The organism is Chryseobacterium sp. GW821-FHT04C04, assembly GCF_059420365.1.
Window position 1 is genome coordinate 1 of the sequence record NZ_JBWKTO010000010.1, and the last position, 56,954, is coordinate 56,954.

Below are 56,954 nucleotides of genomic sequence, written 5' to 3' on the forward strand. Positions count from 1 at the left end.
AATCCTTAAGATTGTAACACAGTCTGGATGCCTACGGAATGACACGATTGAAATTGAGGTGTATCCGTCATACTTTGCCATTCCTTGTAAGAGCAAAGAGGCCTATTTTTATCAGTCATTTCTGATGTATCATTCAACAACCTGTCATTATCATTTTAAGGGCATAAATGGCTTATCATAGGCGAAAAGTTATTTCCCTACAAAAAAGAGAGATAACCCCTTTGGAATCCGTCTTATTTTAATCCACAAGAAATAAAAAAACCGTTTCAATAAAAAAACGGTTCTTATTTATGATATTTTGAGTTAAGATCTTATTGAAAAGAAACTTTAATTTGCTCCTATTGTAAAAACTATTTGTGCACTATATGTTGCCGCAGGAATGGTTACGGAAATACCGCCTATCTCCAGTTGCACATTCATAGCAGAATAGTTTACACTGTTGCCAAGACCTAATACTCCAGAAAAAGTAATCGTTGAGAGTGTTACAGAGCCGGCTTGCGGTATTTCTATAAAATTGACATTTCCACCGGAAATTGTAGCGGTACAGAGTACACAAAGACCAGTGATAGCTGTCGTTCCACCGCTTCTTTTTGCGTAAAGTTTCAAAGCACTATTCCAGGAAGTGGGAACATAGTGCATACTGATCCTGGCACCTGCACTGGTAAGGAGATTTAGAAAAGATCCGGGTAAATTACCGGATAATGTTAGTTGGCTTGGATTGTCGTAAGTTCCAGTATAGTTAGTTCCGGCTTCAGTAATGGTAGGTACACTTACGGTCCAATTACTTCCTGCAATATTTATTGTTTGAGCATCAAAGTAGCTCCCCATTATTAAAGCAATAATGTATATATATTTTTTTAAGAGCATTTCTATTTGAAAGTAGCTGTTAATTTTCATTTTTCAGTTTTATTCTGTGATGGTGTAGGTAATGATAATGACAGTATTGGCTTGAGCCTGTAAATTAGCATAGGTATTTGTTGCTAGTGAGAGTGTAAGTGCATGGCCATTATTAGCACCATTCCCAGTGTATGCCCCTCCGATACCATTAATGATGGTAATGGGAGTTGTGGTAAGAATAACCTGTCCCGATGAAGTTCCTAATGTTCCGCCCCCTGCACCAGAAGCCGCCGCCGCCTGTACCCTTATATTGACACCAGAAATAAGTTTATTGATAGATGCTGTAATTCTTCTTGTAAGTCCTCCGGAAGCGATAGCAGAAGTATAATTGATCCATTTTGATGTATTGGGGGTAGGAGCTGTTAAAGCATTTCCTGCCTCAGTAGGCGCTGTAAAGTTTAAAGTAATACTTCCTGTAGGTTCAATATCCATTAAAGTTACTTTAGGCAATGTAAGAGTAACAGTGGTACTGGCAGTCTGGGAATAGATACAACCGGATGCAATAAAAGATACTAGTAATATTATGGAACGGATCAAAATCATCTTTTCTTTTTTATTTCATTATACCCTACTTTTAAGGACTCCTGTTGGTATTTTATTTCTATTTGCTGCTTGACAACATTGATGCTTAATTTTTTTGTTTCCATAGGCTTTAAAGTAAACAGGAACTTGTCTGTTGAGATTTTATAGCGCTTATCCAGACCATTGCGGTACACTTTTACGATCCAATCCCCTGGTCGGAGATAAGTGAAATCAAAGTCATCACCTATGAAGCAGATCTTACGATAAGTCTGGTCATTACTGGTAGCTTCTACAATGATACTTTCCCTTTTCTTCTTTCCTTTTATAGTCTGCAGCTGTTCAATATCCGTTTGATCTTTTTCTCCAGTCTTAAGGAACTGAATATGTCCCTGAACATTAGCGGCAGTTGTTAATCCGAAATTTAAAGTATTTTCTTTATTAATAAGCGAAATTGCCGCTGGAAAAGTTTGAGTCGGAATATCATTGATATCCGTCGTTGAGCGGTCTATTTCCAGAAAATAATTGCCGGGGATAACATTTTTAAATACATAATTGCCTTCTTTATCTGTAATTGACAAATAACTTCCGAGCATTAATTTTATTCCCTCAGTTTTTTTGATACCCAGATTGCTGATATTCCCCGTTAAAGTTACATATTCAGCCGTTTTCTGTACCGGAATATTAGGGCGCCATGTATACCGCATTGAAAATATAAAATCCTTATTTCCTATTTCTCCTCTTTGTAATGAATATCTGCCGGAAAGGTCAAGTTCATTTCCAGGGAATAATTGCTGATGGAACAAAAGTTCAAATAAATTCCTGTCTTTGAAATATTCTTCCGGCATATAATTGTTCTGATAAAAAAGGCTTACGCTGGTCTTGTTAGAAAACCGGCTGAAGATTCTTGCTCCATAATAAAAGTTTTTCTGATTTTCGAGCTGATACCTTGAACTGATGGCATAGCTTCCGAATAGATTAAAGGAAGTTCTGAATTTCTGAAACGAGAGATTAGCAGAATAGAAACTAGAGTTGCCGCTAAATCCAAGAAGGTAATTATCTGTTTTCCCAAACTGACCGTCAAGATTGATCTGGAATACTCCTATCTGCTGATTAATACTGATTTTAAAATACCGTTCATAATAATCAAACTGTTTAGGTTCCAAACGATCCTTGTAAGTTTGATAGCCGTTATTAAGTATAATGAAACCACTAGGCATATATTTGTACTGTACTCCATATTGCAAATATTTTCTGTAAGGCGCTGCCAGTAAAAGGGTATCTCTTTGGAAATTTTTGGCATCCTGCATATAATTGGCAAATACACTGATCTTGTTGGTGACATTATAGTAAATATTACCATTGATGGTATTTGTATTGGTAAAATATCCGGCAAAATCAGGACTGGCTCTCATGTACATTAAGCTTGCGTTCAAATTTTTAAAAACAGCATCTGCCTGTAATAAATAAGCTGCTCCATCTGTTTTTTGTGTAGTGCTGTAGGCCAGCTCTCCGGAAATGTTTATATTTTTTGAAACCTTAAATTTTCCTTTAGCATAGGGAAGATGAGCATCAGAGTCTAGCCTGACATCTGTATAACGGATTTCTCCCTGCCGCGGAGTTTTGTAAAGATATCCCACAGTAATTTCAGACTCTTTTCTGATCTTAAAGGCTGAATAGAAATTAAACTCATCTTTGATATCTCTGAAAAACCTTGGATGATTATAGAAGCCCCCAAAGCTTACTTTATTAAAATCATAACGGATCTCCGCTCCGCGGCCATACCTTGCAAACTCCGTAAGATAAGATGAAGAATAGGATTTATCACCAAGATGAATATACAATTGATCCCGTTTATAGTTCACAAAATATTCTTCATATTGGGTGAATGTGCTGAGCTCTACAGGATTGTGGGTGACAGCTCTGAACTCAATCTGATTTTTGTTGTCTTTATCAAGTGTTCCTTTACCGTAGATTTCCCCCTGAAAACCATCGTTATACACTCCCATATTCTGCATTCCGATGAAAGATAATGAGAGGGCAACAGGAAGTCTGTGATAAATATCTTTTTCAGAGGGGTTTGCTGATATCACCTGAGTACTTACATAGACATCCTGATTTTCTTTAGGGCTACCCTTCGAATGTACGAAAAGGTTTAGGTTCTGAAATTCATTTTGAGCGAGTTCAGGACTTGTTACTTTATGAATAGTGACAATCTTTGATTCATTGGGGGCCAACACTAATGATGACTCATGATCAACGATTGCATTTTTGCTTTCCAATACAATGTTTTCGGTTACATTACCATTATTTTTGATAAGAAAAGAAGCCCGGATGGTTTCTCCGGCTTTTATGAATTCAGGAGTATTCAATGGGGTAACCAAAAGATTTCTGTTTCCGGAAACGATGATTTTTGAGTTTTTCGTAAAAGAGATTCCATTATTACGATCGGTAATATTCAATATGACAGAATAAGTACCCTGTCCGGTTTCTGTTCCCACACGTAAGGGAACCAGGTATACCGAGGTCTCATGAGGAAGAATCTGAAATTCTCCTTTTACTAAAATAGGACTGATAGACGGACTTGACGTGGTAACTGAAATGTCATATGTTTTGGTTTCAGCTGAATTATTTTCTAAAGTGAAGGGAATAGAAGTAGACATTCCCGGCATTAAACTATCTTTTTTACTGATCAATCGGTTGGATTGCTCTTGAGAAAAAATAAATACAGGGAATAATGTTATGATAATAAATAAAGTCCAAGTTCTAATCATTTTTTACTTCTAATTCCACATTGAGTGCAAAAGCATTCTCCTCTTCATCGGTCGCTATGATCGCTGCTTTGTATTGAGCAGGGGGTAATTTGCTGATATCAATGTAAAATGTTTTGGAGGTGCCCGGGAGCAGCCCCATTGTTAAACTTGAATAAGTACCCACCTTTTCACCTGTTTTGCGGTTATAAACTTCAATGGAGGCTGTGGGCTTACAGTAAAGATTACCGGTATTGGCTATTGCTACCTTTGCCGTTTTTTTTTCCTCCACTTTTTCCACCTTTACACTTTCAAACTTAAGGTCCGGTTTGGCCTTTTCTGTTTCAAAATCTGTAATAACCTGAATGGCATATCGTATAACAGAAGTGATATTCACTCCTGGTTTGTTGTCGCTGGGTTTTATCTCTTCTACCGGTTCTACAATAATCACACTCCAATAGCTTCCGGGATCCATGGCCTGATCGGGAACTGTTATTTCATAGAATATTTCAGTCTTTTCTTTACCTTTAAGCGTAACAAGGTTGGTATTGAGCTTTAGCCACTCGCCGTTACTGCGTGTATTGGTACGTAATGCTGTATAATTGGTCGTTCCGTCCGCATGGTAGGTATAATCCTGTAAAAATAATTTTACACTTTGAGGAGTACTGCTGGTATTTTCAATCGCAACTTTTCCTTTATAAACCTTTCCGTTTTCTATTTTATAAGTATGCGTAAGCCCGTTGAGAATCATAATACCGGCATGTAAAAAGCTGAACTGCAAAATCAGGGTGATCAGAAGAAGGATACGCTTTATCATGATATAAAGTTTGGAGTTAAATCATTAATAATACAAATTCAGGAAGAAACTGAATAACAGCTTCTTCTTGTTTTTGACAGGTAGAAAAGAATTTTTGTTAAATTTTAATTATCTGATATTGTATAAGTAACGGTAGCTGTAACAGTGGCTGTTGCCTGTAAATCTGCGTACGCTGCTACACCTCCAAGACCGCTTCCTGCAGCAAGTGCATAGGTAAGATTGTGACCGTTATTGGCCCCGTTCCCGGTATAAGCACTTCCGATATCTAAAACAATATTCTGGTCATTAGCAGTTAATGTTACCAGACCTGCAGATGTTCCCAGTGTTCCCGCTCCGCCTGTAGGAGCTGCAGCAGTTACGCGAAGATCAACTCCAGGAATAATGGCATTCATTTTTACACTTACGTTACGTGTAGGGTCTGCAACAGATTTAATAGAAGAATAATTAAGCCATAAAGTAGTGTTAGCTGCAGATGGAAGAATAGGATTTCCTGCTTCCGTAGGTGCTGTAAACCCAAGGGTAATGTTTTTGGTTGCTGCTGGTTCAATATCTACCAATGCAACTTCGGGAATAGAAATGGTAACCGTATGGTTATCTGTAGCGAGGTCTTGCGCGCTCAGATTCCCGGATAGAGCCAATGCAAATAAAGACGCTGCAATAGTCAAATTTAGTTTTTTCATGATGCTGATAATTAGTTGAGTGAATATAACAAAATTCATTATAATTTGAAAAAAATATATTATAATTTTTATATTGATGCTTATTTGCATTATGTAATGCATTATAATTGAAATATGTTTTAAAGATAACTCAAAAAAAACCTGTACGTTTTGGTACAGGTTTTTGTAGATATTTACATCATTTTTTTATGCCCAATGCGGATCAGAAACAGAAACTTTTCCGGTCTCTATTCTTCCTGCAAAATGCCATAGATGATTGTTTAGCGTTAATTTCAAATCATACCAGCCTTTATTTTTATCAAGATCGATACTGATTTTTTCTTCCGGTTTTTGTACAGAAATTGTTTTTTTAGTTTTTCCGTACAGATCTTCCATGCTTATGGAAATATTTTTGTTTTTGTGGTTTCTAATGATCAGTTCTACCTGATTTTTTGAGGTCATATTCTCTAAAATTATCTCCATTTCTGGTGAAATACTTCCCTGGAATTTCCTGAAAAAGCCATTGGGACCGAAAATTTCATAATCATAAGCTCCGGAATTTACAGCATGGGATAATTCCTGCTTTGAATATAATGCGTATGAAAAATGATAATGAGTACTGTTGAATTGAGTTCTGTCGTAAACAAGCAAAGGAACTCCATTCTCTTTTAAATTGCTCATTTTTATATTCCCGCCTTCCAGATTGACATGAAAATGATAGGGCAGTGGATTAGATGGTTTCAACCCTCTTTCCTGAATTTCAAGCAAATTGTTTTTAAGTTCATTTTCGGCATACCATTTCAGATTAGGAACCGGTTTGTTTTTGGCCGCATTGATGGTTTTAGCATACTCTTTCTGATTCAGATAATCTATCTGTGGCGCTTTTACGCTGGTAGAATTAAAAGCAGAGGTGAGATCACCACATACAGCTCTTCTCCAATCACTAATATTGTCAACATGCACATCCTTTTTGAATTTTTTCATGATAAATTTCTCCAGGAACTGCAGTACAGACGTGTGATCCGATACTTCGGAATTGACAAATCCTCCTTTTGTCCATGGGGAAGCGATGATCATGGGAACCCTGTAGCCCAATCCAACGGTTCCTTCAATTTTTTCATAATTTTTTAAAGAAGGATTGCTCAAATATTCCTGAGATTGATCCACATATTCTACGCCCTCTTTTCCGTTCATATCCACAGGCTGGCTGGGGTTCATAGGTGGAGCGAAAGGTAGTACATGATCGAAATATCCGTCATTTTCATCATAATTGATGATAAATATTGTTTTTTTCCAAGTTTCAGGATCTTTGGTAAGAATATTCAACACTTCAGAAATATACCATGCCCCATACCATGGTGATCCCGGGTGATCAGAGAAATGTTCGGGAGCTACCAGCCAGGAAACCAATGGCAGTTTTTTCTCTTCCACATCTTTACGGAACTGGAACAATACATCACCTTCCGGAACAACAAGTCTTTCTCCGCTTTCATCCTTTCCGATTTCCAGATTCCAGTAATCAGGGTCGTTGGAATTGGTTGTAAATGCTTTTTCGTGGAGATTTTTTTCTTCTTTTGAAAGTTTGGAATAATTATCAGGATGGTATTTCACCTGATCCTCCTGAACTTCCGCCAACATGGCTTCAAGTCTTTCTTTCTGCTTAGGATTTTTTTCAATCTCCTGTTTCAGATAGGCTATGATATTAGGAATATTCTGATAATATCCTTTTGAAAACTTCACATTGAATTTTGAAAACCATTCAATCGGGTTATCAGTGAAATTACTTAGCCAGGCTTCCTGTTCTCCGGACATTCCTTTTGGAAGGCTTATTTCATTCTGATAAATTCTCCAGGAAACGTTTTGCTGTTCTAATATTTCAGGGAAACTTTTCCATTTTGCCTGCCTTGCTTTGTCATAATCAATATTTTCATTGACAACATTGGCCTTTACTTTTCCGTTTTGCTGTTCTCTCAATGTTCCGGACCAAAGGAACAATCTGTTCGGAGTAGTTCCGGTAAGGGATGAGCAGAAATACTGATCGAATATAGTGAAGGCATCGGCCAGCTGATAATAAAACGGAAGGTCTTCACGGTTGTAATACCCTAATGTCAACGGAATATTTTTATAATCTTTATTTCCTGAAGCTTTAGCCTGAAGCCACTGGTCATATTTTCCTTTGTTAAGAGCTTTTTGCTGATCTGCCCATGAGTGGGGCAGTGAACTCATCCAGGTTGATTTTGTATTTCTTAAATCCAGACGGGCAGGAGATGCATATTTTCCTTCGTCATTCTTTTGAAAGAAAACGGAATGTCCATCCTGCTTTACAAAAGCTCTTTTATCCAGGAAACCCCTTACTCCTTTGAGCGCACCAAAAGCATGATCAAATGAACGATTCTCCTGCATCAGGATTACGACATGTTCTGCATCATAAAATGTAGACTGGGCAGCCGGATCAATGGCTAGAGCTTTTAAAATGGAAGGATGAAGAACACTTGAAGTTCCTAATCCAGCTAATAAAAGACTTGATTTTTCTAAAAATTCTCTTCTGTTCATATTCAATCGTAATAAGAAAGAAACCGCAAGTTAATAGGATTTTCCTGCGATTTCTTTGTTTTATATAAAAATAATCAGATTTCTATTGTAACCACCAAGGTTTGGAGTTGATATTGTCATTTCCTCCATACTGAGCAGCCAAAGCAGCTTTTAAATTGTTGCTGTTATAGCTGTATTCCGATTGCGGATATCTGAACCTGAAAGGCGCTGCTACTCCTGCTTTTAGAGGATAGTTTGGATATCCCGTTCTCAGATAATCGTAATAAGATGTCCATTGTGCCTGGTGAAACATGGTCATGTATTTTTGAGTCATGATTTTTTCAAGCTGTGTCTGAAGAGGATCTGCATTATTGTAAACTACTAAAGGAGTTGTCAGATATTGGTTCACATCAAATCCCGAGAAATATTGTCCCGAATTTTTTACATAGGTTTGATAAAAATCGAAACTGGCTTTAACGGCATTGTCATAATGCGTTTTTGCCGACCCGGAAATCCAGCCTCTTGCTGTAGCTTCAGCCAAAATAAATTCAAGTTCTGAATAACTTAATACAGAAGCTGGCTCATTGGTAGGATCTTTATAGAAACGGTCGTTCACTTTAGAAATATTTTTTGCCGTGATCAGAGCAGCATTATCAGAATAAGGAGAAGTAGGATTTCCTCCGTTATAAGCTGTATAATCTGTGATGGCTTTTCCGGCCTCTTTAGCTCCGGTAGTCTGTGCTGCAAATGTAAACAGACGTGGATCTTGTCTGCTTTTGAACATATTGATGAAATAGTCTGCCATATACAAACTGGAACCATACCCGCTGTTGTTAAACATTGTATATCTGCTGTCTGCAGCATCCGCAAACTTAAGCTCACCGTTATCTGCAATAGAAGTCATCAGAGACTGGCTTCCTGCAATAGAAGCAAATTCTGTAGCAATATTATAACTTCCTACTGTAGTTTTTTTAGATAAAGTGATTAGAACTTTCAAACGGAATGAGTTGATTAGTTTTTTCCACTTTAAAGCATCTCCGTTATAAACAATATCGCCTTCAATTTTATCATTGGTATTAATAAGATCATTGGCTTCTTTCAATTCTGATAAAATTCCGGACATGATGGCTTCCTGGCTATCATACTTTGGTTGTGTAATTCCGGATTCTCCTTTTGCTGCCTCAGAATACGGAGCACTTCCTACTTTTAGGCTAATATTGAAAAAATGATAAGCTCTCAGAAACTTACCAATAGCGGCATAGTTTTTATTGTTGATCTTTTCAGCTTCCTGCATCATTTTTCCTGTATTCAGGAGTCCTTTGGTGTAGACTTCAAAAGAGGCATCGTTCCATTTCATATACTGGTATGCATTTTCACCATCCGTACCAATCATCATTCTTGAGGCATACATATTATCACCGTTTACCTGAAAAGTATATTTTTCCACATAAGTCAGAAGAAATTTAGGATCAATGCTGGCCTGATCATTAGGGTTTTCATTGATTTTATCAAGGTTGGATTCACATGAAGCCAATGTCAGAAGTCCTGCAGCAAATAAAGATTTCATCAGCCACTTTCCCATTTTACCTTTTTGCCCTTTCACTTTATTGATATTATTTTTCATTGTCTTGACGTACTTTTTAGTTAAAACTTAAGATTAAAACCGATTCCGAACCATCTGCTGGAAGGGTCCTGAATATCATTCTCCGTTTTTGCCTGGAAATCAGGATCAGAATAAAGATTCTTTGATTTTTTCCACATCGCCAGGTTATAAGCAGAGATATTGGCTGTAAAGCCTTTTACCATTCCTCTTGGGTTTAATAATGAAGAGAAATCGTATTCCAGAACTACAGATCTAAGTTTGATAAAAGTTCTGTCGAAAACGTTAGCAAACTCTTCACTTTCATCCTGCGTTACCCTTGCCTGGTATGGATAGTTCTGAGCCCAGTCCTGGAAGCTGATTGCTTTAGTGTGTGGGGTATACTGACCTGTTGCCGGATTATAATTAACCCCATCCGGTACAAAATAGTACGTTCCTGGATTGGCGTACTCAAGATCCCTGTAAGCTACAGAATTTGGATGTTTTCCTCCCCACCACATTTTTTCCACTACCTGCGATCTCATGACACCTCCGATGCTTCCATCGATTCCGATATTCAAAGTGAATTTCTTGTATTTAAAGGTGTTGTTGAAACCGAAGGTCCAGTCCGGATTGAAATGTCCCAGGTTGCTTGGTGCATTGGCTCTTGTCGGCATTCCTGTATTGGCATCAAGAATGACTTTTCCGTCCGGAGATTTCTGCCATGTATAATCATAGTAACTGTCCATTCTTTCACCTAACTTGATGTTTTTGTAGTTCGGCATATTGTCATAGATGGAAGTCAGCTTTTGCTCATAAGTACTCCAGTTGATCAAAGTTTTCCAACTAAAATCGGCTGTTTTTACCGGAACCAAACCAAGGGAAACTTCAAATCCTTTGGTAGTATATTCATTCCCGTTTACATATTGTGAAGTGAAGCCTGATGATTCTGCAGCTGGGAACTGAAGAATATTATTATAATCTAATGTTCTGAAATAAGTGGCATCTAAGGTAATTCTGTTATTCAGGAAACCTGCACTTAACCCTAATTCATAAGATTTTGTCTGCTCCGGCTTCAGAGAGTTTTCTATATTCAGAGTGGTTGGGTAATAATACGTAGGATTTCCGTTGAATGTAACTCCCTGATTATTCAGATAATAATTTCTGATAGAATAAGGCTGGAAGTCATACGCTACTTTTGCCCATGAAGCAGAAAGTTTCAACATATTAATAGATTCCGGCAATTTTACAAGGTTTGAAATAACGGCACTGATGGAAGCTGAAGGATAGAAGTAAGATCTATTGGCCTTAGGCAGAGTAGAAGACCAGTCGTTACGTCCTGAAATATTAATGAAGAAAGCATTGTACAACCCAATATCAATCGTAGAATAGGCACTGTAAATCAACTTTTCCTTCAGATAGGAATAATTTTTCAGAGCTCCAATCGAGTTTTCGAACGTGTACACTTCCGGAATTTTCAAACCGTCCGTAGATCTTTCGTTGTTATTGTTTTTATAATAAAAAGCTGAACCTCCGGCATTGATGGTAAAATCAAAGTTTTCAGATATTTTTTTCTTGTAAGTCGCCAGCATATCATAATTGAGGTTCCATGTTTTGTTATCCCTTAAAATATAACCTCCGCTTCTTGGTGCATCGTAATTGAAATAGGAATAAGGGCTCAGTACTTCCGTTTTACTATGGTTTTCTACAAGGGAGATTTTCCCTTTTACCGAAAGATCCTGTGTGGCTTTATATTCTAAACCGGTCTGTGCATTGATGATATTCGTTCTGTTCTGATTTTTATAATACTCAGCTCCGAACCATGGATTATTGTACCAGGCGTAGTTCCAGTTGGCTTGTGCCGTTCCTTCCCTTCCCGGAATCCACATGTGATTTTTCAGAGCTTTTCCGTCTACATCACCTCCCATCCAGATCAAGATGGTGTACATATGCCCGCTTGGGTTGTAATTGTAGTTGGGAATATTAGGCGTAAAAGCCTGGTTGAAATTGAATTTCGTATCAAATATTAATTTATCTCCCAGATGGTTTTCAGAAGAGAAGTTGATGCCGTATTTCTGAAGATAGGAATTCGGAATTCGGTCATCATAATTCATGAAGTTTCCTGAAAACCGGTATATATCTTTATTATCTCTATAGCTGATGGCGAAATTATTGTTGTTAATTACCGCAGGCTTTAAGAAAGTACTTAAGTTATCGTGATATTTCCAGTCAATCGGAACTCTTTCATATCTTGATTTATCATCATATTGAGTTCCTGTCACTGCTCCGTACCATGGAACGACTTGTCCCGTTACTTTATCTCTAATGGGGCTGTTCCACTGGGCAATCTGTAAACCCGGAACAAATTTTGGTCCCCAGATCATATCTCCGTCATTCACCCCGCCATCAGCTCCGTCCCAGAATTCATATTTTCCGTGAGAACCGTTACCGTATTCTGTCTGGGTTTTTGGAAGATTGGTAAATCCTCCTGTGATCATGGTATTCTGAGAAAATTCCACAGAAAACCCTTTCTTCTTAGCATTTTTTGTTGTGATCAAAACTGCTCCGTAGCGACCTCTGGAACCATATAAAGCGGAAGCGGTAGCTCCTTTCAATACGTTGATATTTTCAATATTGTTAGGATCCAGATTCTGGAAAACTTCTCTTTCCACAATTACCCCATCAATAACAAAAACCAGGTTGGAGTTTCCTCTTAAAGTAAACTGAGGAGCCTGCTGCATTCCGGTCGGGTTGGAAACATTCAGACCGGCTACCTGTCCAGAGAATAAATTACCAATACTTGGAGTAGTGATGGTTTCAAATTGTTTTGTTCCCACTTCCTGAGTAGAATATCCAATCTTTTCTTTCTTTTTTGCAATACCTAATGCGGTAATCACAACCCCTTCAATCTGCTTTTCGTTCTGCTTTTTTAAAACAACGGAATATTGTTTTTTGGAAGAAACCTCAACGGTATAAACAGAAAAATCAGGAGCAAAAAACTCAAGAATGTCTTTAGGGTTTGCAGAAATGGTGAAATTACCATTTTGATCTGTAGTAGCAGTCTTTCCTGTGTTTTTGTCGGTGATGTTTACACCGGAAACACTAGAACCGTTTTCTGATTTTACATTTCCGGAGATATTGATTTCCTGGGCGGAAAAATAAAGGGGAAGTAAAAAAACGGCAAAAGTGGCTAGAGTCTTCTTCATTTTTTTGAAGGCAAATTTAGCGGAGCACTGTTACCAGTATTTTAATGAAGTATTAAAATAAAAATACGATTTTAATATTTTTTAACAGAAAGAATTAATAGAAAAGTAAAATGGAAAATGTCTTTTGTATAGGGACTTTTGCTTTATTATATAGATATTAATATAAGATAGAAAGCTGGAAGTTATTGTGGTGGTGTCAACTTCTTAAAATCTTCAGGAATAAATTTTTGAAAAAAAACTTTCGTCTTATGAAAGAAACAGATTTTAAAACCAAGACTTCAATAACTTCCAGTCTCCCTCTTCCTTTCTTTTTAAAACCTGCTCAGGATCCCCCAGTGAATTTTGATATCATTAAACTTAAAAGGATTCCCGAACTCGTTACCATTAGACAGCTGGAAACTCATCAGACCGATAGGAATGAAGAAATTAAAACCAAGCCCCACACTGTAGAGTTTGGGTTTTACTTTCAGCGATTTATTATTGAGCTGTCCGTATTGTCCAAAGAGGTCGAAAAAGGCCTGATTACCGATGAGATAACGGTATTCCAGACTTCCATAGTAATAAAAGTCAGCGGCGAGAGAGTTCTCATTGAACCCCCGCATGGAATTCCAGCCCCCGAAACGGTATAATTCGTTAGCAGAGAATTCTATTTTAGAATCCATCATGGCACCTTCTCCCTTAATGTTCAGGAAGTGGTTCCCCGAAATATGATAATTATGTTCCCCAAAGAAATAAAACTGGTTTTGGGTAGCTTTGATATTATTTTTAGAATAGGTCGTTGTTAAAAAGTCATATCCCGCATTGATTCTTGTTTTATATAGGAAAAGGTCAATATCGGTAGGCTCAGTCATTTCAAACCATATCCCGATCCCATTTTTGGTATAATCTTTTCCCTGAACGTACAGGGTGTCAATAATGGTTGAGCTTTCCAAAGTTGCTCTTAAACCGATTTTATTTCGGTTGTTGATATGGTAATAAAAGGCCGGAAGGAATTTTACGTTGGCAAATGTAGAATCCTGTCGGTAGATATTTACTTTAGCATTCATCCCGACATTTGATTTGAACAGGTACGGAATATCTACCTGGAGATCAAAATTCTGTCCTTTATCAGGGTTTCTCTGCCAGTATAAATTGACAGTCTCAAAACCGTTGAACATATTCCTGAAATTCACATTCATGGTACCATTTAACGTAAACTTGGAGCTTTTGTCGTTCCCGAAACCAATTACCCCATCAAAAGTATTGGTCTTTTTCTTTTCCAGAAACAAGTAAATACTCGTAGAGTCTTTTGTGAATAAGGTTTGTGGCTGCCGTTCAAGAGTCAAGAAGGGATGGCTCTGAAAAGTCTTATTGATGGCCAGAAGGTTTTTGTCATCGTAGTTTTTGCCTTTAAATTCCTTTTCCAGATTTTTGATGAATCTTCTGGGAACTTTTTCATATCCTTTAACGACAAAATTATTGATCGTTCTTTTATTATTCTTGTTGATATCAAGCTCCACGATTGGATAACCGTTTTTCTGTCCTTTAAATTTAGATTTTATTCTGCTGAAAGAATACCCGTCGTCTATATAAGTTTTGTTGATGCTTTTCTTGGTGGAATCTAAATTTTTAGTAAAAAAATCTTTCTGAATCTTGAGCTTCTGGACAAGAGAATCGGTAAGGCTGACATAAGTTTGATTAAAATTCTTCCCTTTATCATAGAAAATTTCGGTGCTGTCGCCTTTTATTTTTACATCTTTTAGTTTGGTGAAGAAATAATTACTCTGAGCTAATGAATCCAGAAATTTCACCGCAGAAGTAGAATCTTTTACTTTTTTTCTGACCTTGGTTTCTGTATCAATCAGCCAATACTGCTTCTTCTGCGCTTGTGTAAAAACGCAGAACAGTACAAAAAATATTTTCAGAAACAGTTTCAATCCAAATGTATCTACCCCATAGACAAGTGATGAAATAAAGTGTAATGATAAGATAAAACTTAAAGCAAAGCTTGTCTTACTCGTTCTTTACCACTTAATCCTTCTTAATGGTTTACAAATTATATTATTAATTAGCTTTCTATACAACTGAAACTAGTCCAGTTTATTATACTTCTTCATCAAATTCTCATAAGTTCCCTGTGGAAGAATCCACTTCAACGGAACTCCGATTTTCTGCCCGAATTTACCAAAATAATAATGAGCTTTCCATTTATTTTTTGCTAAAAGTTTTTCAATGTATTCTGCCACCTCCAAAGGCTCAGTTCCATCATTCACATGAGAATTCATCAGCGCATAAACTTTGTCGAAAACATTTTTATACGGTTGTGAAACTTGTGTCATAACTCTGTTTTCCGCAATATTGGTTTTAATATCCCCCAGATGCAGTGAGCATACCTCAATATTCCATGGGTATACTTCATATCTCATCGCTTCCGTTACTTTATCCAGAGCAGACTTTGAAGCAGAATAAAATCCACGGAAAGGCAGACCCATTTCACTTCCGATGCTGGATACATTGATGATTTTTCCAAATTTGTGTTCACGCATCTTCGGAAGAACAGCGCTCATCATTTGTACAGGTCCGGCAAGATTCAGACTGAAAAGTTTTAAAATATCTTCTTTGCTGGAATCTTCCACAGCACCTACCATTCCCATTCCGGCATTGTTGATCAGAATATCAATTCTGGTTTCTGTTTTTAAAACCTCAGCAATAGCATTCTGAACAGCAGAGTTATCGGTAACATCAGTAGGGATAGACCTGAAGTATTGGCTTTCTGTGTGTTTTCGGCTTAATCCGTATACTTTATGCCCTTTTTTTCCAAAATATTCGGCCAATGCAAACCCGATTCCTGATGAGGTTCCTGTAATGATGATGGTCATTGAATTCGTATGATTTTTATTGTTTTTATTTTTCTTCTGATATCAATCAGACCATTTTGCAGATCTGTGTTCAAAAGTACAATCTATTTTCAGCAAATGTAAAAAAAGAAAAAGGAACTCTGCCACTTATTATTTCTGAAATGGCTTAAATGCTTGTTTTGATATTTTTTTCAATGGATGATAAACTTAAAATAAAGTTAATCTCAATCATGCATAGAATAATAATGAAATGATTACTTTTAATTACTTATTTATCTGATTATAAGTATTTTAATGCTGTTTTGTGGTAGGTGGTGCCTGTAAAAAGCTAAAATTTCTTAATAAAAACATAAGGAAACCTTAATGAGTGGTGGGAGCGGACTGGTCTAATTTTGCACCTAATCAAAAAGGATATCATGAATGTATTTAAAATCCCTGTCTCAGTAACTTATTTAACGGGTAGGGTATTACTTATTGGTGCAATATCAGCTTCACCGATGTTCCTCGCTCAGAAAAAAGACAGCTTAAAAGAAAAATCCATCGATGAGATTGTTGTTGTAGGATACGGAACACAGAAAAAAAGTAAAGTTTCCGGGGCTGTTTCGGAGGCTTCACTGGATAAGCTTACTTCCAGGTCTTTATCTGGGGTAGGAGAAGTTCTTCAGGGTAAAGCTCCCGGAGTAACTGTAGTGAACGAAGGTGGAGATCCTAACGGAGCACCTAAGGTAAATATTCGTGGTCTGGGAGGAATCAATGGAGAAACTCCTCTTTATGTGGTAGATGGAGTGGTTTTTAACGGAACACCGTCTATTAACCCAAACGATATACAGGATATTTCTGTACTTAAAGATGCTTCTGCCGCGATTTATGGAGCAAGGTCTTCCGGAGGGGTTATCCTTATCACCACCAAAAGAGGGAAAAAAGGAAATCTTACGGTAGATTTTGATGTTAAATACGGAGTGAATCAGGCATGGAGACTGAAAGAATCTCTGAATGCAGCTGAATTCCAGGATGTGATGTACAAAGCATATGAAAATGCCGGAAAACTAGGCAGCTTACCAATAGCTTTTAACCCTACTCAGTATCCAGACGGAAGAATTACCAGAACAGACTGGATGAAAGAAATTTTCAGAACGGGGACTATTCAGGAATACAATGTTAACTTAAGCGGAGGAAGTGAAAAATCCAGATATTTTGTGGGAATGAATCACAGAAGCCTGGAAGGAATCCTACTGAATACTCAGGCAAAACGATACAATTTCAGAGTGAATTCTGAGCATAAAGTAAAAGACTGGTTGACGATTGGAGAAAATATGTATTATAATTACTCTGACGGAAATACAGCCGATACAAAAAGTGGTTATACAGGAGCTTTAGTAGCCGCCATGTATTATCCGCCAAATGTTCCGGTGTATACTCCTAACGGAGCATTTTCTGGATTGCCGATTGATGTGGCGGGAGGTTACGGAGATATGATCAATCCGGTTGCTTATCTTAAAAGAATCAGCATCAGAAATCCTACCCATGAGATTTTAATCAATCCTTATGCTGAAATTACTTTAGCAAAAGATTTAAAATTCCGTTCCAACTTCTCACAGACATTCAAGCTGGGGGATGTAAAAAACTTTACGTACAGAGTATTGGAAGTCGGGAAAATTTTCGATACCAATAATTTAGAATATCAGTCTAACAATTCATCTACAGCACTTGCAGAGCAGTTGTTAACCTATAAAATTTCTACCGGGCAGCATAATTTTGATTTTCTTGGAGGGTTTACTTTCCAGAAAACAATTGATGATGGTTTTGTAGCAAAATCTTATGACTTCAGAAGTGAAGCTGAGGTTTTCCAACATCTTCAGAATGCCGCGGATACCAATAAAGATGTTTCCAGTTACAGATTCAAACAGTCTTTGGTTTCTTATCTGGCGAGAGTAAACTACGACTATGCAGGAAAGTATATCGTAAGTGTATTGGGAAGACGAGATGGTTCTTCACTGGTAGCAAAGCAAAACAGATTTGCTAATTATTATGCTGTTTCCGGTGCGTGGGTGATTTCGAAAGAAAATTTTATGCAGGAAATTTCATGGCTTTCAAGTCTGAAACTAAGAGGAAGTTATGGTATTCTGGGTAATCTTGGAGGGATTTCACCACAAGCTGTGAATCCATTGATGACGAGAGATAATAATGTGATTTTTGGACAGGATCCTTCTCAGAATATTGCTTACTACGCCACTACACGTCCAAATCCGGATCTGAAATGGGGGAAGTCTGAGCAGACCAACTTCGGGGTAGATGCTTCATTCTTTCATAACAGTCTTTCTTTACAGTTTGATTACTTCGTAAAGAATTCCAAAGATCAGATCTTCAACGTAAGCTTACCAAGTACGGCAACTTATAATAATCAGTATGTGAATGCAGGACTGTTCCAGGATAAAGGATATGAATTAGGGATCAATTATAACAAGGTAGTTTCAGGTGATTTTAGTTTCTCTGTCGGAGCGACAATGAGTCAACTAAAAAACACGGTGAAGCAGTTGGCTAATGTGGATGAGATTTTTATCAACGATAATGGAGTAAGAGGAGTATTGAAACCAACCCGTATAAAAGTAGGGGATGCTTTGTATTCTTACTATGGATATAAGACCGGAGGAATTTTCCAGACTCAGGAAGAAATCAACAATTATAAAGATGCCAACGGAAACCTTATCCAGCCGAATGCTAAACCGGGAGATATCAAATTCCTGAAAAAAGAAGGAAATGCAGGAGTGCTTAATAATAATGACTTTGTCAATCTTGGAAGCCCTTATCCTAAATTCTCTTACGGATTCTCTTACAATATGACGTGGAAAAACTTTGATCTGAATCTATTCTTCCAGGGAGTATACGGAAATAAAATATTCAACGGGATGAAGTTTATTTCTTTGAACCCAGGTGGAACAGGACAAAACTATAATATGGACAGAGATATCCTGAATGCATGGACGCCTCAGAACACGAATACTGATATTCCAAGGCTGGTGCATGGAGATCCAAGCGGTAATTACTCCAAAGTATCGGATTTCTACGTAGAAGACGGATCTTATTTAAGACTGAAGAACCTTACCATCGGGTATTCATTACCGAAAGAACTGTACAGCAAGCTGGATGTAAACAAAGTGAGAGTATATATGACGACCAACAACTTGTTTACGATAACGAAATATACAGGATTTGATCCTGAAGTAGGAATGAATTCTTATGGTGTAGATACCGGAAGATATCCTCAGGCACGCTCATTCATCTTTGGGGTGGAGATCGGTTTATAATTTTTTAACCAACAAAAAGTAAAAAAATGAAATTATTCAATAAAATATTTTTAATCTCAGGAATATCCGCAATGCTTTTATCGTGTACAGGAGAGCTGGATGTTCAGCCGGAAGGAACCCCTACCGAAGCCAGTTTCTGGAAGACAGAAAATGATCTGATTACCGGAGCGAATGCGATGTATAAGCCTTTATTCGACGGAGAATTTTATGGAAGAGGTCTTTTCTGGTTTATCAATGCCAGTGATGATATGGTAACCGGAAGAGCGAAAAGTGAAGCGGATAATGCGAAAAATTTCAGCAGCAATTACATTGCAGCAGGAGATCTTGAAACCCAGTGGAACAAAAGATACAACGTAATCGGAGTTGCGAACCGTGTGATCCGTAATATTGATAATATCCAGACTTCACAGGCTATCAAAAACAAATATCTTGGAGAAGCTTTGTTCATGAGCAGCAGAATGTATTTTGAACTTGCTTATTCTTACGGGAATGAAAAAGCAGGAATTCCTATTATTGACCGTTCAAAAGATCCTGATCCCAACCCGATTCCGAGAGCGGCCAACGTGATGGAAAATTATACTTACATCGTAAACGATCTGAAAAGAGCCGCAGAATTATTGCCTACTCAGGCAGAGCTTCCGGCAAAAGATTATGGAAGACCCCATAAAGCTGCAGCATGGGCACTTTTGGCAAAAGTATATCTGTTTATGAAAGATTGGAAGAATGCAGAATTCTGGGCTAATGAAGTAATGACCAAAGGAAACAGAAGTCTTCTGAACAATTTTTCTGATGTCTTCAAGGCTGAAAACAGCTACAGCTCAGAATATATCTGGTCTATCCCTGGGACGCCTAAGTTTACCGCATGGGGAAGTATTCTTCCGGGAGTAATGCTTGAAAATAAAGGATGGGGAGAGTATAACGGCTGGGGATATTTCCAACCGACTAAAGAACTATTTGACGAGTATGAAACAGGAGACCTTAGAAGAAGTGCTACCATCCTGAAAATAGGAGATAAGTTTACATTTAATGGAAAGGAAAGAATATATGCTTCAAGCAATTCCCTTACCGGATATCAGTTCAATAAATATATGGATGCCTTCAAATATCAACTGAACAGTGGTCACGTGAGTGCCAACGGAGATTATCCATGTACAGACCTTGCCGTTCCGATTATGCGTTATGCTGAGGTGATCCTTATCAAAGCAGAAGCTTTATTGATGCAGGGAAAATCTGCAGACCAGGAGATCAATATGATCAGAGTACGTGCAGGTTTGTCTGCAAAAAACGGATGTACGATGGCAGATCTGAAGCATGAGAGACGTTGTGAACTGGCAGGTGAATGGGCAGACAGACACAGAGACCTTGTACGTTGGGGAGATGCGCAGGCAGCGTATGCTAAGCCTCTGCACGGTATCAATGGACAGGTAGTCTGGGCAGCAAGAAACTTTAATCCAGCTGTACATAATGTTTGGGCAGTTCCTCAGGCTGAAATCGTAAACAGTCATGGGATCATCAAACAAAATGAAGGCTGGTAAAATTTAACCTTATAGATGGGCCGCTATATCATTGCAGAGACTTCTGTGATGATATAGTTTTTCCAAAGGGATTATGAAATGTCAATGGCAAATGTGGACATATATGGATGTTAGGCGTTTCTTTTGATCCATAAACAATAAAGATATACGAATGAAATTATTAAAAGTATGGGCTGTACTGGCCCTGGCTGTTTTTTCCAAAAATCAGGCACAGAATTATTTACATTACACTGTAGGAAATGCACATTCACATAATGATTATATGCAGGAGATCCCTTTTTGGGAGGCTTATTATGCCAACTTTGGTTCCATTGAGGCAGATGTTTTTCTGGTAAAGGATCAACTTTGGGTGGCTCATACCGACAAAGAACTTTCTGCAGACAGAACATTGGAAAATTTGTATCTCGATCCTATTTCAAAACAGATTAAGCTGAACAAAGGGAATATCTATCCGGATGCCAACAAAAAACTGCAGCTGCTGATTGATATTAAGCAAGATTATAAAACATCACTGGCAGCTTTGGTCAGTACCTTAAAGAAGTATCCCGAGATTACAGGAAACACAGGAATTAAAATTGTGATTACGGGAGACAGACCTCAGCCGGGAAATTTTAAAAACTATCCGAATTATCTTTACTTTGACGGAGATCTGGATAAAAGCTATTCTGCAGATCAATTGAAAAGAGTAGGGATGTTTAGTGCAGATCTTCCGGGGTTGGTAAAATGGAATGGAAAAGGAATTCCTAGAGACGAAGAAACGGCAAGGATTAAAACAGCCGTTGAAAAAGCACATTCCCAGCAAAAGCCGGTTCGTTTTTACGGAGCTCCGGACTTTCCGAATGCATGGGTGAATTTTATGGATTTGGGAGTAGATTATATTAATACTGATCACATTCCGGATCTTAAAAAGTTCATGAATTCTATTTCGAAAAACTTTTATAAAAATACAAAAGAGTACAGCACTTATACCCCCACTTATACATCAGACGGAGTGGAGAAAAAAGTAAAGAATGTGATCCTCCTTATCCCGGACGGAACTTCTTTGCCTCAATATTATGCTGCCTTTACAGCCAATAAAGGAAAGCTGAATGTTTTCAACATGAAATCCACAGGTCTTTCCAAAACCAATTCATCCAATGCCTATATTACAGATTCAGCACCGGGTTCTACAGCATTTGCTACCGGTGTGAAAACCAAAAATACCTTTGTAGGGGTAGACAATATGGGAAAAGCACTGGCACAAATTCCTGATATTATCGCTGAGAAAGGAATGGTTTCAGGATTGATTTCCACAGGAGATGTTACAGATGCTACTCCTGCTGACTTCTATGCACATTCGGATAACAGGAATAGCTCTGAACCTATTCTGAAAGATTTTGCGGCTTCAAAAACAAAAATTCTGATTGGTGGTCCTACAAGTGGATTGTCTCAGGAAAATCTGCAGAAATTTAAAGAGACCAAAGTTGATTTGTATCAGGATCTGAAATCAGTGACTAGAATAAACAACCGTACTCTGGTTATTGACCCTTTGGCTTCACAAAGAATCACCAACGGAAGAGGAAACTGGCTTGCTGATGCATTTGATCTTACCTTAAATGATTTGAAAAAGAATGAAAAAGGATTCTTTATGATGATAGAAGCCTCTCAGACTGACGGAGGAGGTCATAGCAACAACATCGAACAGCTGGTTACAGAATTGCTGGATTTCGACCATGTCGTTGGTAAGGCGATGAAATTTGCTGATGAAAATAAAGAAACCTTAGTAATTGTTGTAGGAGATCATGAAACAGGAGGTTTGACTCTTTTGGATGGAAGCCTGAAAGACGGTTGGGTATTCGGAAATTTCAGTACCAATGATCATACCTCTATTCCGTCAAGTGTTTTTGCTTATGGACCGAATTCCAAAGAATTCACCGGACTATTTGAAAATACAGAGATCTTCAATAAAATATTGGCAGCTTACGGAATTCAAAAATAGCTTTTAATTTTAATACTTTTACTTTTACAAAGAGAGGTTGTTCCGTTATGGAAACAGCCTTTTTTTGTGTATTAATTTAAAGCTCCCGCAGATTTCACAGATTAAGCAGATGTTTGTGGATAATCAGCGTTATCTGCAAAACTTGCGAGAAATAAAAGCAGGACAAAATTCAAAAAGGCTGCCTCAACAAGAGAGACAGCCTATGAATATATCTAACAAATAATAAATTAGAAATTGGTCTTCACGATGAGCTCAGACAGCTCAGCATTCACAAAGTCAATGGGCATTACTCCGTATGATCCATGAGTATTTGTTTGGAAGAATGTTTTAAGTTTTGGATTAATACTATTGGATACCGTCGGAATGCTTGGGATCCCGAAGATTCCTGGTTTATACCCGCTGGTGAAGTTCACGAAAAGTTTGCCATTGCTATCATTTTTTGCTTCATTAAGCAGGCTGGCAATTCCGTTCCATTTATCGTCATTGTTCGTCACCTTATAATAATCCTGAACTTTCAGCTGTACACCGGAATTGTTGATGTCAAATGTAGTATTATCTGCCCAAGGTGAAGCGTTGATTCCCTTAGTGGTCCCTGAAGAAAATCTTCTTAATAACTTGATCTTTCCTCTCACAGCACCTAGTGTAGGAATATTGGCTCCAAGATCCCATTTAGAAGAGTTTTTCTGTACATAAGAGTCAAAGGTCTGTTCAAAACTTCTGGTCGTGTTGGAAGCGTCATATTCTTCCTTTACTGACATGATGATCGTTTCAGACGGATGGCTGTCTAGGAAGGCATAACACGCATTCAAGACATCATCAAAATTCAGATTTTGGTAAATCGCTCCGTGATGAATAGCGAAAGCATTGTCAATATGTCTGCAACGTATATCCAGAAAACGGACTCCTGCATTCAGTTGTTCTGCAATGCTGAGGTCTTGAGTTTTAGCCGTACCCGATACAACAGGGGCATCTACACGTGCTCCTGAATCATGAGTTCCGGGAATGGAGATTTTTGAAATTGAAATATTATCCTGAAGACCAGACATCCAGCTATTCATAGCAATAGGTAGTAATGAAGTCTTATTACTTGTTTTTGCTAAAGAAATTGCAGAGGTTTCATTAGAATCTCTTTCCATCATGCTGTCGTTTGAACAGGAAAAAAAGATAGACGCAGTCACAACCCCAAGAGTGATGGCTGTAAAACGTTTCATGTTTTGTTTGAACATAGTTTTTTTATTTTTTAATGCAGCTTAAAAATAAGAATATATCAAAACATGAGGAGTTAATTTAACTTTAATAGATAATTAAGTTGGTATAAAGTCAGGAAGCTGGAAGACAGATTTTTATTAACGCAAAGTTTATTTTTTTATCCGGAAATATAGAGAGAGCAAAGATGAAATCAATTTTTTCTAAGCGGATGTAAAAGTCAAGGTTCATCAACGACATATGTCGGCCTCTTTGCTTTCTTTAATATTGCTGCAGTATTGTTTTTACTTTGCGTTTAAAAATTAAGCAAGAAGATTTTTATTTTAAAAAACAAAAACCTCTTTCAGCCCGGGAAATCTGAAGCTGTGATCTCCGATAAAGAAATCATTCATTTTAATAAGCGGGAATTTATGGGTAAATTCTTTGTGTAAGTTTTCGGGTACTTTAGTTTCATCAGCACAGGATGAATATTCTCTGTCAACAATAACCTTTCCTGTAGAAAAATTGATTTCATTGGTAAAACTGAAATCACAGGTATCTTCAAAATGATCGTGTAAACCTATCAGATAGAAATCTCTGTTCTGAAATCTGAAGGTATGTTTATATTGCTGGGTATGTCTGGAGTTGGTAAAAAACTGCTGTTCAATAGTAAGGCAGTTATTTTTTATATTGATTTCAAGAACGTTATCAGAAGGATAAAATCCGAACCCGCTTGAGAAAAGGAGTGTAGAATTTTCTTTCCAGATGGTGAGATTGCCGTTTTCATTTTTCAGAATATAGAAAACCCTTTTGTCGTCGCTTGTGCCCTCCAGATTTTGGTTGTCCGACGCTTTTATATTGGTGTCAAATACCAAGACGACTTCATCTTTTCCATCTTTATCCAGATCTCCTTTAGCTTCAGCAATTTTAGTATATCCGTTCGGTATTGAGAAATTTCTCAGACTTTGAGCATAGAAACCTGTGACAGATAGAAAAACTAAAAAGGAGAAAAGTATTTTCATTGGAACAGCAATTTATAAATGCAGTAATTTGAAATAAAGATATTCATTTTCAAATTACCGCACTTTCAAATATCAGATTATTGAGTTACCACGCTGCTAAGGTCTTCCCAGAACATAGGGTAAGACTTTTCTACTACATCCTCATCCTCTATATTCAGTTCTTTAATCAGACAGAACGGAGCAAAACTCATTGCCATTCTGTGATCCTGATACGTTTTGATCGAAATATTTTCTTCCGGTTCTCCGAAACTGAGTGATTGAATGGTTAAATCTGTAATTTCTGTTTCAGTACCCAGTTTTTTAAGCTCATTATACAATGCCAGAAGCCTGTCGGTTTCTTTTACTCTTAAAGTTCCCAATCCGGAAATATCAAAAGGAATCTTTAAAGCTGCAGCTGTTACACAAAGCGTTTGTGCAATATCAGGGCAGTTGTTCATATCCAGAACGATTTTTTCCGGGAAAGAAAAATCAGGCTGAGGTTCAAGGGTTAATTTATGCTCATCTTCAGAGAATGTAGTCTTAATTCCGAAGAACTTCTCGTAGATGCTTGCAATGGCAGAATCTCCCTGAGTAGACTCTTTATAAAAACTTTTCAGGTGAATCGTTTCTCTTCCCAAAGCACAGATAGAGTAGAAGTATGAAGCTGAGCTCCAGTCGCTTTCGACTTCATAATGTACTGTAGCAGAATCGTTTTCAGGAGCGAAAGAATGTACTTTGATGGTATTCCCTTCAAAGCTGTTTTGTATTCCAAACTTAGTAAGAATATCAAGAGTCATTTCAATATAAGACCTTGATGTAACTTCTCCTACAAGATTAATTTCCAGTCCGTTTTCAAGTTTTCCAGCAACAAGAAGCAAAGACGTGATAAACTGGCTTGAAATATTTGCCGGAACATTTACAGACGTTTGAGTAATCTTTTTTCCTGTAATTTTTAAAGGAGGAAAACCTTCATTCTCCATATACTCAATTTCTACTCCAAGATCTCTCAAAGCACTTACCAGGTTTTTGATTGGTCTTTCTTTCATCCTCCCAGATCCGGTAAGGATAGTTGTCTTCCCTTCCTGAATAGAATAATAAGAAGTGAGAAAACGCATTGCCGTTCCCGCATGATGAATGTCTACCACATCCGTATCCTCAGATAATGCCTTTTTCAAAAGCTGTGTATCCTGAGAATTGGATAAATTTCCGATTTTTATATTGCTAAACAAACTTTCCAGAATCAATAAACGATTCGAAATACTTTTCGAACCGCTGATCTGTACTGTTTTTTCGCCTAATAATTTTGATTTTTCTAGCTTCATTATGATCTACATTATATTTAAAAATGATGAGTTTACAATTCATTGATAATTCATAACTCATCATTTATAATTATTTAAGTTTTTCGTTATTCTGATGCCGGTCTTTATCCCGGTCAGTCTTTATTTTCATCTTTCTGTCAAAAGCATCCTGCAGATTTACTCCGGTCTGGTTGGCCAGACATAATGTTACAAAAAGGACATCTGCCAGTTCTTCACCAAGATCTTTATTCTTATCACTTTCCTTTTCGCTTTGCTCACCATATCTTCTGGCAATGATTCTTGCCACTTCACCTACTTCCTCTGTCAGCATCGCCATATTGGTAAGCTCATTAAAGTATCTTACCCCAATGGTTTTGATCCATTCATCGACTTGCTGTTGTAACTGGGTAATTTCCATTATTGATAAGCTCCTAGAGTTGGGTTAGTCGTTCTGGATACATTGACAATATCGAAAGGTACCGTTGCTGCAACAGCTGTATTGCCTTTACCAATGGCTGGCGAAGTAGATTTTACCCTTAAATTCATTTTAGCCATAAAATAATTGACAAACTGAGGATCGGTATTCTTTGTTGTTTGTACCACACCTGGATTATTGTCAAAAGTGAAGCCTGCACCTGTAGCACTGGTATATTTTATGAGTGAATTTTGAAGTAAGAACTCAAACTGTTGTCCAGGAGTTGCTTCAAAATGAACAGCATCATCTCTGTCAGAATATACAATACTGTTTTTGATGTTAAGCTGTTGTAGAGCTCCCTGCTGTGATTGCCCTGCATCATTCTTCCATTCATTAGCTGCAAAAATTCCTGTTCTGTCGAAAGAACTCATTGTTTTAGAATAGTTTGCAATCGTAGCATGGGTATAGTTGTGTTTTCCACCCAGGAAAATTCCGATACATGATAAACCACAATTGTTCATCACAAGATTGTTGGCATTTACTGTAGAACCTACCGCGTAAATTCCATATTCAAAGAATGTATGAATGAATGAATTGGTGATAGTAGCATTGGTTTGTCTCATATCAAGCCCTCTCGTTCCCCCGAAAAGTCTTGCATGGTTCATTTTAAGAGTAGAATTTGCTTCCATTTTGATAGAATTCCAGTTTTTAGGAATGGTATCATAATAAGGATCATTTCTGTCTCCACGAAGAATCACCTGATCGGCCATTGTTCCGTTGATATTTAAGACCGCCCCGGAAGAAACTTTCATTCCACTGTTTTTGTGGAAATACACTTTAGTTCCGGCGTTTATATCAAGAGTTACACTTGGATTGATGGTAAGGTTTCCGTAGATGATCTTTGCTTTATTGTTATTCCACGTTGTAGAATTGGTAATTACATTCGGGTTCCCGGGAGTTTGAATAAAAAATTCAGCATCCTGAACTACAGAAAATAAAGTCACATGCTGCTGTCCCGTAGGTCCGGTGAAAAGAACTTTGTCTTCAGCAATAGCTTCAGGCCCGGTAGCTGTAGGGGCAATTTCAACAAAAATATAAAGGCTGTCCTTCTTTCTTAAAGGAACATTCTTAAAATCATATCCCGGCTTTCCATCTACATTGATTCTATATAAGGAAGCAGCTCCTTTTTCAAGATTTACTCTTGGGATCATGATATCCTTATCTTCATTATTATATACCTTTACAACATATGTTTCTGAACGCACCTGGTGATATACCGTATCACAGAATACGGTGTCTCTTGAAAAACTCAGCTCCTGTGTAGGGCTGTCAAACGTAATATCATCCTTATTACACGATACCGCTATCAGTAACATCCAGAAGGAAAAAGCCAGTAATAATTTGAATTTCATTGAAATTAAAGTTTAAGTAGGTTCCAAATTTAACGAAAATACTTTAAATTTCTTATCAAGAAAAAAAAATGAATTCAGTATTTGGAATTTAGAAAAAATGTTGTATTTTTGCAACCTAAAATTTAGCAGAGAAATATCCATTACTATTTCGAAAGCAAACTTAATTTTTTTAAAAATAGTATTATGAAAAACGGAATCCACCCAGAAAATTATAGACTTGTTGTTTTCAAAGATATGAGTAACGACGAGGTGTTTCTTTGCAAGTCTACTGCGGAAACAAAAGACACTATCGAGTACGAAGGACAAGAGTATCCTCTAATCAAAATGGAAATCTCTTCTAGTTCTCACCCTTTCTACACAGGAAAAGTTAAATTAGTTGACACAGCTGGTAGAGTTGATAAGTTCATGAACAAATACAAAAAATTCGCTAAGTAATTTTTGTATCCTTAAAAATATAGAAGTCTTCCAATTTTTGGAAGACTTTTTTTATGTAAATCAGGGCACTGCTTGATATTCAATAGGAATGGGCTTTAGCCCGTTTAATAAAATAAAGAATTCTATTCATTGGCTTTAGCCAAAACTTATTCTACATTTCCCAACTTCCCACTTCTTTTTGTATTTTTGTTTAGAAAGAATTTAGAATCTACAGGTTCTATTCTCTAACTTCTAATCTTTAACTTCTAAAAAATGCAATTAGTATTTTCAGACGCACAATATTGGGAAGACTTTCTTCCACTTACTTTTACCCGACCGGTTGCTGCGATGCGATGCGGAATCCTGACATTCTCTGAGAGATGGCAGAAAATCCTGGAAAATGCAGAAGTGTCTTATTTCACGGAAATGTATCTTCAGGATAAATTTAAAAGTCCCGATGAAAAAGAAAGTCTCTTTTTAGTTCCGAACTTCCTGCCTACGGAAACTGTAATTCAGCAGATTAAAGATCTTAAGCCGGGAGAAGCATTGGTTTATGAAGATGAATTAATCGCTGCTAAAATCAATATGAAAGATTTTTCTCTGAATCAGATTGAAAAAATGACAGATATTAAGGAAGAGCTTATTTTCTTTAAAAGGCCAAAAGATTTATTTTCCTATAATCATCACGCTATTGATTTCGATTTTGAATTGCTTACCAAAGGAAAAACCTCACAGGAATTATCCTCAACAAATGGCTTTTTAGGAGATAAAAAAGATCTGTTTATCGAAGAAGGTGCTGAAATTGAATTTTCCACACTGAATACCAAAACCGGGAAAATCTATATCGGTAAAAATGCCGAAGTTATGGAAGGCTGCCATCTTCGAGGTCCTATTACACTTGGAGAAGACTCTAAGTTTAATCTAGGAGCCAAAATTTATGGAGCAACCACTATTGGTCCGCACTGTAAAGTAGGAGGGGAAGTGAATAATATTATCATTTTCGGATATACCAGTAAAGGGCATGAAGGTTTCATCGGAAACTCTGTAATAGGAGAGTGGTGCAACTTCGGTGCTGATACTAATTCCTCCAATCTTAAAAATAATTACAGCCCTGTAAAACTTTGGAACTACAGAATAAAGGCATTTGAAGATACAGGGTTACAGTTTGCAGGTCTGATTATGGGAGATCATTCCAAAACAGCCATCAATACCCAGCTGAATACTGGAACCGTAATTGGTGTAGCTTCTAATATATTTAAACCAGGCTTTCCACCCAACCTTGTGGAAAATTTTTCATGGGGCGGATTGAAAGATGATGAAAGATTTAAGCTGGATAAAGTGTATGAAGTGGCAGAAAGGGCTATGGCCAGAAGAAAAGTGGCTTTAGCAGAAGAAGATAAAGCAATTTTAAAACATATTTTTGATACGTATTAATTCTATAAAAATAAAAAACTTCAATTTTTTTTGAAGTTTTTTTATTTTTGATGTAATAGATTTGAAACGGCAGTTGTCTTACCTATAAGAAACAAAACTCATGACCCAAGAAACTTTCAAGAATACGGTGTTTATTCTCAAAGACGAGATGTATCGTTTTGCGAAGCGGTTTGTCATGAGCAGTGATGAAGCAGAAGATGTAGTGCAGGATCTCATGATAAAGTTTTGGCAGAAGAGGGATGAGCTTGAGCAATTTGGAAATTTTAAGTCCTATGCGCTGAAGTCTGTTCGGAACGAATGCCTGAACCGGCTAAAGCATCACGATGTCAAGATAGGCTTTGCGGATATGCAGCTTCATCGCTCGGAGCTTTATAGTATGGAAGTTGATAACCTTAAGGAACATATTATAGGATTTATCAATCAGCTCCCGGAGAAACAAAAGATGGTCATCCACTTGAAAGATGTAGAAGAATATGATGTTTCCGAAATTTCTGAAATGCTGGAAATGGAGGAAAATGCAGTAAGGGTAAACCTTATGCGTGCGAGACAAAAAGTAAAAGAACAAATCTCACAACTGATGAGCTATGAAAAAAGATCAATTACAAGATAAATACGACGAAATCTTCGGGGATATCAGGAAAGAAAAAATGGACTGGAGCTTTGAAGACTTTCTTCAGAGTGCAGAAGGTGCGGAACCGGAACAGAATACTGCACCTATTATTCCATTGGAAGAAAAGAAAAAGCCCTCTTTTCCTAAATGGTTCTGGATGGCCGCCAGTGTAATGCTGGTTTTCGGAATAGGATTCTTTCTGAATAATAACACCGGTACAGAAGTACAGGACAGAGGAAAACTGGTGAAAGATGAAATCTTAAAACAGAAGTCCGGATTTATTGAAGAGAACAGTGACCACCAGGAACAGGTTGCCGTGAATCACACAGACTCTATTTCCGGAGTGAAAAAAGATTCTGTTTTTCAGGATAACCAGGTAGCAGAAAAAGATGTAATGGACGAGATCCTGCCAAAAAGAGGAAGACTCAAAAAGGAAATGAGACCCAGATACGTCAGCAATTCCTCAAACAATAAAAGTATAAATGATTCAGCATCAGCTTACAATGATTCTTATGTAATTGTAAACGGTAAAAGAATCAGTAGTGAAAAAGAAGCCCTGGATGTTACCAGATATTCCTTTATGAAATTAGGAAATGAGTTTAAAAAAACAGTAGCATCTTCTCAAAAAAATGAAAATCTTGACAGCGAATACTAAAAATCAGACCAATCCCATGAAAAAAATATTTTTTATAATAGCCATAATGCTAAGCAGTTTTGCAACTTATTCTGCACAGACTGAGAAATTGGACAAGCTTTTTCAGGATTTTGAAAAAAATGGAAGAGTAACCTCTATCAATATCAAAAAACCAATGTTCAAACTATTGAATACAATAGATGTGAATGATGCCTATATCGGAAAAATAAAACCTATTCTGAACGAGGTGGATGGTCTTAAAATTCTGATTATCCCAAAAATCACCTTTCCGGATCGTTTAAAAGATGAAAATCTTGCCAATATAAAAATGAACGAAGACAAAACGGAGAGAGTAAATAAAGCTTTGAGATCTCTTAACTTCAATGAGTTGATGTCTATGAGCAGTGATGGAACTTCCATGAAGTTTCTTGCTGAAGATGAAAAAGATAACTATCTGGAAAATCTGGTTTTCAATGTTGATTCCAAAGAAGAGAATATTATTTTTATTCTCAACGGAAAAATGAAATTGTCAGATGTCAATAAGATCATTAATTCTGGCGAAACAACCACTTCTTCTGTTACAACTTCCGTGAGAAATGACCTTACTTCTGGTAATACATCTTCTTACCTGAACGGGGACAACAGAAATGTAGGTGAATTTTCTAAAATAGATGCCAGTGTAGGCGTAAATGTTACCTTCAAGCAGGAAAATACAAGAAGTGTAAAAGTGATTGCTGATGCAGATAAACTTCAATATGTTATCACTAAGGTAGAAAATGGAGTGTTAAAAATCTATGTAGATAATAAAGGAGTTCGGAACCTGAGGTTTAAAAACCTGAATGTTAACGTTTCTGCTCCTAATCTTCACAGTATAAAAACTTCATCAGGAAGTATTTTTACAGCAGTAAACCCTGTTACGGAAAATAGTATGGAGATTGATGCGGAATCGGGTTCTATTATTAAAGGAACTTTCAATGCCAAACAAGCTGCTGCTATTACTGTGAGTTCAGGCGCTGTTTTGAATACTGAACTTACAACACAGAAGCTGGCTTTAGATATTTCAAGTGGAGCAAGTGTGAGCTTATCCGGGGAAGCGGTTTCTGCAGTGATTGATATTTCAAGTGGAGCATCTTGTAAAGCAGACGACCTTAAGATTGCTACAGCAGTGGCAGAATCTACCTCAGGAGCAAGTCTTTCTCTGTTGGTGACTGATAAACTGAAAGTAAGTGTTTCTTCAGGTGCTTCCGTAAAACTAAGAGGAAATCCGGAGCTGGATGCCAAAGTAGATAAAGTTTCGGGAGGAAGCCTCAGACAAATCAAATAAAAACTAAACTATGAAGACTCTTAAAAACATTTTCCTTACTATTCTGACAATAGGTATGCTTCAATCATGCATCGTTTCTGAAAAACCGAACATTGACTTTTTTCAAAATTCAAAGTATGATTTCAAGGGGGTTCGGTTCGCTAGTATTAATGTACCCATGATTTTAGCTAAATCTTATATTAAAAAAGCTTTAAGGGAAGAAGGGGAAAGTGAAGAGACCATCAATCTGGTAAAGAAGGCTTCTAAGATAAAAGTGCTTACTGTAACCAATGGGAGTCAAGAAATGCTTAATGATTATACCCAATATCTGAATAATAACCATTATGAGGAATGGGCTACCATAAAGCATGACGGAGATAATATCAATGTAAGGGTAAAGCAAGATGGAGATGTTATTAAAAACATGCTGCTTACCGTAGGATCCAATAATCATGAAATGGTTTTCGTAGATGTGAAAGGAAATTTTACAGCTAACGATATTTCCAAAATGATCAATTCCATTTCTGTAAATAATTAATTAAAACCTTTAATGTAGTAACTAGCAATTAGTTTCAAACATATTCAATTATTTTGTACCGTAACCGTTCTTATAAAAAGAGCGGTTTTTTCGATTTAAGTTATTGATTATTAAATTTTATTTAAACTATTAAAAAGGATTTTCATATCTCACTAAAATAACCTAATTTTGCAAAGAAAGTAAAGATGTCTATTCATAACAAAATTGTAGAGACAGCCATCACTTTCGATGACGTTCTTCTAGTCCCTTCTTATTCAGAAGTTTTACCTAACCAGGTTTCATTAAAATCAAGACTTACCGACAAAATCACGCTGAATGTTCCGATAGTTTCCGCTGCGATGGACACTGTTACTGAAGCTGATCTGTCAATTGCTTTAGCAAGAGTCGGAGGTTTAGGCTTTATTCACAAAAACATGACGATCGATGAGCAGGCTGCTCAGGTAAACCGCGTGAAGCGTTCCGAAAACGGAATGATCTCCGATCCGGTAACATTATCCAAAGACCATACTTTAGCTGAAGCTAAAGCATTGATGTCCAAATATAAAATTTCAGGACTTCCAGTAGTGAATGCTGATAATGTTCTGATCGGAATTATTACCAACAGAGATGTAAAGTATCAGGAAAATCTTGATATGAAAGTAGAAGAGATCATGACCAAAGAAAATCTGATCACTTCCGACAAAAACACCAACCTTGAAAAGGCAAAAGAAATCCTTCTTAAGAACAGAGTTGAAAAACTTCCTATTGTAGATAAAGAAAATAAACTTGTAGGACTTATTACGATCAAGGATATTGACAATCAATTGGAATACCCGAACGCAAATAAAGATGAAAATGGTCGTCTTATTGTAGGAGCCGGAGTAGGTGTAGGAGAAGATACATTGGTAAGAATTGAAGCTTTGGTAAAAGCCGGAGTTGATATTGTAGCAATTGATTCTGCTCACGGCCATTCTAAAGGAGTTCTTGATAAAATTGCTGAAATCAGAAAAAAATATCCGAACCTTGATATTGTAGGAGGGAATATTGTTACTGCAGAAGCTGCAAAAGACCTTATTGAAGCAGGTGCAAACGTACTTAAAGTAGGGGTTGGTCCAGGTTCTATCTGTACTACCAGAGTAGTTGCCGGGGTAGGAGTTCCTCAGCTATCTGCCATCTATAACGTTTACGAATATGCTAAGTCTCAAAATGTAACAGTAATTGCTGATGGAGGAATCAAACTTTCGGGAGATATCGTTAAAGCTATTGCAAGTGGAGCAGGTGCAGTAATGCTAGGTTCACTTTTAGCTGGTACAGATGAGGCTCCGGGTGAAGAAATTATCTTCCAGGGAAGAAAATTCAAATCTTACCAGGGGATGGGAAGCCTTTCGGCAATGAAGAGAGGAGGGAAAGAAAGATATTTCCAGAGTGAAGCCAAGAAATTCGTTCCGGAAGGAATCGAAGGAAGAGTACCACATAAAGGAAAATTGGAAGATGTAATTTTCCAGTTGACAGGAGGTTTGAGAGCAGGTATGGGATACTGTGGAGCTAAGGATATTGAGACTCTGCAAAAAGATTCTAAATTGGTAATGATTACAGGAAGCGGATTGAAAGAATCTCATCCGCATGATGTCATTATTACGCAGGAAGCTCCGAATTATTCTTTATAAAATTATAATTGAATTTTTATACGAAAAACCGCACAATTAGTGCGGTTTTTTTATTTTGTGATTTCGTTTTAATGTTTTGATTTAAAATATATTAGTTTCAATTTTTTATTTTATTGAATTGTCTATTTGTTTATATTTTTTGTTTTTTACTGATAATAAATTAATTAAAATATGCTCTATTTGAAATGATGTTAATTTTATTTTCAGGTTAAAATGTAACAATAATGTATCTTTTTCTACTAACTGTAGTAAAGTTTTAAGTTTTGTGATGATTTTTAGTTATAAATATCACTGATTGATTCATGAAATTAATAAATTTGCAACTTGTTTAATTTTTTTAAATTATTGAAATGAAGAGAACTATACTTTGTGGAGTATTATTGCTATCCCTGTCGGTATCAGCACAACAAAAAAAAGATTGGTGTGACTTTGATAGCGAGCAGAGAGTGCACCAAAAACAGAATGGGGAAATTGATGAAATGATTCGCAATATCCGTAACAAAATTATCAGCAGTAATCAAAATACTTCTGCTAAAAATGCAAGTGCATATAAGATTGTAAATGGAGTTTATGAAATTCCGGTAGTTGTACACGTAATAGCACCTACTGGTACTACTATAGGAAGTGCTTATAACAAGAGTGATGCACAAATTCAGGCTTGGCTGGACCGTTGTAATCAAATGTATGCAGGTACTTATCAATGGGCTCAGGGAATTCCTGCTGATTTTGGTAATGCAGCTACAATGCCGATCAAATTAGTATTGGCAAAAAGGGATCCTAGCTGTAATGCTACTACAGGGATTATTCGATATAATGGAGGGGCTCTTGCAGGATATGATGCTTACGGGGTAAAACGTAATGGTACAAACGGTGTTACTACGGCACAGGTAAAAACGATTGCTCCACACTGGCCAGAAGCTTCTTACTTTAACATCTATATTATGAATAAAGTAGATGGTGGTGGACAATATGGTATTATGGGATGGGCAGGTTTGCCTCAAAATCCTGATTCTTCTTACGAATCCTTTATGAAGTCTTTTGTAGTTACTTTACAGGATGATATTACTTTAGCTCATGAGTTTGGACATAGTATGGGATTACTTCATACTTTTGGAAATGTAGATCCTGATGCACCACAAGGTGATACTACTACTAATTTCTGCCCGCCAACCACTGGTAACTGTGCTACGGATGATGATCAGGTTTGTGATACAGAAAGATCAAGAAGTCTACTGAATGACCCTGCTCCTACCAATAATGATATGAATTATTGTTCTGGGGTAAATTACCAGGGAGTACAGTATAATATGATGAATTATACGAACCCAATTGCATTTAAGTTTACTAATGGGCAACATGATAGAGCTGCTCTTTACTTCTTTTTAATGAAAGGGGGATTAAGTACTTCATTAGGAGCAACAGCACCTTCTGCAACAACTCCGGTTGGAACACCTATTGCTGCGACATGTAATCCAAGTGGTATAGCTACACCAAGTAATTATTTTGTAGGACCTACTTTAGTGAAGTTAGGGAATATTAATAATGCATCTACAGGATACTGGCAGAGTGCTGCTAACTTTTATGAAGATTATACAGGCGCAAGCTGTTTGAGAGCAACATCAACGGAACTTGCAGCAACTGGTACTCATAATCTTCAGGTAAATGTTTCAGATTCAAATAATGATGTGAGAGTTTGGATTGACTATAATAATAACGGAAGTTTTGAAGCATCTGAACTTGTTGGTTCAGCTGACAATATTATTGCAGATCCTACAACACTAATAGGAACTTACAGTACTACAATTACAGCTCCTGCTTCTGCAGTATTGAATACTCCGTTAAGAATGAGAGTACTTGTAGATGATGAAAATACTAACATGACTCCTTGTGGACAATTAAAGTACGGTCAGGTTGAAGATTATACAGTGAAATTTGTTACCAACTTGGGAACAAGTGAAGTGAAAGCAGATAATGGTGATTTAACAATTTATCCTAACCCGGTAGCAACTGGTGATAAGATTTTCATTAAAGCTAAAAATGGTAAAAATTTAAAAGTTTCTATTTCTGATATGTCAGGAAGATTGGTAGCTAGCCCATCTGTAACTGAAGAAGGAAGTGGGGTTTTCAAAGTAGACCAACAGTTAGAAAAAGGAGTTTACATGATTCAGGTTTCTAATGGAAAAGAATCTAAAGCTTCTAAATTGATCATCAAATAAATTGATCAAAATTTAAAATAAATATTAATGCCTCCATTTAGTGGAGGCATTTTTTTATTCAATCTTAGTGTATCTACCCAAAAAATACTTCTTATCCTGAAAAACAAAAGCTTCCGGAAATTCCGAAAGCTTTAACCATTTATTTTCTATAAAATAGGAGTTTATTTTTTTACAAATTTAAATTGATGAGTCTGAAAATTTCGGGTATTTATTTTCATTACATATCCACCAGGGACAAGTTGAGAAACGTCAATCTTTGAATCAAACGATTCCGATTTTACCAAACGTCCGTCCATATTATAGATTTGGACAGACAATCCGTTGTCAATACCGGAAATATGTATAAAATCACTCACAGGATTAGGGAAAACCTGGATTTTATTTTTTGAATTTTCTGATGTTCCTAATGTGGTATTCTGTACATCACCAGTCATTGTAGAGTTTACAGCGGTAAGATTTCCTCCACATTGTCCGTTCGTCATGGCTGTATTTTCAACCCAGGTTCCGATACTGTTGCCTGGAGGTATAGGAACAGAATTGTTTCCTGTTGAGTTATAATAAATTAAAAATGGAGTTGTGAAAGTACCATTTCCTTCATCACCAAGAAATTCCCATCTCGTAAGAGTATTGTTCCATTGGATTTTAAACTCGCAGGTTCCTAGTCCGCTACAATCTTGTCCACCATCAATAGGAGTTGTCATATAGATGTTCTTATTAAAAGCATCTACTCCGGTTTTGTTAAAGGTATAAGTATTGGGTGGGCTACTGAAGAGATTCGGACATCCATTAAAAGTTATAGTTTGAGCGAAAGCTGAGCTTACGATAGTCAAACATAATAAGTAAAGAATTTTCATAATGATTAGTTTTGGGATGGAAAGACTCCTACTAATGAAATAATGCATTTCAGAGTAATAAAAGGAGGTCTGTTTTCATGGGCCTGATTTCCTCCTGTGTTGTTTATCATTGTACTTTTCATCGTAGTATTTGCTGTTGCGTCAGAATACTCTTTGTCAAGAATTTTGGTGTCTGCCGGAAGACTGTTGGTAGGAGAATTTTGATTTCCCTCGGCCGTTACAGCATTTACCGTATGGCTATGTGCTGGCATTTGTGTTACCAATAACGTTACACTCTCAGTTCCTCCGGTTTGTCCCATAGTATAAGTAGTGGGTCCTCCCGGAGCCTGTCCGTTATGAACAAGTACTCTTCCTCTCATATCCGGTAAAGCAAATGTAGTTGTTCCGTTTCCTCCGTAAGTAGTCCCCAGAAGTGAAAAAAGAGCTTGGTTTTGTGCTATGGCAAGAAGTTGTCCGTTGCATTCTGCCCAGTTTTTCGGAACAAAGGTGTAAGGTACAAAAGCAATTTGTCCTAAATATGGGTCTGATGCCTGAGCTTTTAAAGCAGGAGCAAATGCACCGCAGATTAGCAGTGTACATGCGAAAAATAAGTTTTTCATGATGACAAGGATTTTAAGTAATATAAAATTATAAAATATTTCCTATAAAATCAATTATAAAAAGAAAAACCTTTCATTTATTTAATGAAAGGTGGTTTTTATTATCTAATATTTGAATTTTTATAGATTTTTTCTCTAATTTTTAAAAAGTCAATAGGCAATACATATAATGATTGGTTTATGAGTATTCATCTTTAATTTTTCAATTTATCTTTAAAATCTTCAATCCTGAAATCTGTCAAAGCATTTCCTTTTTCAATTTTTTCTTTGGAATACAGTCTGAAATTGTTTTCCGTTTTTTCTAAAAGATAATCGTAAGGGCCTATATGGGAAATTAATTTTACCAGAACCGGAGAAATCTCAAGACAGATAAACAATCCCATGATAAAGGATGCCGCAAGTCCTATAATTGCAGAGTTTTTTCCAAGTTCATCCAACGCCTGAAGCCTTGCAGCAAAACCATTGAATTTATCTTCAAAAGTCTCGGTAGATTTTCTTTCGGTTTCCAGATTGGTATATACCTTAGATATTTCTTTATCCAAATACTCCAGTCGTGGAGCGGCCTGCTTTTGATAATTTTCCAGATCCTGTCTGCGCTGTTCTTTTAATTCCTGTTTACGTTTAGCATTAGGTCCATAACCTTCCTTTCCACTTGTTAAGCCAGATTGTTTTCCCAGGATTTCTTTCTCAAGTTCTACCGAAGCAGAGTCATATGATTTCTGATACTGTGCGATTTTTCCTGAAATCTGTTGTTTTTCTGTCTCAAAAGGTCCGCTTTGCTGAAGAATTCTTCCACTCATCTCCCCTTGAAGCTGCTTTTTATTCCTTTGAATAATGGTATTCAATTGCTTGTTCACTTCTTTTTCAAAGATTTTAAGCTCTAGTGGTTTAGAAATAATAATTCCTAAAAATGTAGCAAGGATAAGACGAGGAATGGCCATCAGAATCTGATTCCACCAGGTTCCGGTTTTTTTGATGGAAGAAACAATATAACGGTCAAGATTGAAAATCATCAATCCCCAGAGAATTCCAAATCCTACTGAAGCCCAGATATTGTCGAATACAGTATACATAGCATATCCTGCAGATAAAGTAGCGAATACCGCAGTGAAAAGTACGATCCCTCCAATCCCGGAAAATTTATTCCATTCACTTGGAGTCTTTCTTAAAATATGGATGTTCCCTCCGGAACACACCATCAGAAACTTTTGGAACCAGTTTATTTTATGAGTTCCTTGATTTATAGTTTGTTGGTTTGTTTTCATAGCTGAAAATTTATACAAAGGTAATACTAAAAATCATACCAATGTTAAAGATAGTATTATGTTTTACCAAGTAACTATATATGTCTGTATAAATTATTATAATCTAACAGGTTAAAGTTGATATGTGAAAATGATAAATGTAAATCTAAAATTATTTCAACCTATCCGGATTCTGCTTCAAAAAACTCTCCCACCCGGAATACGATTTGGTATCCGTTATGGTCCCAGAATTAAAATGATGACATACCGCAACGGCAAGACCATCGGAAGCATCTAAGTATTTTGTAGGGAATTCCTTTAAGTTAAGAAGGTTTTGCAGCATTCCTGCTACCTGTTCTTTGCTGGCGTTTCCATTTCCGGTAATGGCCATTTTGATTTTTTTTGGAGAATATTCAGTAATCGGAATATTTCTGTAAAGGCTGGCAGCCATGGCAACTCCTTGTGCACGGCCAAGTTTCAGCATACTTTGTACATTTTTCCCAAAGAAAGGAGCCTCCAGAGCTACTTCATCAGGATGAAACTCATCAATAAGAGAAAGTGTTCTTTCAAAAATATATTTAAGCTTTGTTTCGTGATTAGGATATTTCTTCAAGATGAGTTCATGGATAGAAACCATCTCCATTTTTCCTTTTTTTACGGAGATGATACCAAATCCCATGATGGCTGTTCCCGGGTCAATCCCTAAAATTATTTTCTCTGAAATCATTGCCTCAAAGATAGGGCTTTCTAAGTTTTTGAAGAATGAAAAGTATTAAAAGTGGTTTTTATTTATATGTAAAACTTTAGTAACTTTAAACAAAAATGATTATGAAAAATCTATTTAATATGTTAATTGTTCCTGTCTTTCTGCTATGCAGTTTCCAGAAAGAAAATGAATTATCACAAGATAGGAAGCTGATTCAGACAAAAGCCACAGTAAAGAGTGATCGTATTATTTATCTGTTTTTCAAGGCAGATAAAGATCAATCAGGAAATGTGAAAATTGCTCTTCAGCATACTAAAATTGCAGACGGCAGATTGAAGCAGGTCACTTCTTTTGATAGAAATGAAGTTCATAAAGGAGATCTTATCATTACGTTGGCAGAGTCAGGTGGAAAAGAAGTGGCAAAACAGCTTGTGAAAGATCCTTTAAATCCAGAGCTGGAAGTGTACGAAAAAGAAGGAGTTTCCAGACATAAAGCTTCCCTTCAAAATACGGAGTTCAGTGCCCGATTTTCCTACTCAGGAAATGTTCAGCTCGTGAAGGTGGAGAAAGCAACAGAAGATGGGGTACAACTATTATTCACACAAAAACTATAATCATGAAAAAAACTTTATTATCCCTTTTTATCGGAAGCTGCTGCTTTGCCCAGACCTTCGAAACAGTCCCGCTTTTGCAGAACGGAGACAATAGCAAGCGTGTTATTATTGCAGTGCTGGGAGACGGATTTACCGCTGCACAGCAAACTGCTTTCACTACATCAGCTCAAAATACCATCAATTATCTTTTTACAAAAAGTCCTTATACAGAATATAAAAATTATTTTAATGCCTATGCTGTAAAAGTAGTTTCAACAGAATCGGGAGTGAAACATCCCGGAACAGCAACAGATGTTACAGAGCCTGTAATCCCTGTATCCAATCCTAATAATTATCTTGGATCTACTTTCGATGTGGGAGTACATAGATGTATCTATAGTAATACAACCAATAAAGTGGGACAAGTTCTTGCTGCCAATATTCCAGATTATGATATCACTTATGTATTGGGTAATTCTACAGAATATGGCGGGTGCGGAGGAGCTTACGCTTTTGCTTCCCTAAATGGATCTGCTAATGAAATTGTTGTGCATGAGCTAGGACATTCTTTCGGTAAGTTAGCCGATGAATATTGGTTTGCCGGTTCATTAGAATCCGCAAATAAAACACAAAACTCAAACCCGGCTACTATAAAATGGAAAAATTGGGTGGGGTTAAACGGAGTAGGAGTGTATCCTTATACTGAAAGTCCAACCTGGTTCCGACCCCATCAGAGTTGTGAAATGAGGTATCTTAACCAGCAGTTTTGTTCTGTGTGTAAAGAAGCGATTATTGAAAAGATACATACTCTGGTTTCTCCTGTAGATTCCTATACTCCGGCAAATAATACTTCAGTGGATGCTACAGCAAATGTTACTTTTACTGTCACTGAAATTCTTCCTATCCCTAATACATTGGTGAATACCTGGAGTCTCAATGGAACGGTGCTGGGATCTACAGGAAGCTCTATTACCATTACTCCTGCACAACTTAATAGCGGAAATAATACGTTGATATTTTCTGTAGTAGATAATAATCCACTTTTGAAAGTAGATAATCACAGTACGCTTCATGTTACAAACGTTTCCTGGACACTGACTAAATCTACTCTCAAAGTTTCAGAAGTAAAAGCTGAAGAAAGACGTTTCAGTATCTATCCGAATCCTACAGATGGAGAATTTTATATTAAAGGAAAGCAGGAATTTTCAAAAGATATAAAAATTGAAGTATATGATGCTTCCGGAAGGCTTATCCCATCTAGATTTGAATTAAAAGATTCCGGAATAAAGGTTGATATTAAAAACTTCCCGGCAGGTACTTATCTATTGAATGTAATAGAAAACAAGAACCTGATTATTTCTCAGAAGATTATAAAAGAATAAATTTAACTGAACCGGCTCCCACAGCCGGTTTTATTTTTTCAGCCTTTTTTCTGCAATAGGAACCCATTGCCCCTCATGACGTAATAGTAAAATCTTGTCAACTAAGAATTTAGTTTGGTATTTCTGTTCTTTATATTTTTCCCAGGCCTTGAGGTAATTTTCCCAGGTCAGATCTCTGTATCCTACAGTCACATGCGGAGTGAAAGAATATTTTGCAAAATTGAACTGCTGCTTTACATTGTGATAAATTTCTGTCAGGTGTAAATTTTCTTCCGGTCGAATAAATAGTACAGGATTTTTGGGATTGGGGAAACTTCCAAAACCGTTCAGTTCAATAGTAAAAGGATCCATTGCTGTATTGATCTTCTGGAAAGCAGTATGGATATCACTTTCCAGCTCAATTTCTCTGGAGAAAGGAGGGAAAAGAGTAATGTGGGCTTCATTTTTCAAGGCTTTCGAATTGACATAATTAATTGCCAAATCTCTTTTAAAGACTTTTACTTCTTCTATGATCTCTTGAGGAGGATAGATTGCGATGAAGTACATTTTTTTCATAAGACAAATTAAAAGATTTTAGATTAAAATCATATACATAAGAAAATTATGCATATGTTTGCAATGTATAGAAATCATTTCATGAAAAAGAACAGTCTTTATAAAGGTACCCTGCAGAATATTATTTTGAAGCTTCTTTCAAAAGAGGTTAAAATGTATGGCTACCAGCTCACCCAAAGGGCAAAAGAGCTTACACAAGGTGAGCTTGAAATGACCGAAGGTGCACTTTATCCATTGCTGCACAAACTGGAAAGCGAGGGAATGATTATTTCCGAGCTTCAGAAGATCAATGGTAGAGACCGGAAATATTATCTGCTGACTGAAAAGGGTAAGAAACAACAGGCAGAAAAAGAGACTGAGATGAAAAGTTATTTGTTAAATCTACAGACAATTTTCAATATATGATAACCGAAGCACAGGAAAGTAAAGTCACAGATTATCTTGTTGCTCAGCAGCTTTCATTGGATATTCTTGTGGAAATCAGAGATCATATGATCAGTCAGATTTTGGATCTGCAGTTCAATGAGAATTTGAGTTTTGAAGATGCTTTTTTAAAGATCAAAGAATCCTGGAATGGAGAGTTTAAGATGGTTAATTATCTGTTGTTTTATCCGGAGAAAATACCTTTGATTGCCAAAAGAATTATTCAGGAGAAATATAGCGGTCTTTTCAAAAAATCTTTAATAGTAAGTATTTCAGCTTTGGTGATTAACCTGCTGCTGATCTTTATAGCAGGAAATCAAGAAGAATATCAGCTCTTTTTCAGACTGCTTAATGGTTCATTTGTACTGATGACTATATTGGTCTGGATTTTTAATTATAAAATCTGGAAATATATAAAGGCTGATTTTAAATATAGGGGGAAATGCCTGTATACGATGTATCAGCAGAATCTGGGATTGATGGTTGTATGTACTACCTCAATGACTCAGGTAGCAATGAAGAGCGGATTTTATGGTTACCAGTTTATCAAAGAACAGAATTATAGTGATGTTTTCATAGCCTCGATCACCTTGATTCTTCCATTTGTACTACAGACAGCTCTTGTTTTTGCTGTATTGAATTTTCTTGAACATAAAAAAAATTTAATAAAAATGAAGGAATTCATTAAGACGGCCTAGATATATGATTAAAACTAATGTTTTGATCTAAGCTGTGTAAGGGTGTTCTCAAGATGATCTGTAATCTTTTTTACTTCAATATGAGGTCTGAAGATCAAGCCTTTTCCTTTTTCCTCATCTGCAATATTAGACAAAATGATCACAGACGTTTTGGTATCAGGATAATAGATGTTTAATGAAGGAGATCCTTTTATATAGCCACTATGAAAATAAGAATTAGGCTGTCCGATATTTAGCATGATTCCGTAGGCATAGCCCATTTTACCAAATATAGCATGATGTCTTTCCGCACTTTTTGCCATAAAAAGCTTCAGGGTTTCGGGTTTTAAAATTTTCCCACCATACAAGGCATTGTTCCATGAATGAAGATCTTGAATAGTTGACAATATTCCGCCGGCAGGAGTTCCGATTTCCCGTCCGCCTAATCTTTTCGGCATATTGGGAACTTCTGAAAATTTAGCAGGGGTGCCGACATAAGCACTGGCAAAATTATTTCCTTTAAAAATATCTCCTGTGGAGGAATGGGACATCCCAGCTTTTTTAAAAAGCTCAAGAACATTCTCATCATATGATTTACCCGATACCTTTTCTACAATTTTTCCAAGGGTATTAAACCCATCATTGGAATAAAAGAAATCTGATCCGCTCTTAAACATCAGCTTTCCACCCATGATGTTCAATCCTGAAGAATGGTTTAATAGTTGATGAATTGTAGTGTTTTCATATTCTTTGGTCTGAAATTCCTTGAGGTATTTTGAAGCTTTATCTGTCACATTCAGTTTTCCCTGTTCCATCTGGAGTAAGATCAGAACGGCTGTGAACTGCTTGCTTACAGACCCTATAGCAAAAATGGTACTGCTGTCAATTTTAGTTTTTTTCTTAAAATCTGAATAACCGTTTTCTCTTTTGTACAGTGTAGTGGAATCTTTAAAAACAGCAATACTTCCATTAAAATGATACTTTTTAAAAGCAGAATCAATCTGTTGCTCTAAAAGGGTTTTCTGAAAAGCAGAGATGGTAGAATCAATAATTGCTTTTTTATCAACAGGAGGAACTGATGGTTTTTCGGTTGTACAAGAAAACAAGAAACAGAAAATGGAGAGGAATACTAAATTTTTTATCACTGGTGTTGTATTTTAAATAATGATTGTCCTCTTAAAGATACTAAAATATCCAGAAGAGCAGTAAGGGATACAAATTGCGTGCTAGGAAGAGATTTTGGATCAATTTAATCCGGATTTAATACAACTTTAAAGAGTATTGAATAGATGATCTGTCACAAGATCATGAAAGTAGATTTGAAAAGGAGTTGTTTTTGTGAACGGGATGGGCAATGGAAAAGATATTCAGCTGGTCGTCTGGATGATGAATAAAGGGTCGCCAAATTAAAATAATACATAGAAAAGCCTGTGGATGAATGTTCACAGACTTATTTTAACAGCAGGTCACAGAACCAGAAAACATAGTCTTCATCTTCTTCAGGAGCTGTTTTAGGCTTGGGATAGGTTTTCCTGACGGTCTCTCCAATTTCAAACGGAACCGGATTTTTAAAAATAGGTCCATCAAAAGTAAAGGTGTGAAATTCTCCGTTTTCACCACATGGGTCTACATTTGCAGGAAGATCATCAAGAAACTTCTGATCAATGATTCGTCCTGCAAAACTTTGATCAAGGTAAGATCCGTTCACGCAGGTTACAATTGTTTTAAACCCTAATTCTAAAAATTCATGGATGAGGTTGGAGGTGTTCTGTTTCCAAAGAGGAAATACAGCTTTCATACCGATTGCATTGAGCTGGTCTTCGCGATATTTTCGCAGATCTTCCAAAAAAATATCTCCGAAAACAGAATGGGTAATGCCTTGAGCCTGAACTTCAGACATCACTTTACTCATAATTTGCTGATATTCTTCCATGGAGGGTTCTTTAGGCAGTTCCATGGTCATCAATGGAAATCCCAGACTTTCCGCTTGTTTTTCTAAAAGAGAAACGTGAACACCATGCATAGAAATCCTTTGAAATTCTGCATTGATACTTGTAAGCAGGGTAGAAATTTCATATTGGTCTTCCTGAAGGGTTTTGTAAAGGGCAAGAGCAGAATCTTTTCCGCTGCTCCAGTTGAATAAAGCTTTTGGTTTCATTTTAAAAAATAAAAATCTCCCAAAAATAAGGAGATTTTATCGCTTAATAATTTTTGTTTTGAATTTCTTTGATCGGAACAAACCCGCCATTGAAATAATCGATTTTCATTTCAAAAGGATAGGCTGGATTGCTCATGATCAAAACTCCGATGGCTCCGAAGAATGCAGCACTGGTTACCATCATACTTCCTGCATTGGGATTTGATCTTATTTTTCCGATGAAATAATAATCGTTGTCTCGTTTTGCTGCCTTTGTAAACAGATTTTCTATGGAGAGATAGATATAAGGTTCGCCTTTGTATACAATAGCATAAATACCGTCCTTTTTGATCTCTTTTTCCTTCCCGTCTTCCATTTCGTAAATTCTGACAATCTTAGGAGAATTACCATAAAACTTGACATTGCCAATGGGTTTTTCCGGCTGTTGGTTTTTTAAAGAATTATAATCCTTATACACACCATCTTTCAGTTGAGGTGAATGATAAAAACTGATGGACTGCTTGGCTACATCATCAAAGTTATTAATCTGCTCCAAAGTATAATGATTGATAACTTCAGGCTTTTTAGAGGCATTTTTAATAATGAAATCAGCAAGCATTTCACTTCCTTTTTCAAGTGTTTGTTTTGTGACATCAGTTGCTTTGATATCAATAACTCTATCGGTCTGATCCATCAAAGAGTAGGTCCCATCATTATTTTTTGAAAATAGAAACCCCTGGAAATAGCAGTATCCATGTTCACTGAGCTTGGCTGTAACCTCCGCAAAATACAATTGCTTCAGGTACAGAACCATAGTTCCATCTTCAGTATCACCTTCATTGATGCTGTTCAGGATACTTTGAAATTGACTTGATATACTGGAGGTGGGAACCACTTTAGCTTTGGCATTCAACATGCCTTGTTGTACAATTCCTAAGGAAGTGGTGTCTTCTCTTTTATCAATAAGTTGTATTGTTTTATAATAGCTTTTTTCTACTTTATGACTGGGTAGGCTGATGGTAAATGGTTCAGTGCGTTTTTGGCTCCACAAAGTAGAGGTAATACAAGTGAGAACCAAGAACAGAGTTTTCTCAAAATTATTTTTCATGGCTAATTAGTTTTAAGATAAAAATATAAAAAAACTCCCAATACTTTCAGGAGTTTTTATTTACAAAGGAGATTTCCTTATTTTGAAGCCGGCTTTCCGTAGTTGTTGATTGGGTTTGTAATATCAATTTTTTCCTTTTCCGCCTGATCTCTTTTTTGTAATTCTTCAACATTTCTAGTCATATCACTTTTGTGAGATGTACCTATAGGATTTGTTTTACAGGAACTCAATCCAGCCAAAAGACCAAACACCGAAATAATTTTAATAAATGTTCTCATTCAAATTTTTGATGACAAATATATATCATTGGGTAACTTATTTTTGATTTTTAACAAACATTATAATGATACCTGCTAAAATTTAGATTTTTTTTACACTAAAATAAATAAACCTCAAAGAAATTTCCTTGAGGTTTAATTTATAAAAAATGTATGTCCAACTACGGGATTACATATTTCTTCTATATTTACCGCCTACTTCAAATAAAGCATTGGTAATTTGTCCTAAAGAACAATATTTTACGGCATCCATCATCACACCAAATAGGTTTTGCTGATTAATTGCGGCATATTGCAGTTTTCTAAGGGCTTCCTCAGATTTATCTTCATTAGATTTCTGGAAATTATGAAGCGTTTCAATCTGAACCTGTTTTTCTTCTTCAGTAGAACGGATAACTTCTCCAGGACGAACTGTTGGTGAGCCATCTTTTCCAAGGAAAGTATTAACCCCGATGATAGGATATTCTCCGGTATGCTTCAGCCATTCGTAATGCATAGATTCCTCCTGGATTTTAGAACGCTGATACATAGTTTCCATAGCTCCAAGAACACCCCCTCTTTCTGTAATTCTGTCGAATTCTGTATAAACAGCTTCCTCCACAAGATCCGTCAATTCTTCAATGATAAATGACCCCTGTAATGGATTTTCGTTTTTAGCCAATCCTAATTCTTTGTTGATTATCAGCTGAATAGCCATTGCTCTTCTTACAGACTGCTCAGTAGGAGTCGTGATCGCTTCGTCATAAGCATTGGTGTGAAGTGAATTACAGTTATCATAGATCGCGTAAAGCGCCTGAAGAGTCGTTCTGATGTCATTGAAATCAATTTCCTGAGCGTGTAGAGAACGTCCTGAAGTCTGGATGTGGTATTTCAACATCTGGCTTCTTTCGTCAGCTCCGTATTTTAATTTCATCGCTTTTGCCCAGATTCTTCTTGCTACACGTCCGATTACTGAATATTCAGGGTCGATACCGTTAGAGAAGAAGAACGATAGGTTGGGTGCAAAATCATTGATATCCATTCCTCTTGACAAATAATATTCCACATAGGTGAAACCGTTTGCTAAGGTAAATGCCAACTGAGAAACCGGATTGGCTCCTGCTTCTGCAATATGGTATCCTGAAATAGAAACTGAGTAGAAGTTTCTTACTTTTTCTGTAATGAAATACTCCTGAACGTCACCCATTAATCTCAGGGCAAATTCGGTGGAGAAAATACAGGTATTCTGAGCCTGGTCTTCTTTTAGAATATCAGCCTGAACGGTACCACGAACGGTAGCAATCGTTTTAGCCTTAATTTCAGCATACGCTTCAGCTGGAATAACTTCATCTCCTGTAATTCCTAATAGTTTTAACCCTAAACCGTTGTTAGATGGAGGCAGTTCACCATTGTATTTTGGTCTTTCCAGACCTTTATCGTCAAATTTTGCTTTTAAAACAGCTTCAACTTTAGATTCCAACCCATGTTGGGCAATATATTTTTCAACATTCTGGTCTATGGCAGCATTCATAAAGAAAGCCAGCAGCATGGGAGCAGGTCCGTTGATGGTCATTGAAACTGAAGTTAATGCATTTACCAAATCAAATCCTGAATACAGTTTTTTTGCATCATCCAGTGTTGCAATAGAAACTCCTGCATTTCCGATTTTACCATAAATATCTGGTGGTAAAGCAGGATCCTGACCGTATAAAGTCACAGAGTCAAAGGCTGTAGATAAACGTTTTGCAGGCATTTCTGCAGAAACATAATGGAATCTTCTATTGGTTCTTTCCGGTCCTCCTTCTCCGGCAAACATCCTTGTAGGATCTTCACCTGTTCTTTTGAAAGGATAGATTCCTGCTGTAAAAGGAAATCCTCCCGGAAGGTTTTCCTGACCTTTCCATTTGATCAGATCGCCCCAGTCTGTATATTTTGGTAAGGCAATTTTGGGGATTCTTAAATGGGATAAAGATTCTGTTGAAGTCTCAACTTTAATTTCTTTTCCACGAACGAAATAAGAATAAAACTCTTCATGGAAAGCTTTTTTCGTATCATCCCACGTTTTTAGGAAGTCAATATTTTCCTGTTGAAGATCTTTTTCTGCCTTTTGATATTCGGCATCTAAAATTTCATTGGAAATAATATTTTTTACTCCGTCAATATGATACATTTTTCTGGCTAATTCAGCCTGTTTTTCAACATTAGCATCATATATTTTGTTGTTTTCAACAATTTCAGATAAATAACGAACCCTTTTTGGAGGAATAATGGTTACTTCTTCTGTAATTTCCTGTTCAACAAATGTTTTTAATTGTAAGTCGGAGAATTTATCGTTTACTTTTGAAATTAATCTGTTGTATAATTCTGTTGTTCCGTGATCATTAAACTGAGATGCTTTTGTTGCATAAACAGGCATATCGTCTAATGGACTTTCCCACAATAAATGGTTTCTCTGGAACTGCTTTCTTACCGCTTGTAGAGCATCAAGAGCGCCACGTTTGTCAGATTTATTTAAAGCTACCAGATCCGCATAGTCTAACATGTCGATTTTTTCCAGCTGCGTAGAAGCTCCATATTCAGGAGTCATCACATACATGGAAACATCTGCAAAATCAGAAACTTCAGAACCGGACTGTCCAATACCTGACGTTTCTAAAATGATAACATCAGGATGCGCTAATTTCAAGACATTCAATGCAGAATGAATGAACGGAGAAACCGAAACGTTATTTTCTCTGGTTGCCATAGAACGCATATAAACCCTCGGGTCATTGATTGCGTTCATACGGATTCTGTCTCCCAATAAAGCACCTCCTGTTTTCTTTTTCGAAGGGTCGATGGAGATAATAGCAATTTTTTTATCAGTATTTGAACGTAAGAAACGTCTTACCAATTCATCTGTTAAAGAAGATTTACCAGCTCCACCAGTACCTGTTATACCAATGATAGGAATGGTTAAACCTTTAGATTTTTCGTCGATTGCTTTTACAAGCTCAGGTTTTTCTTCCGAGAAATTCTCAACTGCAGATATGATTTTAGCAATGCTTGTAGAATTTTCAAAGCTAATGGAATCTAAATCATCTGCCGTTACTTCTTTCCCTGTTGCAAAGTCTGATCTGTTGACCAAATCATCAATCATTCCCTGAAGACCAAGCTCACGGCCATCATCCGGAGAGTAAATTCTGTCGATCCCGTAATCCATCAATTCTTTGATTTCTTCCGGAAGAATTACACCACCGCCGCCGCCAAAAATTTTGATCTGAGGTGAATTTTTTTCTCTTAAAAGGTCATAGATATATTTGAAATATTCATTGTGCCCCCCCTGATATGAAGTTAATGCAATTGCATTGGCATCTTCCTGGATTGCTGTATTCACAACTTCCTCTGCTGATTTATCGTGTCCTAAATGGATCACTTCGCATCCTGTTCCCTGAATAACACGACGCATAATATTGATCGCAGCATCGTGGCCATCAAATAATGAGGCCGCAGTTACGATTCTTACCTTGTTGGTTGGAGTATATTTTTGGGTTTCCATAAAAATTCTAGAAAGTTTCTAAGTTCTCAAATATAGTAATAAAATGAAAACCTGGACTCTTGAGCTAATGCTTTAATTTTTAAATATTTAGAATAATTATTTTTTTAACCCGGCAGACCTGGGTAGAGGTTAAGTCCGGATTTACAGATTATTACTCTACTTGTATGAAAGAATAAAAATCGACAGATGTTGATCTGCCGACATTTTTTAGATTACCTTAATCTGGGATTTTGTCTTTATCTAAGGAAAACTTTGTGTTTTATTGTTTTTCTGAAAAAAGTGTTTTTCTTTTGCTATCCAATCCCCAATTCAATCCTAAAAATGAAATGAGATTATTCTTATCACCATAATTTTTTCCAAAAGCGGCATTGATGTATACACTGTCAGACACTTTATAGTTGATAATTCCATTAGAACGGTAGGTGTTATCCAGCTTGCTGCTTCTGTAAATGAACTCATAGCCAATAGAGAATTTATTGTATACCAACTCTATTTTTCCCCCAAAATCATAATTGTTCGTTTTGCTGAATCCATTGGTAAGGTCATAAACCGTTTTATCCTGCAGATATCTTGCAACGGCATAGAAGTTTAACCTTTTTTCAGTTTTTGAAGATTCTGTGGCGGAGGTTTCTTTGATGGTTACTTTTGACTTGGCCTTATTCGGATCTTCATCTTTCTTTAGAATTTTTGTTCTTTCTAAATTAATTCCGGAACTCATTGTCATCCAAAATCCCAATTTCCCAAATTGATTATTCTTGAATTGATTATCCAAAAAGAAAGTACTGTAGGCCGAAGCGACATCTAATTGAAAGGCAGGTTTTTCGTCAAGGTACTTTTTGTATTTTTCAGTTTCGGCTTTGTAATAATCTGTGGGAAATTCTTCTAATGCTTTTGCGAGTTTTTGCTCCTTTTCACTTGGGCTGGCAGCAGACTCATTTATCTCCTTGAACTTTTGAGATTGTAAAAACTCTCTTTGGATATCTGTTAATGTCTTTGAAATATTGTTGTTTGAAGCGGCAATGGCATCTATGTTTTTTTTATTCCTTACTTTAAATACTGTAGTTCGCAAAGAAAAAGATACCGAGGGATTTTCTGTGTCAAGATTTTCAATTTTATAATTTTTCAGAAATGCAAATGAGAATGAAACGTTTTTTGCTTCACTGAAAATGTTATTCTTGTACTCATACGTATTGTCAGCTTTTTTAATGCTTTTAATACCGGCATATTTCAAAGCATCCATTTCCGTCAGAGGAAATAAATGGGTGGGTGTCAATTCTACTGCGTAAGCATTGGGAAGACCTTCATTTTCGCTGAAAGAATTGACAATGCTGGTCATGAAAGCCTTTTTCGATTTTGGGGTTTCCAAATCAGAACTTGCTAAGCCGAGAAGCATTACACTTGGTGCATTGGAAAGCTCCAGTTTATTTAACTCTGCACTAATTTCTTTGTTTTGAGAAAATAGTAATGTCGTTCCGGTTACCAGCGCTGTTAGTATTAATAACTTTTTCATAACTCTACTTTTATGAATTTATAAACGCCATAAATAAACTTACCAGCTAAATTTTCAGTTGTTTTACCTTCAAAAGGATTGAAATGAAAATTTTTACTAGGGATTTGAGGGAATTCAAATTTTATTCTGCACGTATTGATTAAAATCTGCAAATGGTTCACCTGCATATTAATATTGAAGGAGGTTGCAAAAAGTAAATTACTGGATTCTAAATCTCCTTTTGGAATGGTAAAAGAAAATTTATCATCACTTAAGTTGTCGTCATCTATCCGCATTCCATTAATGATGAAATGAGGATCACCAAATTGTGTGTTGGCACTGATTATTACATTCACTTCCACATTGTTTTCTTGAAAGTCAGTAATTTTTACTGTTTTTTGGGGAATCTTTTTCATGTCTATTAATTTTGTTTTTGTGTTTGTTTTTCTCAAAGTCAGAGGTCCCATTTTTAATACCTTTAAAATATTATGATGATATTCAGCTTTTGATTTTACTTCAAATTTATAATTTGTAATACTTGTGGTCAATTACCTTTTTGGGTGATATTATATTGTTTTAATAACGTTACCTGAATTTTTCTGAAATGGAAAAAGAAGCCTTTAATTCAATAATTAAATGTTTACAAGGATTCTGCACCCCAATTAAATTCTCTATTTTTGCAGAATATTTTTACAGACATGCAAAAAGCTTTGATGTACTTCGCATTGGGAACAGTAGTAAGCTTCCTTATCAATTATTTCTTTATAAGTTCAGAGAATATCGGACTGGATATTTATTATGCTTTTGCCTTTGGCTCTGCCTGGGGAATTGCTTATTATCTGGATACTCCTAATTTTACACTGCCCAAGAAATTAGGTCTTTCATTTTTAGCAATGGGAATTTTGGTTCTTATAGGGGCTTTGATTTTTAAACTAGAACTGGCAATTCCTTCTATCCTGAAATTTTCAACGGTTTTTGTCGCTTATTATCTATTTGCAAGCTTTAGGGCAAGCAAGTCGTTAAGAAAATAATAATAAATAAGGCTGTCAAATGTGACAGCCTTATTTATTATTAGTGGATCATCAGGAAGCTTACCAGAGCAAGGCCGACAACCAAAAACATAAATGCAATAAAATTAATGGATAGTAAGGCCATACCAATGATCATACTTACTAATCCATGGGAATGATAAACCCGGCGGTGGGCAATAAAGAAATATCCTATGCTGTATATTGACAGCGATATTATTATTAAATATAAGAATATATTAATCAGCCCAATGCTTGTAAGACCTACCAGTTTTGTGAGTAAGAATATGAATAAAATGGTCAATAACAGGAATGAAAAATAATGCAGTGTAAAAATTCCGTGATCGAAATACCACCATTTTTTCTTATTGTGAAAAATCCATAAAAAGAATGCAAACAGCGGAAGATAGATGAAAAGCGCCTTCGGCATATTATGGAAAGACTTTTCCACCAAATTTTTAAATATTTCTGCTTTTGTAACCCCATTTTCCTTTAGTTCAAAGAATTTGTGAGCTAATGGAGTTTGTATAAAATCCAATGCTGATGGGTTTTTATCCCTTGCAGAGTCGTAAGACTTTTTTGTTCTATATCCTCCAAAATTAATATCTGCATCGATTTTCTTATTCATTTCAAAGGTTTCTTTGAGATCGTTTATTTTAGCAGAATCAGATAATAATGTGTTAATTTTTTTAATCGTTGCAGAATCTCCCTGACTGGGATTTTTTTCCGCTTGTATGCTGTCGAGCATTTGTTGCCTCTCTGCAACTTTTATTTTGTCGAAAAAACTTGTTGTATTGTGATTTCCGGCATCTTTCCCTTCTGATAAATTAATATTGATCATCGGAAAAAGAGCAAATACAAAAAAAGTAATGAAACTGACAAAAATATAGAGTTTTACAGGAGGAACGAATTGCAGCCTCTTACCTTCCAGATAGGTGTTTGTAAGTTTTCCGGGTTTAAAAATCAGGTTTTTTAATGTTCCCCAAAATTGTCCGTCATAATGGGTGAAGTCTTCAATAAAGTGGGTGAAGAGATAGTAGAAAGGCTGTCTCCGTTCAGAATTTTCCTGCCCACAGTGGGCGCAAAACCTTTCTTCAACCTGGTGTCCGCAGTTCAGACAGGTTTTATCATCTCTTAGTTTTCCGTGGCTCATGAATGATTAATATGATTGATACAAATATAATTATTTCAATGAAACTGCAGTTGTATTGATGTGTTTTACGGAAATCTTTAAAGGAAATTTAATAAAAGAAAGAGTTTAAGGAATAAACTCTTTGCTTTGTCATGTGTGTTTTTAGAATCTTCTAAGCGTTTTTTTTCATCGCCACAACATTTTCAAGATTTATGCCAAACGTATTAATGATGTTAAAATCTATTAAAGGTCAGTACTATAACAGATATTCTATAGATTAAATAAAATATGTTTTTGGGTTACAAAAATAATTTGTACCTTTGCACACCCTTTTAGGGGTAAATTATGTTTAATCTTTAACTAAAACGTGTGAATACATTAAGTTACAAAACTGTTTCAGCGAACAAAGCTACTGCTAATAAAGAATGGGTTGTGGTAGACGCTGAAGGACAGCCGTTAGGAAGACTAGCTTCTACGGTTGCAAAGATTTTGAGAGGTAAGCACAAAACGAACTTTACACCTCACGTAGATTGTGGTGATAACGTGATCGTTTTGAATGCTGGGAAAATTACGCTTTCCGGAAATAAGTGGGCTGATAAGACTTACATCTGGCATACAGGTTATCCTGGTGGACAGAAGTCTATGACTGCGGCTGAACTTCAAAAGAAAGATTCTTTAAAGGTATTAGAGAAATCTGTAAAAGGTATGTTACCTAAAAACAGATTAGGAGCTGCTATCCTTAAGAACCTTTATTTATATGAAGGAACTGAGCACAAACATGAAGCTCAACAGCCTAAAACAATTAATGTTAACGAATTTAAATAATTAATTATGTCTATAGTTCACAAAATCGGAAGAAGAAAAACTTCTGTAGCAAGAGTTTATGTAAGACCAGGTTCTGGTGTTATTACAGTAAACGGTAAAGATGCTGCAACTTATTTCTCTACAGACGTGATGGTTTACAAATTAAACCAACCGTTTATCCTTTCTGAGACTGTTGGTCAGTACGACGTTACCGTAAATGTTTTCGGTGGTGGAAATACAGGTCAGGCAGAAGCTATCAGATTAGGTATTTCAAGAGCTTTATGCGAGATCAACGCTGAGTTCAGATTAGCATTAAAGCCTGCTGGTTTACTTACAAGAGACGCAAGAATGGTGGAAAGAAAGAAGCCAGGTCAGAAAAAAGCAAGAAAGAGATTCCAATTCTCAAAACGTTAATTTTCAGACTTCAGATACAAGATCTCAGATTTCAGAATTTATTCGGTCTGTTGTCTTATATCTAAATCTATTTATCAAAACAAAAAAATTGCCCGTTACGTTTAGCATCCAAACGCTTCTCCCATCTAAAGAAGTTGTTGATTGTTTAAAAGACGGAAAGTAAACTAACAAAAACAGAAAACATGGCAAAAGCAAATGTAAAAGACCTTCTAGAGGCTGGTGTACACTTCGGTCACATGACTAGAAAGTGGAATCCAAATATGGCTCCATACATTTTTATGGAGAAAAATGGTATTCACATTGTAGACTTACATAAAACAGCAGTTAAATTGGATGAAGCGTGCAGCGCTTTAGAAAAATTAACTTCTGCAGGTAAAAAAGTTCTTTTCGTAGCTACTAAGAAGCAAGCGAAAGAAGTTGTTGCAAAACACGCTTCTGAACTTAATATGCCTTATATTACAGAAAGATGGCCAGGTGGTATGTTGACGAACTTCGTTACTATCAGAAAGGCTGTAAAGAAGATGAACTCTATCGACAAAATGAAAAAAGACGGTACGTTCGAAACTTTATCTAAAAAAGAAAGATTACAAGTTGACAGACAAAGAGCTAACTTAGAGAAAAACTTAGGTTCTATCTCTGACATGGTTCGTCTTCCTTCTGCAATCTTCGTTGTAGATATCTTGAGAGAACACATCGCTGTAACTGAAGCTAAGAAATTAGGTATTCCAGTTTTCGGTATTGTTGATACAAACTCTGACCCTAGAAAAGTTGACTTCGTTATCCCAGGAAACGATGATGCTTCTAAATCTATCGATATGATCTTGAGCATTGTTTCTGATTCTATCAAAGAAGGTCAGTCTCAAAGAAAAGCTGATAAAGAAAAATCTAAAGAAGAAGGAGAAGTAGTATCTGCTGATAAAGATGCTGATTTCGATGCAGAATAATTAAAGATTTTCTTTACTATAGGAAAAACGCTGGATTTAGGTCCAGCGTTTTTTTTTATTGTTTATACCAAGCATTATTTCTTAAGTCTTACTGGGGCCTATAGATCTCTGGGTCTTTGCTGGGGATCCTGGGTGCTTTATCAAACATTTACAGACTGTTTGCTTGTTCTTTATCTTGAGTTAGAAAAGTTCAAAGGATAATCTATTTAGAGGTTGCGGGCTGCCTGTTACTATGCCTGATACTTCCCTAAAAAGAAAAACCCACAGAACTAGACTGCCCCCAAAAAGTTAGACACTTTTTAGGGGCATTTTTTATGTATAAAAAAGAAAAATTTAGCATTGATTTT

General features: G+C 36.5%; 48 protein-coding genes. 20 read left to right on the forward strand and 28 right to left on the reverse strand.

Going from position 1 to position 56,954, the window contains the following annotated elements; genetic code table 11:
• Positions 1-181: hypothetical protein (locus AC07UM_RS23400; protein ID WP_494685268.1), on the forward strand; the 181-nt coding region annotated here is incomplete at its 5' end.
• Positions 182-327: 146 nt separating this feature from the next.
• On the opposite strand, the gene AC07UM_RS23405 is transcribed toward AC07UM_RS23400, so the two are convergent.
• The 10 genes from AC07UM_RS23405 to AC07UM_RS23450 all read right to left on the reverse strand — a co-directional run bounded on the left by AC07UM_RS23405 (position 328) and on the right by AC07UM_RS23450 (position 15,817).
• The gene (locus AC07UM_RS23405; protein WP_494685194.1) at positions 328-828 is read right to left on the reverse strand and encodes a hypothetical protein; all 501 of its coding nucleotides are present in this window, start codon (positions 826-828) and stop codon (positions 328-330) included.
• Positions 829-906: 78 nt separating this feature from the next.
• A complete protein-coding gene (locus tag AC07UM_RS23410) occupies positions 907-1,440 on the reverse strand; it encodes a hypothetical protein (RefSeq protein WP_494685193.1) in 534 nt (177 codons plus the stop codon).
• Positions 1,437-4,190, reverse strand: a complete 2,754-nt coding sequence (locus tag AC07UM_RS23415; RefSeq protein WP_494685192.1) for a COG1470 family protein — start codon at positions 4,188-4,190, stop codon at positions 1,437-1,439. Before AC07UM_RS23415 ends, AC07UM_RS23410 begins: the two co-directional genes overlap by 4 nt.
• Positions 4,183-4,983 (reverse strand): WxL protein host-binding domain-containing protein, encoded by an 801-nt coding sequence (locus AC07UM_RS23420; RefSeq protein ID WP_494685191.1) that lies wholly within the window; start codon positions 4,981-4,983, stop codon positions 4,183-4,185. Before AC07UM_RS23420 ends, AC07UM_RS23415 begins: the two co-directional genes overlap by 8 nt.
• 104 nt (positions 4,984-5,087) lie before the next feature.
• Entirely contained in the window at positions 5,088-5,663 is a 576-nt protein-coding gene (locus AC07UM_RS23425; protein WP_494685190.1) for a hypothetical protein, read from the reverse strand.
• A 186-nt stretch (positions 5,664-5,849) separates the two neighbouring features.
• Positions 5,850-8,195 (reverse strand): phosphocholine-specific phospholipase C, encoded by a 2,346-nt coding sequence (locus AC07UM_RS23430; RefSeq protein WP_494685189.1) that lies wholly within the window; start codon positions 8,193-8,195, stop codon positions 5,850-5,852.
• 82 nt (positions 8,196-8,277) lie between these two features.
• Positions 8,278-9,798 carry a SusD/RagB family nutrient-binding outer membrane lipoprotein gene (locus AC07UM_RS23435; protein ID WP_494685188.1) on the reverse strand — a complete coding sequence of 507 codons (1,521 nt, stop codon included), beginning with the start codon at positions 9,796-9,798 and terminating at the stop codon, positions 8,278-8,280.
• 20 nt (positions 9,799-9,818) lie between these two features.
• Entirely contained in the window at positions 9,819-12,959 is a 3,141-nt protein-coding gene (locus AC07UM_RS23440) for a SusC/RagA family TonB-linked outer membrane protein (protein WP_494685187.1), read from the reverse strand.
• Between the two features lie 311 nt (positions 12,960-13,270).
• Positions 13,271-14,875 carry a BamA/TamA family outer membrane protein gene (locus AC07UM_RS23445; protein WP_494685186.1) on the reverse strand — a complete coding sequence of 535 codons (1,605 nt, stop codon included), beginning with the start codon at positions 14,873-14,875 and terminating at the stop codon, positions 13,271-13,273.
• Between the two features lie 153 nt (positions 14,876-15,028).
• A complete protein-coding gene (locus AC07UM_RS23450) occupies positions 15,029-15,817 on the reverse strand; it encodes an SDR family oxidoreductase (protein WP_494685185.1) in 789 nt (262 codons plus the stop codon).
• A gap of 395 nt (positions 15,818-16,212) precedes the next feature.
• Here AC07UM_RS23450 and AC07UM_RS23455 point away from each other — a divergent pair, with 395 nt between their 5' ends.
• From AC07UM_RS23455 to AC07UM_RS23465, 3 genes are all read left to right on the forward strand, one after another.
• Positions 16,213-19,101, forward strand: coding sequence for a SusC/RagA family TonB-linked outer membrane protein (locus tag AC07UM_RS23455; RefSeq protein WP_494685184.1), 2,889 nt, complete (start codon positions 16,213-16,215; stop codon positions 19,099-19,101).
• Between the two features lie 26 nt (positions 19,102-19,127).
• Positions 19,128-20,636, forward strand: a complete 1,509-nt coding sequence (locus AC07UM_RS23460; protein ID WP_494685183.1) for a RagB/SusD family nutrient uptake outer membrane protein — start codon at positions 19,128-19,130, stop codon at positions 20,634-20,636.
• A gap of 151 nt (positions 20,637-20,787) precedes the next feature.
• A complete protein-coding gene (locus AC07UM_RS23465; protein ID WP_494685182.1) occupies positions 20,788-22,614 on the forward strand; it encodes an alkaline phosphatase in 1,827 nt (608 codons plus the stop codon).
• A gap of 227 nt (positions 22,615-22,841) precedes the next feature.
• On the opposite strand, the gene AC07UM_RS23470 is transcribed toward AC07UM_RS23465, so the two are convergent.
• The 5 genes from AC07UM_RS23470 to AC07UM_RS23490 all read right to left on the reverse strand — a co-directional run bounded on the left by AC07UM_RS23470 (position 22,842) and on the right by AC07UM_RS23490 (position 27,928).
• Positions 22,842-23,840, reverse strand: a complete 999-nt coding sequence (locus AC07UM_RS23470) for a phosphatidylinositol-specific phospholipase C (protein WP_494685250.1) — start codon at positions 23,838-23,840, stop codon at positions 22,842-22,844.
• Between the two features lie 303 nt (positions 23,841-24,143).
• Complete coding sequence (locus tag AC07UM_RS23475; RefSeq protein ID WP_494685180.1) at positions 24,144-24,821, reverse strand: hypothetical protein; 678 nt, start codon at positions 24,819-24,821, stop codon at positions 24,144-24,146.
• A 77-nt stretch (positions 24,822-24,898) separates the two neighbouring features.
• Positions 24,899-26,122 (reverse strand): 3-phosphoshikimate 1-carboxyvinyltransferase, encoded by a 1,224-nt coding sequence (locus AC07UM_RS23480; RefSeq protein WP_494685179.1) that lies wholly within the window; start codon positions 26,120-26,122, stop codon positions 24,899-24,901.
• A gap of 70 nt (positions 26,123-26,192) precedes the next feature.
• A complete protein-coding gene (locus AC07UM_RS23485) occupies positions 26,193-26,519 on the reverse strand; it encodes a nucleotide pyrophosphohydrolase (RefSeq protein WP_034692883.1) in 327 nt (108 codons plus the stop codon).
• Positions 26,519-27,928: a hypothetical protein gene (locus AC07UM_RS23490; RefSeq protein WP_494685178.1), complete on the reverse strand. Its 1,410-nt coding sequence runs from the start codon at positions 27,926-27,928 to the stop codon at positions 26,519-26,521. The genes AC07UM_RS23485 and AC07UM_RS23490 overlap by 1 nt, the downstream gene beginning before the upstream one ends.
• Positions 27,929-28,111: 183 nt before the next feature.
• On the opposite strand from AC07UM_RS23490, the gene AC07UM_RS23495 reads away from it, so the two are divergent.
• The 8 genes from AC07UM_RS23495 (at position 28,112) to AC07UM_RS23530 (ending at position 36,723) form a co-directional block, all read left to right on the forward strand.
• Positions 28,112-28,363, forward strand: a complete 252-nt coding sequence (locus tag AC07UM_RS23495; protein ID WP_047489008.1) for a type B 50S ribosomal protein L31 — start codon at positions 28,112-28,114, stop codon at positions 28,361-28,363.
• A gap of 252 nt (positions 28,364-28,615) precedes the next feature.
• Positions 28,616-29,776, forward strand: coding sequence for a GlmU family protein (locus AC07UM_RS23500; RefSeq protein WP_494685177.1), 1,161 nt, complete (start codon positions 28,616-28,618; stop codon positions 29,774-29,776).
• A gap of 100 nt (positions 29,777-29,876) precedes the next feature.
• Positions 29,877-30,386 carry a GFO_1088 family ECF-type sigma factor gene (locus AC07UM_RS23505; protein WP_103231273.1) on the forward strand — a complete coding sequence of 170 codons (510 nt, stop codon included), beginning with the start codon at positions 29,877-29,879 and terminating at the stop codon, positions 30,384-30,386.
• On the forward strand, positions 30,361-31,041 hold the full coding sequence (locus AC07UM_RS23510; protein ID WP_494685176.1) for a hypothetical protein: 681 nt from the start codon (positions 30,361-30,363) through the stop codon (positions 31,039-31,041). Before AC07UM_RS23505 ends, AC07UM_RS23510 begins: the two co-directional genes overlap by 26 nt.
• Before the next feature lie 16 nt (positions 31,042-31,057).
• On the forward strand, positions 31,058-32,344 hold the full coding sequence (locus tag AC07UM_RS23515) for a DUF4252 domain-containing protein (protein ID WP_494724342.1): 1,287 nt from the start codon (positions 31,058-31,060) through the stop codon (positions 32,342-32,344).
• Between the two features lie 10 nt (positions 32,345-32,354).
• Positions 32,355-32,861: a DUF4252 domain-containing protein gene (locus AC07UM_RS23520; RefSeq protein ID WP_494685174.1), complete on the forward strand. Its 507-nt coding sequence runs from the start codon at positions 32,355-32,357 to the stop codon at positions 32,859-32,861.
• A 185-nt stretch (positions 32,862-33,046) separates the two neighbouring features.
• Positions 33,047-34,507, forward strand: a complete 1,461-nt coding sequence (guaB, locus tag AC07UM_RS23525; RefSeq protein ID WP_494685173.1) for an IMP dehydrogenase — start codon at positions 33,047-33,049, stop codon at positions 34,505-34,507.
• 350 nt (positions 34,508-34,857) lie between these two features.
• Positions 34,858-36,723, forward strand: coding sequence for a GEVED domain-containing protein (locus tag AC07UM_RS23530; protein ID WP_494685172.1), 1,866 nt, complete (start codon positions 34,858-34,860; stop codon positions 36,721-36,723).
• A 161-nt stretch (positions 36,724-36,884) separates the two neighbouring features.
• Here the strand turns inward: AC07UM_RS23530 and AC07UM_RS23535 are convergent, their stop codons facing one another.
• From AC07UM_RS23535 to ruvC, 4 genes are all read right to left on the reverse strand, one after another.
• Positions 36,885-37,577, reverse strand: coding sequence for a T9SS type A sorting domain-containing protein (locus AC07UM_RS23535; RefSeq protein ID WP_494685171.1), 693 nt, complete (start codon positions 37,575-37,577; stop codon positions 36,885-36,887).
• 5 nt (positions 37,578-37,582) lie between these two features.
• Complete coding sequence (locus AC07UM_RS23540; RefSeq protein WP_494685170.1) at positions 37,583-38,176, reverse strand: phage tail protein; 594 nt, start codon at positions 38,174-38,176, stop codon at positions 37,583-37,585.
• A 194-nt stretch (positions 38,177-38,370) separates the two neighbouring features.
• Positions 38,371-39,441 (reverse strand): DUF4407 domain-containing protein, encoded by a 1,071-nt coding sequence (locus AC07UM_RS23545; RefSeq protein ID WP_494685169.1) that lies wholly within the window; start codon positions 39,439-39,441, stop codon positions 38,371-38,373.
• A 151-nt stretch (positions 39,442-39,592) separates the two neighbouring features.
• Entirely contained in the window at positions 39,593-40,147 is a 555-nt protein-coding gene (gene ruvC / locus AC07UM_RS23550; RefSeq protein ID WP_318846282.1) for a crossover junction endodeoxyribonuclease RuvC, read from the reverse strand.
• Positions 40,148-40,248: 101 nt separating this feature from the next.
• On the opposite strand from ruvC, the gene AC07UM_RS23555 reads away from it, so the two are divergent.
• Both AC07UM_RS23555 and AC07UM_RS23560 read left to right on the forward strand, forming a co-directional pair.
• Positions 40,249-40,740 (forward strand): hypothetical protein, encoded by a 492-nt coding sequence (locus AC07UM_RS23555; RefSeq protein ID WP_494685168.1) that lies wholly within the window; start codon positions 40,249-40,251, stop codon positions 40,738-40,740.
• Positions 40,741-40,742: 2 nt separating this feature from the next.
• Complete coding sequence (locus AC07UM_RS23560) at positions 40,743-42,101, forward strand: T9SS type A sorting domain-containing protein (protein ID WP_494685167.1); 1,359 nt, start codon at positions 40,743-40,745, stop codon at positions 42,099-42,101.
• A 30-nt stretch (positions 42,102-42,131) separates the two neighbouring features.
• Here the strand turns inward: AC07UM_RS23560 and AC07UM_RS23565 are convergent, their stop codons facing one another.
• On the reverse strand, positions 42,132-42,656 hold the full coding sequence (locus tag AC07UM_RS23565) for a 2'-5' RNA ligase family protein (RefSeq protein WP_494685166.1): 525 nt from the start codon (positions 42,654-42,656) through the stop codon (positions 42,132-42,134).
• A gap of 81 nt (positions 42,657-42,737) precedes the next feature.
• Between AC07UM_RS23565 and AC07UM_RS23570 the strand changes: the two genes are divergently transcribed.
• Both AC07UM_RS23570 and AC07UM_RS23575 read left to right on the forward strand, forming a co-directional pair.
• Positions 42,738-43,061, forward strand: coding sequence for a PadR family transcriptional regulator (locus tag AC07UM_RS23570; RefSeq protein WP_494685165.1), 324 nt, complete (start codon positions 42,738-42,740; stop codon positions 43,059-43,061).
• Positions 43,058-43,777, forward strand: coding sequence for a hypothetical protein (locus AC07UM_RS23575; protein WP_494685164.1), 720 nt, complete (start codon positions 43,058-43,060; stop codon positions 43,775-43,777). Before AC07UM_RS23570 ends, AC07UM_RS23575 begins: the two co-directional genes overlap by 4 nt.
• Positions 43,778-43,791: 14 nt before the next feature.
• On the opposite strand, the gene AC07UM_RS23580 is transcribed toward AC07UM_RS23575, so the two are convergent.
• From AC07UM_RS23580 to AC07UM_RS23610, 7 genes are all read right to left on the reverse strand, one after another.
• A complete protein-coding gene (locus AC07UM_RS23580) occupies positions 43,792-44,901 on the reverse strand; it encodes a serine hydrolase domain-containing protein (protein ID WP_494685163.1) in 1,110 nt (369 codons plus the stop codon).
• A 305-nt stretch (positions 44,902-45,206) separates the two neighbouring features.
• On the reverse strand, positions 45,207-45,914 hold the full coding sequence (locus tag AC07UM_RS23585) for a Dph6-related ATP pyrophosphatase (RefSeq protein ID WP_494685162.1): 708 nt from the start codon (positions 45,912-45,914) through the stop codon (positions 45,207-45,209).
• A gap of 43 nt (positions 45,915-45,957) precedes the next feature.
• Positions 45,958-47,001 carry a hypothetical protein gene (locus tag AC07UM_RS23590; RefSeq protein ID WP_494685161.1) on the reverse strand — a complete coding sequence of 348 codons (1,044 nt, stop codon included), beginning with the start codon at positions 46,999-47,001 and terminating at the stop codon, positions 45,958-45,960.
• Between the two features lie 77 nt (positions 47,002-47,078).
• The gene (locus AC07UM_RS23595; protein ID WP_494685160.1) at positions 47,079-47,279 is read right to left on the reverse strand and encodes a hypothetical protein; all 201 of its coding nucleotides are present in this window, start codon (positions 47,277-47,279) and stop codon (positions 47,079-47,081) included.
• 169 nt (positions 47,280-47,448) lie between these two features.
• A complete protein-coding gene (locus tag AC07UM_RS23600; protein ID WP_494685159.1) occupies positions 47,449-50,796 on the reverse strand; it encodes a methylmalonyl-CoA mutase family protein in 3,348 nt (1,115 codons plus the stop codon).
• 259 nt (positions 50,797-51,055) lie between these two features.
• The gene (locus AC07UM_RS23605; RefSeq protein WP_494685158.1) at positions 51,056-52,306 is read right to left on the reverse strand and encodes a hypothetical protein; all 1,251 of its coding nucleotides are present in this window, start codon (positions 52,304-52,306) and stop codon (positions 51,056-51,058) included.
• Positions 52,303-52,701, reverse strand: a complete 399-nt coding sequence (locus AC07UM_RS23610; protein WP_494685157.1) for a hypothetical protein — start codon at positions 52,699-52,701, stop codon at positions 52,303-52,305. Before AC07UM_RS23610 ends, AC07UM_RS23605 begins: the two co-directional genes overlap by 4 nt.
• Positions 52,702-52,983: 282 nt before the next feature.
• On the opposite strand from AC07UM_RS23610, the gene AC07UM_RS23615 reads away from it, so the two are divergent.
• The gene (locus AC07UM_RS23615; protein WP_124536679.1) at positions 52,984-53,316 is read left to right on the forward strand and encodes a hypothetical protein; all 333 of its coding nucleotides are present in this window, start codon (positions 52,984-52,986) and stop codon (positions 53,314-53,316) included.
• Positions 53,317-53,356: 40 nt separating this feature from the next.
• Here AC07UM_RS23615 and AC07UM_RS23620 read toward each other — a convergent pair whose 3' ends face one another.
• On the reverse strand, positions 53,357-54,466 hold the full coding sequence (locus AC07UM_RS23620; RefSeq protein ID WP_494685156.1) for a DUF3667 domain-containing protein: 1,110 nt from the start codon (positions 54,464-54,466) through the stop codon (positions 53,357-53,359).
• Positions 54,467-54,814: 348 nt separating this feature from the next.
• On the opposite strand from AC07UM_RS23620, the gene rplM reads away from it, so the two are divergent.
• The 3 genes from rplM to rpsB all read left to right on the forward strand — a co-directional run bounded on the left by rplM (position 54,815) and on the right by rpsB (position 56,607).
• Positions 54,815-55,270 (forward strand): 50S ribosomal protein L13, encoded by a 456-nt coding sequence (gene rplM / locus AC07UM_RS23625; protein WP_027375420.1) that lies wholly within the window; start codon positions 54,815-54,817, stop codon positions 55,268-55,270.
• A 6-nt stretch (positions 55,271-55,276) separates the two neighbouring features.
• Positions 55,277-55,663 carry a 30S ribosomal protein S9 gene (rpsI, locus tag AC07UM_RS23630; RefSeq protein WP_045501218.1) on the forward strand — a complete coding sequence of 129 codons (387 nt, stop codon included), beginning with the start codon at positions 55,277-55,279 and terminating at the stop codon, positions 55,661-55,663.
• 182 nt (positions 55,664-55,845) lie between these two features.
• Complete coding sequence (gene rpsB, locus AC07UM_RS23635) at positions 55,846-56,607, forward strand: 30S ribosomal protein S2 (protein WP_103247172.1); 762 nt, start codon at positions 55,846-55,848, stop codon at positions 56,605-56,607.
• Positions 56,608-56,954: the final 347 nt, after the last annotated feature.

Excerpts from the sequence above, each read along its gene's own strand:
- AC07UM_RS23575 (WP_494685164.1), top strand. The coding sequence starts at position 43,058 with ATGATAACCGAAGCACAGGAAAGTAAAGTCACAGATTATCTTGTTGCT.
- AC07UM_RS23535 (WP_494685171.1), bottom strand. The coding sequence starts at position 37,577 with ATGAAAATTCTTTACTTATTATGTTTGACTATCGTAAGCTCAGCTTTC.
- AC07UM_RS23460 (WP_494685183.1), top strand. The coding sequence starts at position 19,128 with ATGAAATTATTCAATAAAATATTTTTAATCTCAGGAATATCCGCAATG.
- AC07UM_RS23590 (WP_494685161.1), bottom strand. The coding sequence starts at position 47,001 with ATGAAAAATAATTTTGAGAAAACTCTGTTCTTGGTTCTCACTTGTATT.
- AC07UM_RS23530 (WP_494685172.1), top strand. The coding sequence starts at position 34,858 with ATGAAGAGAACTATACTTTGTGGAGTATTATTGCTATCCCTGTCGGTA.
- AC07UM_RS23480 (WP_494685179.1), bottom strand. The coding sequence starts at position 26,122 with ATGAAGCTAGAAAAATCAAAATTATTAGGCGAAAAAACAGTACAGATC.
- AC07UM_RS23605 (WP_494685158.1), bottom strand. The coding sequence starts at position 52,306 with ATGAAAAAGTTATTAATACTAACAGCGCTGGTAACCGGAACGACATTA.
- AC07UM_RS23475 (WP_494685180.1), bottom strand. The coding sequence starts at position 24,821 with ATGAAAATACTTTTCTCCTTTTTAGTTTTTCTATCTGTCACAGGTTTC.
- AC07UM_RS23560 (WP_494685167.1), top strand. The coding sequence starts at position 40,743 with ATGAAAAAAACTTTATTATCCCTTTTTATCGGAAGCTGCTGCTTTGCC.
- AC07UM_RS23540 (WP_494685170.1), bottom strand. The coding sequence starts at position 38,176 with ATGAAAAACTTATTTTTCGCATGTACACTGCTAATCTGCGGTGCATTT.
- AC07UM_RS23420 (WP_494685191.1), bottom strand. The coding sequence starts at position 4,983 with ATGATAAAGCGTATCCTTCTTCTGATCACCCTGATTTTGCAGTTCAGC.
- AC07UM_RS23600 (WP_494685159.1), bottom strand. The coding sequence starts at position 50,796 with ATGGAAACCCAAAAATATACTCCAACCAACAAGGTAAGAATCGTAACT.
- AC07UM_RS23410 (WP_494685193.1), bottom strand. The coding sequence starts at position 1,440 with ATGATTTTGATCCGTTCCATAATATTACTAGTATCTTTTATTGCATCC.
- AC07UM_RS23435 (WP_494685188.1), bottom strand. The coding sequence starts at position 9,798 with ATGAAAAATAATATCAATAAAGTGAAAGGGCAAAAAGGTAAAATGGGA.
- AC07UM_RS23495 (WP_047489008.1), top strand. The coding sequence starts at position 28,112 with ATGAAAAACGGAATCCACCCAGAAAATTATAGACTTGTTGTTTTCAAA.
- AC07UM_RS23485 (WP_034692883.1), bottom strand. The coding sequence starts at position 26,519 with ATGGAAATTACCCAGTTACAACAGCAAGTCGATGAATGGATCAAAACC.
- ruvC (WP_318846282.1), bottom strand. The coding sequence starts at position 40,147 with ATGATTTCAGAGAAAATAATTTTAGGGATTGACCCGGGAACAGCCATC.
- AC07UM_RS23515 (WP_494724342.1), top strand. The coding sequence starts at position 31,058 with ATGAAAAAAATATTTTTTATAATAGCCATAATGCTAAGCAGTTTTGCA.
- AC07UM_RS23405 (WP_494685194.1), bottom strand. The coding sequence starts at position 828 with ATGGGGAGCTACTTTGATGCTCAAACAATAAATATTGCAGGAAGTAAT.
- AC07UM_RS23545 (WP_494685169.1), bottom strand. The coding sequence starts at position 39,441 with ATGAAAACAAACCAACAAACTATAAATCAAGGAACTCATAAAATAAAC.
- AC07UM_RS23610 (WP_494685157.1), bottom strand. The coding sequence starts at position 52,701 with ATGAAAAAGATTCCCCAAAAAACAGTAAAAATTACTGACTTTCAAGAA.
- AC07UM_RS23425 (WP_494685190.1), bottom strand. The coding sequence starts at position 5,663 with ATGAAAAAACTAAATTTGACTATTGCAGCGTCTTTATTTGCATTGGCT.
- AC07UM_RS23555 (WP_494685168.1), top strand. The coding sequence starts at position 40,249 with ATGAAAAATCTATTTAATATGTTAATTGTTCCTGTCTTTCTGCTATGC.
- AC07UM_RS23615 (WP_124536679.1), top strand. The coding sequence starts at position 52,984 with ATGCAAAAAGCTTTGATGTACTTCGCATTGGGAACAGTAGTAAGCTTC.
- AC07UM_RS23470 (WP_494685250.1), bottom strand. The coding sequence starts at position 23,840 with ATGTTCAAACAAAACATGAAACGTTTTACAGCCATCACTCTTGGGGTT.
- AC07UM_RS23500 (WP_494685177.1), top strand. The coding sequence starts at position 28,616 with ATGCAATTAGTATTTTCAGACGCACAATATTGGGAAGACTTTCTTCCA.
- rpsB (WP_103247172.1), top strand. The coding sequence starts at position 55,846 with ATGGCAAAAGCAAATGTAAAAGACCTTCTAGAGGCTGGTGTACACTTC.
- AC07UM_RS23465 (WP_494685182.1), top strand. The coding sequence starts at position 20,788 with ATGAAATTATTAAAAGTATGGGCTGTACTGGCCCTGGCTGTTTTTTCC.
- AC07UM_RS23510 (WP_494685176.1), top strand. The coding sequence starts at position 30,361 with ATGAAAAAAGATCAATTACAAGATAAATACGACGAAATCTTCGGGGAT.
- AC07UM_RS23440 (WP_494685187.1), bottom strand. The coding sequence starts at position 12,959 with ATGAAGAAGACTCTAGCCACTTTTGCCGTTTTTTTACTTCCCCTTTAT.
- AC07UM_RS23585 (WP_494685162.1), bottom strand. The coding sequence starts at position 45,914 with ATGAAACCAAAAGCTTTATTCAACTGGAGCAGCGGAAAAGATTCTGCT.
- guaB (WP_494685173.1), top strand. The coding sequence starts at position 33,047 with ATGTCTATTCATAACAAAATTGTAGAGACAGCCATCACTTTCGATGAC.
- rpsI (WP_045501218.1), top strand. The coding sequence starts at position 55,277 with ATGTCTATAGTTCACAAAATCGGAAGAAGAAAAACTTCTGTAGCAAGA.
- AC07UM_RS23620 (WP_494685156.1), bottom strand. The coding sequence starts at position 54,466 with ATGAGCCACGGAAAACTAAGAGATGATAAAACCTGTCTGAACTGCGGA.
- AC07UM_RS23595 (WP_494685160.1), bottom strand. The coding sequence starts at position 47,279 with ATGAGAACATTTATTAAAATTATTTCGGTGTTTGGTCTTTTGGCTGGA.
- AC07UM_RS23455 (WP_494685184.1), top strand. The coding sequence starts at position 16,213 with ATGAATGTATTTAAAATCCCTGTCTCAGTAACTTATTTAACGGGTAGG.
- AC07UM_RS23430 (WP_494685189.1), bottom strand. The coding sequence starts at position 8,195 with ATGAACAGAAGAGAATTTTTAGAAAAATCAAGTCTTTTATTAGCTGGA.
- AC07UM_RS23415 (WP_494685192.1), bottom strand. The coding sequence starts at position 4,190 with ATGATTAGAACTTGGACTTTATTTATTATCATAACATTATTCCCTGTA.
- AC07UM_RS23570 (WP_494685165.1), top strand. The coding sequence starts at position 42,738 with ATGAAAAAGAACAGTCTTTATAAAGGTACCCTGCAGAATATTATTTTG.
- AC07UM_RS23450 (WP_494685185.1), bottom strand. The coding sequence starts at position 15,817 with ATGACCATCATCATTACAGGAACCTCATCAGGAATCGGGTTTGCATTG.
- AC07UM_RS23505 (WP_103231273.1), top strand. The coding sequence starts at position 29,877 with ATGACCCAAGAAACTTTCAAGAATACGGTGTTTATTCTCAAAGACGAG.
- AC07UM_RS23490 (WP_494685178.1), bottom strand. The coding sequence starts at position 27,928 with ATGAAATTCAAATTATTACTGGCTTTTTCCTTCTGGATGTTACTGATA.
- AC07UM_RS23520 (WP_494685174.1), top strand. The coding sequence starts at position 32,355 with ATGAAGACTCTTAAAAACATTTTCCTTACTATTCTGACAATAGGTATG.
- AC07UM_RS23565 (WP_494685166.1), bottom strand. The coding sequence starts at position 42,656 with ATGAAAAAAATGTACTTCATCGCAATCTATCCTCCTCAAGAGATCATA.